50 protein-coding genes and 1 pseudogene (1 of these 51 only partly in view) are annotated in these 44602 nt (G+C 41.8%); 26 read left to right on the forward strand and 25 right to left on the reverse strand.

Annotated elements, in window-relative coordinates; translation table 11 throughout:
- From V7K44_RS26580 to cysS, 3 genes are all read right to left on the reverse strand, one after another.
- Nucleotides 1–775, reverse strand: the 5' portion of a protein-coding gene (locus V7K44_RS26580; protein WP_334935998.1) for a TldD/PmbA family protein. Its footprint begins 572 nt before the window's first position; only the first 775 of its 1347 coding nucleotides appear in the window; it begins with the start codon at nt 773–775; its stop codon lies beyond the left edge, outside the window.
- A 95-nt stretch (nt 776–870) separates the two neighbouring features.
- Nucleotides 871–2310 carry a TldD/PmbA family protein gene (locus tag V7K44_RS26585; RefSeq protein WP_334936000.1) on the reverse strand — a complete coding sequence of 480 codons (1440 nt, stop codon included), beginning with the start codon at nt 2308–2310 and terminating at the stop codon, nt 871–873.
- A gap of 13 nt (nt 2311–2323) precedes the next feature.
- Nucleotides 2324–3778, reverse strand: coding sequence for a cysteine--tRNA ligase (gene cysS, locus V7K44_RS26590; protein WP_334936002.1), 1455 nt, complete (start codon nt 3776–3778; stop codon nt 2324–2326).
- Nucleotides 3779–3915: 137 nt separating this feature from the next.
- On the opposite strand from cysS, the gene V7K44_RS26595 reads away from it, so the two are divergent.
- The 5 genes from V7K44_RS26595 to V7K44_RS26615 all read left to right on the forward strand — a co-directional run bounded on the left by V7K44_RS26595 (nt 3916) and on the right by V7K44_RS26615 (nt 8674).
- Complete coding sequence (locus V7K44_RS26595; RefSeq protein WP_334936004.1) at nt 3916–5034, forward strand: CobW family GTP-binding protein; 1119 nt, start codon at nt 3916–3918, stop codon at nt 5032–5034.
- A gap of 246 nt (nt 5035–5280) precedes the next feature.
- On the forward strand, nt 5281–5733 hold the full coding sequence (gene dtd / locus V7K44_RS26600) for a D-aminoacyl-tRNA deacylase (protein WP_334936006.1): 453 nt from the start codon (nt 5281–5283) through the stop codon (nt 5731–5733).
- A 103-nt stretch (nt 5734–5836) separates the two neighbouring features.
- Nucleotides 5837–6178, forward strand: coding sequence for a photosystem II reaction center protein Psb28 (gene psb28, locus V7K44_RS26605; protein WP_334925175.1), 342 nt, complete (start codon nt 5837–5839; stop codon nt 6176–6178).
- Nucleotides 6179–6272: 94 nt separating this feature from the next.
- Nucleotides 6273–6785: a MogA/MoaB family molybdenum cofactor biosynthesis protein gene (locus V7K44_RS26610; RefSeq protein ID WP_334936081.1), complete on the forward strand. Its 513-nt coding sequence runs from the start codon at nt 6273–6275 to the stop codon at nt 6783–6785.
- Between the two features lie 137 nt (nt 6786–6922).
- Complete coding sequence (locus tag V7K44_RS26615; RefSeq protein WP_334936008.1) at nt 6923–8674, forward strand: diguanylate cyclase; 1752 nt, start codon at nt 6923–6925, stop codon at nt 8672–8674.
- Nucleotides 8675–8825: 151 nt separating this feature from the next.
- On the opposite strand, the gene mraY is transcribed toward V7K44_RS26615, so the two are convergent.
- Together mraY and V7K44_RS26625 are read right to left on the reverse strand one after the other, a co-directional pair.
- On the reverse strand, nt 8826–9929 hold the full coding sequence (gene mraY / locus V7K44_RS26620) for a phospho-N-acetylmuramoyl-pentapeptide-transferase (RefSeq protein WP_334936010.1): 1104 nt from the start codon (nt 9927–9929) through the stop codon (nt 8826–8828).
- A 79-nt stretch (nt 9930–10008) separates the two neighbouring features.
- A complete protein-coding gene (locus V7K44_RS26625) occupies nt 10009–10251 on the reverse strand; it encodes a DUF3134 domain-containing protein (RefSeq protein WP_289795286.1) in 243 nt (80 codons plus the stop codon).
- Nucleotides 10252–10495: 244 nt separating this feature from the next.
- Here V7K44_RS26625 and V7K44_RS26630 point away from each other — a divergent pair, with 244 nt between their 5' ends.
- The 4 genes from V7K44_RS26630 to V7K44_RS26645 all read left to right on the forward strand — a co-directional run bounded on the left by V7K44_RS26630 (nt 10496) and on the right by V7K44_RS26645 (nt 13018).
- Nucleotides 10496–11080: a PAP/fibrillin family protein gene (locus V7K44_RS26630; RefSeq protein WP_334936013.1), complete on the forward strand. Its 585-nt coding sequence runs from the start codon at nt 10496–10498 to the stop codon at nt 11078–11080.
- A 308-nt stretch (nt 11081–11388) separates the two neighbouring features.
- Nucleotides 11389–11604, forward strand: coding sequence for a photosystem I reaction center subunit IV (locus tag V7K44_RS26635; protein ID WP_094349537.1), 216 nt, complete (start codon nt 11389–11391; stop codon nt 11602–11604).
- A 251-nt stretch (nt 11605–11855) separates the two neighbouring features.
- Nucleotides 11856–12716, forward strand: a complete 861-nt coding sequence (locus V7K44_RS26640; protein ID WP_334936015.1) for a DNA-formamidopyrimidine glycosylase — start codon at nt 11856–11858, stop codon at nt 12714–12716.
- An 86-nt stretch (nt 12717–12802) separates the two neighbouring features.
- Nucleotides 12803–13018, forward strand: coding sequence for an NAD(P)H-quinone oxidoreductase subunit O (locus V7K44_RS26645; RefSeq protein WP_334872191.1), 216 nt, complete (start codon nt 12803–12805; stop codon nt 13016–13018).
- A gap of 230 nt (nt 13019–13248) precedes the next feature.
- On the opposite strand, the gene V7K44_RS26650 is transcribed toward V7K44_RS26645, so the two are convergent.
- On the reverse strand, nt 13249–13581 hold the full coding sequence (locus V7K44_RS26650; RefSeq protein WP_334936017.1) for a translation initiation factor: 333 nt from the start codon (nt 13579–13581) through the stop codon (nt 13249–13251).
- A gap of 90 nt (nt 13582–13671) precedes the next feature.
- A complete protein-coding gene (locus V7K44_RS26655) occupies nt 13672–14166 on the reverse strand; it encodes a hypothetical protein (protein WP_334936019.1) in 495 nt (164 codons plus the stop codon).
- A gap of 377 nt (nt 14167–14543) precedes the next feature.
- Between V7K44_RS26655 and V7K44_RS26660 the strand changes: the two genes are divergently transcribed.
- The 4 genes from V7K44_RS26660 (at nt 14544) to V7K44_RS26675 (ending at nt 19858) form a co-directional block, all read left to right on the forward strand.
- Complete coding sequence (locus V7K44_RS26660; protein ID WP_442940723.1) at nt 14544–15152, forward strand: hypothetical protein; 609 nt, start codon at nt 14544–14546, stop codon at nt 15150–15152.
- Nucleotides 15153–15266: 114 nt separating this feature from the next.
- Nucleotides 15267–17078, forward strand: a complete 1812-nt coding sequence (locus V7K44_RS26665; RefSeq protein ID WP_334936021.1) for a P-loop NTPase fold protein — start codon at nt 15267–15269, stop codon at nt 17076–17078.
- Between the two features lie 118 nt (nt 17079–17196).
- Entirely contained in the window at nt 17197–18648 is a 1452-nt protein-coding gene (locus V7K44_RS26670) for a DUF1802 family protein (RefSeq protein WP_334936023.1), read from the forward strand.
- Between the two features lie 550 nt (nt 18649–19198).
- Nucleotides 19199–19858: a Nif11-like leader peptide family natural product precursor gene (locus V7K44_RS26675; RefSeq protein WP_334936025.1), complete on the forward strand. Its 660-nt coding sequence runs from the start codon at nt 19199–19201 to the stop codon at nt 19856–19858.
- A gap of 253 nt (nt 19859–20111) precedes the next feature.
- Here V7K44_RS26675 and V7K44_RS26680 read toward each other — a convergent pair whose 3' ends face one another.
- From V7K44_RS26680 to V7K44_RS26690, 3 genes are all read right to left on the reverse strand, one after another.
- Nucleotides 20112–21698, reverse strand: coding sequence for a glucose-6-phosphate isomerase (locus V7K44_RS26680; RefSeq protein ID WP_334936027.1), 1587 nt, complete (start codon nt 21696–21698; stop codon nt 20112–20114).
- Between the two features lie 111 nt (nt 21699–21809).
- Nucleotides 21810–22067, reverse strand: a complete 258-nt coding sequence (locus V7K44_RS26685; protein ID WP_251959737.1) for a cytotoxic translational repressor of toxin-antitoxin stability system — start codon at nt 22065–22067, stop codon at nt 21810–21812.
- A 61-nt stretch (nt 22068–22128) separates the two neighbouring features.
- On the reverse strand, nt 22129–22326 hold the full coding sequence (locus tag V7K44_RS26690; RefSeq protein ID WP_334936029.1) for a hypothetical protein: 198 nt from the start codon (nt 22324–22326) through the stop codon (nt 22129–22131).
- Nucleotides 22327–22524: 198 nt separating this feature from the next.
- Here V7K44_RS26690 and V7K44_RS26695 point away from each other — a divergent pair, with 198 nt between their 5' ends.
- Together V7K44_RS26695 and V7K44_RS26700 are read left to right on the forward strand one after the other, a co-directional pair.
- The gene (locus V7K44_RS26695) at nt 22525–23658 is read left to right on the forward strand and encodes a branched-chain amino acid ABC transporter permease (protein ID WP_334936031.1); all 1134 of its coding nucleotides are present in this window, start codon (nt 22525–22527) and stop codon (nt 23656–23658) included.
- Nucleotides 23648–24430, forward strand: a complete 783-nt coding sequence (locus V7K44_RS26700; protein ID WP_334936033.1) for an ABC transporter ATP-binding protein — start codon at nt 23648–23650, stop codon at nt 24428–24430. Before V7K44_RS26695 ends, V7K44_RS26700 begins: the two co-directional genes overlap by 11 nt.
- A gap of 96 nt (nt 24431–24526) precedes the next feature.
- Here the strand turns inward: V7K44_RS26700 and V7K44_RS26705 are convergent.
- The 4 genes and pseudogenes from V7K44_RS26705 to glpX all read right to left on the reverse strand — a co-directional run.
- Nucleotides 24527–24787 (reverse strand): annotated as a pseudogene (locus tag V7K44_RS26705) (Uma2 family endonuclease); the annotation flags it as partial.
- A gap of 43 nt (nt 24788–24830) precedes the next feature.
- Entirely contained in the window at nt 24831–25391 is a 561-nt protein-coding gene (locus tag V7K44_RS26710; RefSeq protein ID WP_334936035.1) for a DUF2087 domain-containing protein, read from the reverse strand.
- A 103-nt stretch (nt 25392–25494) separates the two neighbouring features.
- Nucleotides 25495–26781 (reverse strand): glutamyl-tRNA reductase, encoded by a 1287-nt coding sequence (locus V7K44_RS26715; RefSeq protein WP_334936037.1) that lies wholly within the window; start codon nt 26779–26781, stop codon nt 25495–25497.
- A 240-nt stretch (nt 26782–27021) separates the two neighbouring features.
- Nucleotides 27022–28059 (reverse strand): class II fructose-bisphosphatase, encoded by a 1038-nt coding sequence (gene glpX, locus V7K44_RS26720; RefSeq protein WP_334936041.1) that lies wholly within the window; start codon nt 28057–28059, stop codon nt 27022–27024.
- Between the two features lie 354 nt (nt 28060–28413).
- Between glpX and V7K44_RS26725 the strand changes: the two genes are divergently transcribed.
- The 7 genes from V7K44_RS26725 to grxD all read left to right on the forward strand — a co-directional run bounded on the left by V7K44_RS26725 (nt 28414) and on the right by grxD (nt 33058).
- A complete protein-coding gene (locus V7K44_RS26725; protein WP_334936043.1) occupies nt 28414–28986 on the forward strand; it encodes a DUF981 family protein in 573 nt (190 codons plus the stop codon).
- Between the two features lie 47 nt (nt 28987–29033).
- Nucleotides 29034–29348 (forward strand): glutaredoxin 3, encoded by a 315-nt coding sequence (gene grxC, locus V7K44_RS26730; protein ID WP_094349514.1) that lies wholly within the window; start codon nt 29034–29036, stop codon nt 29346–29348.
- Between the two features lie 197 nt (nt 29349–29545).
- Nucleotides 29546–30031 (forward strand): tRNA adenosine(34) deaminase TadA, encoded by a 486-nt coding sequence (tadA, locus tag V7K44_RS26735; RefSeq protein WP_334936045.1) that lies wholly within the window; start codon nt 29546–29548, stop codon nt 30029–30031.
- A 113-nt stretch (nt 30032–30144) separates the two neighbouring features.
- Entirely contained in the window at nt 30145–30900 is a 756-nt protein-coding gene (locus V7K44_RS26740; RefSeq protein ID WP_334936047.1) for a lysophospholipid acyltransferase family protein, read from the forward strand.
- 653 nt (nt 30901–31553) lie between these two features.
- Nucleotides 31554–32162 carry a hypothetical protein gene (locus V7K44_RS26745; protein WP_334936049.1) on the forward strand — a complete coding sequence of 203 codons (609 nt, stop codon included), beginning with the start codon at nt 31554–31556 and terminating at the stop codon, nt 32160–32162.
- 227 nt (nt 32163–32389) lie between these two features.
- Nucleotides 32390–32647: a BolA family protein gene (locus V7K44_RS26750; RefSeq protein ID WP_094349510.1), complete on the forward strand. Its 258-nt coding sequence runs from the start codon at nt 32390–32392 to the stop codon at nt 32645–32647.
- Nucleotides 32648–32734: 87 nt separating this feature from the next.
- Nucleotides 32735–33058: a Grx4 family monothiol glutaredoxin gene (gene grxD, locus V7K44_RS26755; RefSeq protein ID WP_094349509.1), complete on the forward strand. Its 324-nt coding sequence runs from the start codon at nt 32735–32737 to the stop codon at nt 33056–33058.
- A 346-nt stretch (nt 33059–33404) separates the two neighbouring features.
- On the opposite strand, the gene V7K44_RS26760 is transcribed toward grxD, so the two are convergent.
- Nucleotides 33405–33653 (reverse strand): DUF6761 family protein, encoded by a 249-nt coding sequence (locus tag V7K44_RS26760; protein ID WP_334936051.1) that lies wholly within the window; start codon nt 33651–33653, stop codon nt 33405–33407.
- 590 nt (nt 33654–34243) lie between these two features.
- Between V7K44_RS26760 and V7K44_RS26765 the strand changes: the two genes are divergently transcribed.
- On the forward strand, nt 34244–35017 hold the full coding sequence (locus V7K44_RS26765; protein WP_094349507.1) for a response regulator transcription factor: 774 nt from the start codon (nt 34244–34246) through the stop codon (nt 35015–35017).
- A gap of 114 nt (nt 35018–35131) precedes the next feature.
- Here the strand turns inward: V7K44_RS26765 and V7K44_RS26770 are convergent, their stop codons facing one another.
- The 4 genes from V7K44_RS26770 to V7K44_RS26785 all read right to left on the reverse strand — a co-directional run bounded on the left by V7K44_RS26770 (nt 35132) and on the right by V7K44_RS26785 (nt 37583).
- Nucleotides 35132–35929, reverse strand: coding sequence for an ABC transporter ATP-binding protein (locus V7K44_RS26770; RefSeq protein ID WP_334936053.1), 798 nt, complete (start codon nt 35927–35929; stop codon nt 35132–35134).
- A 27-nt stretch (nt 35930–35956) separates the two neighbouring features.
- Entirely contained in the window at nt 35957–36523 is a 567-nt protein-coding gene (locus tag V7K44_RS26775) for a hypothetical protein (RefSeq protein ID WP_334936055.1), read from the reverse strand.
- 68 nt (nt 36524–36591) lie between these two features.
- Nucleotides 36592–37053 (reverse strand): DUF4079 domain-containing protein, encoded by a 462-nt coding sequence (locus V7K44_RS26780; RefSeq protein ID WP_334936057.1) that lies wholly within the window; start codon nt 37051–37053, stop codon nt 36592–36594.
- A gap of 134 nt (nt 37054–37187) precedes the next feature.
- Nucleotides 37188–37583 (reverse strand): DUF1830 domain-containing protein, encoded by a 396-nt coding sequence (locus V7K44_RS26785; RefSeq protein ID WP_334936059.1) that lies wholly within the window; start codon nt 37581–37583, stop codon nt 37188–37190.
- A 571-nt stretch (nt 37584–38154) separates the two neighbouring features.
- On the opposite strand from V7K44_RS26785, the gene V7K44_RS26790 reads away from it, so the two are divergent.
- The 3 genes from V7K44_RS26790 (at nt 38155) to V7K44_RS26800 (ending at nt 41866) form a co-directional block, all read left to right on the forward strand.
- Nucleotides 38155–39747, forward strand: coding sequence for a photosystem II high light acclimation radical SAM protein (locus V7K44_RS26790; protein WP_334936085.1), 1593 nt, complete (start codon nt 38155–38157; stop codon nt 39745–39747).
- Nucleotides 39748–39833: 86 nt separating this feature from the next.
- On the forward strand, nt 39834–41231 hold the full coding sequence (locus tag V7K44_RS26795) for a DICT sensory domain-containing protein (protein WP_334936061.1): 1398 nt from the start codon (nt 39834–39836) through the stop codon (nt 41229–41231).
- Complete coding sequence (locus V7K44_RS26800) at nt 41228–41866, forward strand: pentapeptide repeat-containing protein (protein WP_334936063.1); 639 nt, start codon at nt 41228–41230, stop codon at nt 41864–41866. The genes V7K44_RS26795 and V7K44_RS26800 overlap by 4 nt, the downstream gene beginning before the upstream one ends.
- Nucleotides 41867–41927: 61 nt before the next feature.
- Here the strand turns inward: V7K44_RS26800 and V7K44_RS26805 are convergent, their stop codons facing one another.
- From V7K44_RS26805 to V7K44_RS26830, 6 genes are all read right to left on the reverse strand, one after another.
- Nucleotides 41928–42050, reverse strand: a complete 123-nt coding sequence (locus V7K44_RS26805; protein WP_334936065.1) for a hypothetical protein — start codon at nt 42048–42050, stop codon at nt 41928–41930.
- A complete protein-coding gene (locus V7K44_RS26810) occupies nt 42040–42267 on the reverse strand; it encodes a PIN domain-containing protein (RefSeq protein ID WP_334936067.1) in 228 nt (75 codons plus the stop codon). Before V7K44_RS26810 ends, V7K44_RS26805 begins: the two co-directional genes overlap by 11 nt.
- A 75-nt stretch (nt 42268–42342) precedes the next feature.
- Nucleotides 42343–42582 (reverse strand): antitoxin, encoded by a 240-nt coding sequence (locus tag V7K44_RS26815; protein ID WP_322691942.1) that lies wholly within the window; start codon nt 42580–42582, stop codon nt 42343–42345.
- A 127-nt stretch (nt 42583–42709) separates the two neighbouring features.
- Nucleotides 42710–42937 carry a type II toxin-antitoxin system VapB family antitoxin gene (vapB, locus tag V7K44_RS26820; protein ID WP_334936071.1) on the reverse strand — a complete coding sequence of 76 codons (228 nt, stop codon included), beginning with the start codon at nt 42935–42937 and terminating at the stop codon, nt 42710–42712.
- Between the two features lie 135 nt (nt 42938–43072).
- Complete coding sequence (locus tag V7K44_RS26825; protein WP_334936073.1) at nt 43073–43657, reverse strand: hypothetical protein; 585 nt, start codon at nt 43655–43657, stop codon at nt 43073–43075.
- Nucleotides 43620–44540: a pentapeptide repeat-containing protein gene (locus tag V7K44_RS26830; RefSeq protein ID WP_334936075.1), complete on the reverse strand. Its 921-nt coding sequence runs from the start codon at nt 44538–44540 to the stop codon at nt 43620–43622. The genes V7K44_RS26825 and V7K44_RS26830 overlap by 38 nt, the downstream gene beginning before the upstream one ends.
- Nucleotides 44541–44602: the final 62 nt, after the last annotated feature.

Genomic DNA, 44602 nt, shown 5'->3' on the forward strand with positions numbered 1-44602 from the left:
AAGAACTGTTTCCTTGCTGAATATCAGCTTCGCTTACCGCTCCCCAAGAAAGCATCAATAATAAATCTGCAACAGCAGCAGGTGCAAAATAAGTTTTATACTGTCCTCGTGGCAGTTGTTTAGTTGGGTGAGCAAGCAATTCTAGTTGTTTTTTAGCTTCGCTAATTTTGGCTATATATGCAGATGCATCCCAATCACTCCCGGCAAATGTGCCCTTAACTGCTTGCCCAGATGGGGAAAATAGAGAATAATCTAATGTAAAAGAATCAGTAGCAAACCAGTGTTTTTGACCGCTAGAATCACCATAAGCTTTAATTACTACTCCCCCTGCATATATCCCTGTAAAATCCAATTCAGCAACTAGTTCTAGCACAGTTGGGACTACTGCCTCAGCCGCTAATAAATTCCCAGAATGTATTTCTCGGCTGCTATTATTTCCTGATGGCAAAACTAGATATGGATCGATAGGTAATAGAATAAGTTCCTCACGTAGTTCCTGCAAAGCAGCATACGCTAACTGCCAATCTACATCCCAATTTCCAGTAAAGGGAAACTGCCTAATACTGCTGCGTTGATCTGCCATCAAAGTTAGTTCTATCCAACCATCAGCAACACAACCAGTTTGCCGAACTTTCGCATGATTGAAACGAGTAAATTGACTTCTTTCACTGCTTAGTCTCACAGTGAATTGTTCATTTTCTGCTTGTTTTACAAGTAGAGTTTCCATCAGTCGATTAAAGCTGACTTCTAATGCAGATAATTCCTCAATTTTCATGGATATTAAATATTAATAGGGAAATAAAGAGAGGGAATGAGGCTTAAGAGCAAAGCCGGATATGCTCTGCTCCTAACTTTGCACTTAGCAGTTTTTCAAGTTCCTCCACCAAAAACTTCGACATTTGCAAATACACAAACCGGTGAACCATGTCCTACCCAAATGGCCTGATTTGGTTCTCCTTTGCCACAATAAGGAGTACCATACATTTGCCAATTGTCAGCATTTCCTACTTGGATTAAACTATGCCAAAATTCTGGGGTTGTGGCGCGATAGTTGGGATTGCGGAGGGTTTTGGTGAGTTTACCATTTTCAATTAATTTAGCGTACTCGCAACCAAATTGAAATTTGTAGCGGCGATCGTCAATTGACCAAGAACGGTTAGATTCCATGTAAACGCCGTGTTCTATCCCGCCAATAATGTCTTCAAAAGTGCCCTTTAAAGGCTCTAAATTCAAGTTACCCATGCGATCGATGGCTGGTCGATTCCATGAGGAAGCACGGGCACAGGCAACTCCTGCGACACCTGCTCTGGCTTGACTTTCCAGACTGCCTAAACCCCGTTGCAGTACACCTTCTTTAACCAAATATTCCTTTGTTGCTACGACACCCGTATCATCAAAGCCATAGCTAGCAAATTCACCAGGCACGGTGGGATCAAAGGTAATGTTCATTAGTGGCGAACCATATACTAGGTTGCCAAAATCACTTTTATTAACAAAGCTGCCCCCAGCATAGTTCCGCTCATCTCCTAAAATTCGGTCAATTTCTAGGGGATGCCCGACACTTTCATGGATTTGCAGCATCATTTGATCTGAGGCTAAAACTAAATTGGTACGGGTGGTTGGGCATTCCTCTGCTGTCAGGAGTTCTATTGCTTGTTCGCCTATTTGCCGCACCCGATGCCATAAGTTTTCTTGTTTTAATAGTTCGAGTCCGCCTTGGTAACAGTTTGCTTGCGAACCGTTGTTGCTGCGCTGTTGTACAACCGCCCCATCTTGGGCAGTAGCTCCGTAATTCGTGCCTATAGATAGTATTTTTTGATAGACTTCTGAGCCATTGCTGCTAATAAACCAAGATTCTCTCTCAGTGGTGCTGGCACTAGCTATGGTTTGCACAATTTTGTCATCAACTTTGAGTGTTTGGCAAATACGAACCAGTAAATCGTTGATTTCTCCTGGACTTAGAGCATCCAATGGCTCAAGAAATGGAGATTTATATTCACCAACGACTTTGGGGCGCTCACTTTCACGGAAGGGATGTATCCACCATTCACTGGCTGCTAGTGCCTGTTTATAGGCTGTTTGGGCAGCATCTTGTAGGGAAGACAGTTCTAAAGAGTTAGTAGCTGCATAACCCAGACAGCCATTGACCAAAACTTCCAGCATAGCTCCGACAGTGAAGGATTTGCCGTTTAGCTGGGGTAAGGCGTCACGGACTAAACGGGTAGTAGAAGTCTCCTTTACGGCTCTAATACCAATCCAATCAGCGGGAATGTCGAAACTAGCGATCGCTTTTTTGAGAGTAGTCCACATAACAATTTAAAATTTAATTCCGATGCCAGCGCGTGCCATCACGGCTATCAATTAGCGTAATACCTTCTGCTTGGAGTTCGTCACGAATGCGATCGCTTTCAGCAAAATTTTTGGCAATACGCGCTTCTTGCCTTTGCTGAATTTTTGCTTCAATTTCCGCATCGCTTAAACCATCATTCTTGTCAGGTTCGGCTTCTATCTGGGCTTCTAAACCTAAAACTCCAGCCAATGTCACAAGAGTTTGCCATTGACGCTTTAACTCATCTGGCGAGGTTTCAGTTTTGCCTTGATGCACAATAATATTTCCCTCACGGCGCAGTTCTTTGGCTAATTCAAACAGCACTGCTAACCCACCAGGAAAATTAAAGTCGTTATTCACAGTTTCCTGGAAACGTTCAATATCTGAATTTTGGATTGGGTAATTTTCCCTATTTTCTAAATCCCAGCCTAGTTTTTCGCCGTATTGGTAGCCGAAAAGTAAACCTTCTTTAATGGTGTGCCAACCGTTGGTTGCTGCGGCGATCGCTTCATCGGTAAAATCAATTGGTGTGCGATATTGGGCAGTCAGCACGAACAACCGCACTGCCATCGGGTCAACTCCTCGATCCAGCAAGTCTCGAATAGTGGTAAAGTTGCCCAAAGATTTGGACATTTTTTGACCATCTACTGTCACCATGCCGTTATGCATCCAGTAACGGGCTAGGGGTTTTCCTGTCACAGCCTCAGATTGGGCAATTTCGTTTTCATGGTGGGGAAAAATTAAGTCGGCACCACCAGCATGAATATCTATGGTATCACCCAAGCGATCGCGCACCATTGCCGAGCATTCTATATGCCACCCTGGACGACCTGCACCCCAAGGTGAATCCCAAGCTGGCTCTCCTGATCTTGCTGCTTTCCATAGAGCAAAATCGAAGGGGTCTTTCTTTCTCTGGTACTCTGCATCATCTACGTTGACGCGATCGCTTTTCCCCGCTTGCAAATCTTCTAATTTCTGTCCCGAAAGCTTGCCATACTCAGCAAACTGCCGCACAGCATAATATACATCGCCGTCGGCAGGGTAGGCAAAACCCTTATTTTCCAACTCATGAATTAACCTCTGAATGCCATTCATCGTGTGAGTAGCACGGGGATACTCATCGGCTTCTTTGATTCCCAATCGCGCCATATCCTCAAAATATGCTTTGATGAAGCGATCGGCTACAGCTTCCATTGATGAATGTTCAACACAGGCTCGATTGAGAATCTTGTCATCAATATCAGTAAAATTTTGGATATATCGCACTTCATAACCGATAAACTGGAGGTATCGGCGTACTACGTCCCAAACGATGCAAGCTCTAGCATGACCCAAATGGCAGTAGTCGTACACCGTCACGCCGCAGTAATACATCTTAACCTTGCCTGTTTCGACTGTTTTAAACGGTTCTTGACGACGGGTGAGGGTATTGTAAAGGGTTAGGGTCATAACAGAGTAATGCTGAAATAGAGAGATACGTAATAATAGGGTAAAGCAGCTGGGATGACAGTCCAGCATCCCTATGCTAGTGTTTTCTGGACTATCTGCGCTACATTACTATTTTTTGACTATTTGATAACAGCGCTATGCAATCAGCAGTTACACCCGAATCTTCGGCAATGGATACGCCCAAACAAGGAATGCCAGTAACAATTATTACGGGTTTCCTCGGTAGTGGCAAGACGACTTTACTCAATCATATCCTCAACAACCAACAGGGTTTAAAAACCGCCGTTCTCGTGAATGAATTTGGCGAAATTGGCATCGACAACGAGCTAATTGTTTCCACTGGTGAGAACATGGTGGAGCTAAATAATGGTTGTATTTGCTGCACTATTAATAATGATTTAGTAGATGCAGTTTACAAAGTTTTAGAACGCCAAGAAAATCTAGATTATCTAGTAGTAGAAACAACTGGATTGGCAGATCCGCTACCAGTAGCTTTAACATTCTTGGGTACAGAATTACGGGATTTAACCCGCTTGGATTCGATTATTACCGTGGTAGACGCAGCGAATTATAGCCTAGATTTATTTAATTCTGAGGCGGCATACAGCCAAATTGCTTATGGTGATGTAATTGTCCTGAACAAGACTGATTTGGTTGATGAAGCCACTTTGAATCAGTTAGAAGGAAAAATTAACGAAGTTAAGGAAGGAGCAAGAATTATCCGCGCTACGCGATCGCAAGTGCCACTTCCTTTAATTCTGAGTGTTGGTCTGTTTGAGTCGGATAAATATTTTGACACAGTGGTGGATGAACATGACCATCACGATCATGAACATCACGATCATCATGACGATCATGACCACTCAACATGCGGTCACGATCATCACGACCATGACCATGACCATCACGATCATCACCATCATTCTGACCATTTAGAAAATGATGGTTTTACTTCCATCTCTTTCCAAAGTGACAAGCCTTTTTCTATTAGGAAGTTTCAGTATTTCTTAGATAACCAGCTACCCTCAAATATCTTCCGAGCGAAAGGGATTATGTGGTTTGATGAAAGTCCGAAGCGTCATATTTTCCACCTTTGCGGTAAACGCTTCACCTTGGATGATGATGAATGGCAAGGTCAATTGAAAAACCAACTAGTGCTGATTGGCCAAAATTTGGATCGTGAGGCTTTAATTAGTCAACTCGAAAAGTGCATTTGTCTACCTTCAACCTCTCGCGGTAAAGGATTTGGCAAATAAAAGTTAGGAGTTTACTACTCGTTCCCAGGTGGAACCTGGGAATGCATTTCTAATGGCTCCGCCATCGATTTTGAGCAATGAAAATGAGAGAATAGCGTAGGCGTAGCCCGCACTTCTCTACGAGACGCTCTTGCTAGCTTGCTTCCACTTTCGCGTAGCGTCTCGTAGGGAAGTGGTACGACAAAGCTCAGTGACCATCGTAGACATTGTTCTAAAATTGAAACGTTGATGAACGTTTAGATTAAAATGCGCGTTGTTATCCAGCGAGTTAAATCATCTCAAGTTACTGTTAATGGTGAAATTGTCGGCAAAATTGGGCGGGGGCTAAATTTGCTCGTGGGTATTGCTAATACTGACACTGAAGCTGAAATTTACTGGATGGTGCGTAAATGCTTAGAATTGCGGTTGTTTCCTGACGAAGGAGGAGACGACCGTTGGCAAAAATCTATACAAGAAATTGGCGGCGATTTGTTAGTAGTTAGTCAGTTTACCCTTTATGGTGACTGTCGTAAAGGTCGCCGTCCTTCTTTTGACCGTTCAGCCGCTCCCCAATCAGCAGAAGATTTATATAATCGTTTTGTTACCAAATTAAGAGCTAGCTATTTGCAGGTAGAAACAGGTAAATTTGGTGCAATAATGCAAGTTACCATTGAAAACGACGGCCCCGTAACTTTGTTACTTGAAAAAGAAGCGATTTAAGTATATACACTAAAAGCTGAATAACAGCAGCCTCTAGACCTTGGTGTTCTAATTGATGAGAGAATATTAAATTAACCATCACAAAAGTTTAAATTCATTCATCATGGCGAAAATCCAGTTTTCTAGAGGTCTTGACGAAGAGGTAACTCCAGATGTGCGCTTGACGCGATCGCGTACTGGGGATAGTGGTACAGCGACCTTTATTTTTACAAATCCGAAAATTTTAGATCAAGGTACCACCGAAGATATTACCGGGATGTACTTGATTGACGAAGAAGGCGAGATAATTACCCGTGAAGTTAAAGCTAAATTTATTAACGGGAAACCGGAAGAATTAGAAGCACTTTATGTAATGAAATCTGTCCAAGAATGGGAGCGCTTTATGCGCTTCATGGAGCGGTATGCTGAAGAAAACGATCTGGGACTGAGTAAAAATGAGGCATAGGGCTTAGGGCGTAGGGCATCGGTAATTGTCATGTTCAATGAATGCGCCATTTACCATGCCCAATTATCCATTATTAAAAGTTCATGAGTGACATATAATGCCACAACCTCACCCAGACTCGCCTGAAGTTATAGTAACTTGTGCTGTAGTTACTGTCAGCGATACGCGCACTTTGGAAACAGACAAAAGTGGCCAGCTAATTCAGCAGTTACTCCTTGGTGGTAACCATGCTGTCGGAGCCTACACGATTATCAAAGATGAACCAACACAAATTCAAGGGCAGATAGAAAATCTGGGCAAAAGCGCAAATTTGGATGCTGTAATTTTCAATGGTGGTACAGGTATTGCACCAAGAGATACTACCTACGATGCCATTGAGAAGTTACTGGAGAAAACTTTGCCGGGATTTGGTGAGTTATTTCGTTTTTTAAGTTATCAAGAAATTGGTTCGCGGGCGATCGCTTCTCGCGCTGTTGCTGGTGTTTATCAAAATAAATTAATTTTCTCGCTTCCTGGTTCCAGTAATGCTGTGCGACTGGCGATGGAAAAACTGATTTTACCCGAACTCACTCACTTGGTAGGTCAGGTTGCTAAGGGGGTGACATGAGCAGCCGTTCAAAAAGTTACCATGATAACTTTTGTAAAACTAAGCCATGAGGCACTGAAATCATCCTTTCTATCCTTACATATTGAGGCTACCCAGAATTATAGTGAAGCGGATGAAATGTTAATATCAGGTCAGTAATGGAGCCTATTTACTGGAATTGCATAATTGCTCATGGCATCACTGCATTTTCATACTTTGGTATCCCCATAATAATAGGGGTTTTCTTTGCTAAAACTAAGGCAACTATACCTTCTAAGTTTTGGCTAGCCTTTTTCTTATCAGGTGGATTCGTGCTATTGTGCGGATTTCATCATTTTTTGGCTATCTTTGAGCCACATTCGGCAGTGTCGCTGTTGCACTTAGGCGTACTTGATGTAATGGCGTTTGTTTCCTTGTCTGCCTTACTCTATCTAATGCCAACCGCTTATCAAGTTGTAAAGGCGATCGCTAAATCTCAAGAAGATAGCCGCCAACTTCAACGCAGCCAGCAGATGCAACAGCTATTTTTAGATCATGGCCCTTTTGCAGCCTATATCAAAGATGAGCAATCTAGAATTCTATACTACAACCAGGAGCTACAGTCTAGATTTTCTGTAGATTCACAAGAATGGTTGGGGAAAACCGATAGTGAATTCTTGCCATATCCAGAAGAGGGGCGGCGGATTATGGAGAACGATCGAGTCGTTTTGAAGACTCTACGTCCCTTGAAGCTAATTGAAGAGGTAAAGTTATCTGATAACGATCAGCCGTGCTACTGGCTATCGTTTAAGTTTCCGTTTAGCGATTACGCAACGGGCGCTTGCCGCATCGGTGGGATCAGTATAGATATTACAGAATCTATAGAAGCACAGCGATCGCTCACTGACCTAAATCGGCAGCTAGAAGAAAAAATACTAGAATTAGAGGCAAAAAAACGAGAACTTATATATCTCTCAGATATGACGGATATGCTTTATTCCTGTGAGTCTAAAGATGAAGTGTATCAAGTAGTCGCTTTAACTTGTTCCAAGCTATTTCCTAATATGAGTGGTTGTGTCTGTATAATTTCTAATTCCAAGAATTATGTTCAGATTAATAGTATTTGGGGAGGTGAAAAAATCAGTAAAGAAATATTTTCACTATCTGATTGTTGGGCATTGCGGAGAGGAAAATTAAACCTTTTATCGTCTCCGAATTCAGGATTAATTTGCAGTCACTTAATAGAGCCAGTTAGCGGCGCACATTTGTGCATTCCATTGTTTGGACAAGGCGAAGTAGTTGGGATTTTACACATCTATGCACCTGAAGAAATCAGTCCAGAAGTTCAACAAACTTCTGAGATTATTGCTAGAACATTAGGTATTGCACTGAATAATTTATCGATAAAACAACGTCTAACCAATGAGAGCTTGCGGGATGGGATGACCCAACTATTCAATCAAAGCTATATGCAAAGCATAACGGAACAAAGGCTAGCAGAAGCTGAACGATCGGGACAACCTCTTAGTATTATTTTTCTTGATATCGATAACTTCAAGTCTTACAACTCGCGCTATGGCCATGTGACTGCCAACATTGTTCTCCAGGGATTAGCAAAGTTACTGTTAAAATCTATTCGCTCCTTTGACATTGCTTGCAGATGGGGTGGTGAAGAATTTGTGATTGTGATGCCTAATATGACACTGGAAACGCTCAGAAAGCGAGTGGAACAATTAAGGCTAGATATTGAAAAAATGCAATTGAAGGATGGCGATCAGATCCTCGAAAGCATCACCGCTTCTTTTGGTATAGCTGTATCAGAACCAGGGATTACGGTTAAGGATTTTCTGAATCGAGCAAATCAGGCGATGCTTGAGGCAAAGCGAACAGGGAAGAATCGAGTTAGGGAATATGTAAATACTTATAATTGAAGAATAAAGAATTCAGAACACCGCAAGCGGTCAAACAATTTTAGATTTTAGATTTTAGATTGACTCCATGACTTTATAAATTTACCCTATAAAAAAACAACTCCCTGAAGATGCGGGAGTTGTTTTTTTATTCAAGCAGTTTTTAAAACATTTAGAATGGAGCGATCGCTAAACAGATAGTAGCCAAAATCGCTGCGATTATATAAAACACTCCAACCACTTGCAATTCTGACCAGCCAGTAAGTTCCAAATGATGGTGTAAGGGTGCCATTCTGAAGAGACGTTTGCCTTTGCCATCTGGGCCTTTCGTGGCTTTGTAATAACTTACCTGTGCCATCACCGAAAGGGTTTCTACAAAGAAGATACCACTGAGAATAAATAGACCTACTAAGGTGTTTGTCAATAGTGCTACAGCAGCTAAAGCTCCTCCCAGTGCCAGGGAACCAGTATCTCCCATGAAAACACGGGCTGGGTTGCGATTATGGGCTAAGAAACCTAAACACCCGCCACTTAAAGCAGCACAGAAAACCATCAATCCTGGTGCTGTTGGTGCGACTAAAGCACCTAATGCCAAAAGTGCGATCGCTACTGTTCCTGCTGCCAAGCCATCAATACCATCTGTTAAATTAGTCGCATTACTTTCTGCAACTAGCACAAAACCTGCTAAAGGCCAAAATAGGAATCCTAAGGGTAGTGTGAAACTCACCCAAGGCAAAGCAATATTTGTAATATTAGAAGGTTGATTAAACATCAGCCATAGACAAAACACTGCCGCAAAACTCACCTGCAAAGCTAGTTTTGTGCGGGGAGATATACCTTTATTTGATTTCCGGCGCAGAATTTGCCAATCATCAAGCCAGCCAATCAATCCATAGCTGATTGTCAAAGCCGAAACTGCAAGCACCTCTTTAGAAAAGTTAGACAATATACAGGCAATCAGCACAGATGCAGGTATAAAAAATATACCGCCCATTGTGGGAGTGCCTGCCTTTTTTAGATGAGCTTGTGGCCCATCTTCGCGAATTATTTGTCCAGTTTTAAGTGCTTGAAGTAAAGGTATTACCCAATAGCCCACCACACCTGAACCCAACGCACACAACAGTAGTGGCAGAGTTAGTGACATACTTTGCCACGGTAGCCGATTGGCCATCGAATCCAAGAAAAAAGCTGTTGTACCTAACCCTACGGCTAATAAAGAGGCTAGAGCGATTCCAGAAATGTTTAATCCTTGCTCAGGAGATAATTTAGCGTCCACAGAAGTTTCCCTTCACTCCACACTTATAAAATTGAATACCAGTAACTAGGGATACTACCAAGTCCCTAGCCTGAAAAGGCTAATTCTCAGCGATTCCTATATCATCATCGTCATCATCATCGAGGTCGTAGCCAATTCCATCATCTACACCCATTAGGGAGTCTATTCCTTCTTCGTTATCTCGAAAATCCGGTTCGTGAACGTCACGGGCAATGATGCGACCGTTATTTTGTAACCAGTCCAACAAAGAGGACTCTGGCTTTAGGGGGATGACATCGGCTCGTTGGTTACGGGCCGCTTCACGTAATGGAGAGTTCAACATATCGAGTCAGGTCAAGAAAAGGTTTACGTAAGTTGACATTTAGAGTCTATCACTTGAGACGGATTAATTTAGTTATCTTTTCAACCCTTTAGTTGATAAATCCGCATTCAGATAGAAATTTTTTTATTTAATAAGCATAAGGCTTAAGTCAAGCGATTCTTAGTAATTTTTATGCCTCTACATATATGTCATTAATATCTTGTTTATGCTGATGGAAAGTGAGTGATTTTTGAGGTGACAGTCGATGATGGGAAAAGCGGCTCTTATGGATGCGATCGCTGGTACAAATCGCGGTTTACTAGCGACTGAAGCCCAGAAACAGGCTATCTTAGCAGCGATCGCCAATTTAGAAGACTTTAATCCTACACCCCGTCCGGTGGAAGCTAGTAATTTGCTAGATGGCAATTGGCGATTACTATACACCACTAGCAAGGCTCTTTTAAACTTAGATCGTCTACCTTTATGCAAACTGGGTCAAATCTATCAGTGTATCCGGGTAGAGACTACCAGTGTTTACAACATAGCTGAGATTTATGGCTTACCTTTTTTAGAAGGATTAGTCAGCGTTGCTGCTAAATTTGAGCCAGTTTCAGGTCGGCGTGTCCAAGTAAAATTTGAGCGTTCTATTATCGGCTTACAACGTTTAATAGAATACAATTCTCCGGTAACTTTTATCCAACAAATTGAAGAAGGTAGAAAATTTCCCGGAATTGATTTTGCCATCAAGAGTGACAAACAGCAAGGCTGGTTAGATATCACTTATATAGATAACGACTTACGGATCGGCAGAGGTAACGAGGGAAGTGTGTTTGTCTTAACTAAAACATAAGCTTTGCACAAATAACCTTTTGCGAACGAAGGTACGCTATAACGTATACCTTGTCAAGTGGGGTCTAATACCTTTTGCAATTTTGGATGTAGTACGTGGCTGGGAAGATGAGCGAGCAGGGGAGAGTTCTTGTACAAGTTCTTTCCCCTCTGCCTCTCTGCCTCTTGTGCCCCATGTCCAATGCCCCATGCCCAGTACCCAATTCAGACAAATAACTTAACAAAGACTCTTGCAGCGACCTTGAGGTTGTAGAGTGAAATCAATTAGCCCTCTAGATTGGCGATTGATAACTAAAAGGGAAAATAATCATGGTTCAACGTGGTTCTAAAGTACGTATTCTCCGCCCTGAATCCTACTGGTTTCAGGATCTAGGAACTGTGGCTTCCATCGACCAAAGCGGCATCAAATACCCTGTAATTGTCCGCTTTGAAAAGGTCAATTACTCTGGTATCAATACCAACAACTTTGCCCAGGATGAATTAGTCGAGGTTGAAGCACCAAAGGCTAAAGCACCGAAAAAATAGCAGCAAAGCTACAAGGGGGTTGTTTGATGCGATGATGAAGGGTAGTGTTAAGTCTGAAGTATGAAGTCTGAAAATTTCAGTTCATTCATTCTTTGTCCTAGCCTACCCTAATCTAAGAGAGCCGCCCTGCGGGTATTTACGGTTTCTTTTGGGTAGTAATACGAGCCATCTACGGCTATGTAAGTTACTACCCCATCTCTTCTTCCTCGAACCCTCAAATAAATCACAATTGCCTGCTTAACTCAGCTTTAATGCCTGAACTGCCTGAAGTTGAAACAGTCCGAAGGGGTCTAAATCAATTGACCCTCAATCAAGAAATCACGGGTGGAGATGTGTTGCTCGATCGCACCATCGCCTACCCGTTTTCTGTTGGTGAGTTTGTTAATGGAATTGAAAAAAATGCGATCGCTACTTGGCATCGTCGCGGTAAATATCTCCTCGCCGAACTCTCCTCGTCTTCCGGCTGGCTAGGGGTTCATTTGCGAATGACCGGTCAACTATTATGGCTGGATAGAGATGAACCATTACACAAGCACACGCGGGTTAGATTATTCTTTGAGGATCGGCAGGAATTACGTTTTGTTGACCAGCGAACCTTCGGTAAAATATGGTGGGTTCCGCCTGGTGTTGCTGTAGACAGTATTATGACTGGTTTAGCAAAACTGGCAGCAGATCCATTTTCACCCGAATTCACTGTTGAATATCTAGCAAGCAAACTCCAAAACCGCCGCCGTCCGATTAAAACTGCGCTACTGGATCAATCGGTGGTGGCGGGATTAGGTAACATCTATGCTGATGAAGCATTATTTAAGAGTGGGATTTTACCTGAAACGTTGTGTATAGATTTGCAGCTAAAGCAAATTGAACTTTTGCGAACCGCCATCATTCAAGTGTTAGAAACCAGTATTGAGGCTGGTGGTACGACATTTAGTAATTTCTTAAATGTTAAAGGTACTAACGGCAATTATGGTGGTGTAGCCTGGGTTTATAACCGCGCTGGAGAACCCTGTCGAGTTTGTGGTACATCAATTCAACGGATCAGGTTAGCTGGGCGATCTAGTCATTTTTGCTCTGAGTGTCAAACGTTACGGGGAGTCAGGAGACGCGATTAATCGCGTCTTCACAAGAGTTAGGAGTTCTAACTCGAAACTCTTTTAAAATGCAGGTAAAAGACGTTACAAATTTGAGAGAGGAACTCATGGCAGTCAAAAAAGGAGATATGGTTCGCGCTGTGCGCGAAAAACTAGAAAACAGTCTGGAGGCTAAAGCCAGTGATACTCGCTTTCCTTCTTATTTGTTTGAAACCAAGGGTGAAATTGTCGATATCAAAGGTGATTACGCCCTGATTAAGTTTGGGAAAGTGCCAACACCAAATGTTTGGTTACGTGTGGATCAACTCGAAGAGTTTAAATAAGTAAAAAGAATTCAGGTCATATCTGTGCGTCAAAATATTGAGCGATCGCAGGAAATAATTCGTAATACTTCTCTACGAGAGGCTGCGCCAACGGCTACGCTCAGTACAAGTTCGTAATTCGTAGAAATAGCAGCAAAAATAAAAGGCAGTAGGATTTGAACCTACTGCCTTATTTGTTATTCCAAAATTCATCACCCTATAAAAACCAATATCACCAGATTGGTTTGGCGTTAGCGGCGAGAATCCTGATCTGCGGGGTCGCCGTAAGGGTCTTCGCTGGCTGGACGGACATCACCAAACTCCCCTGTGTCTGCGGGGTCGCCGTAAGGGTCTTCGCTAGCTGGGCGAACATTGCTATAAGACGAGATATCTGCGGGGTCGCCGTAGGGGTCTTCACTAGCTGGGCGAACATTGCTGTAAGATGCGGGATCTGCGGGATCGCCGTATGGATCTTCGCTGGCTGGACGTACATTGCGATCGCGGAATTCGGCATCTTGATCGGCTTCCTCGCTGTTCGATCCCAAAAGTAAGTCTTTCGCCTTTCGGAAAAATTCATTTACCATAATCTGTCTCCTGATTTAAGTTCGTGTTTCCGACGGGCGCGATCGGCGTTATCCTCCAGGAAACCTGCTTTCTACACACGCTTCGCCGATCTAGAGTGCTGGAGCTGCGGATGAAGTTATACCAGTGAGATCGCGACCTGTAGCACTCCGGTTATAGCCTTGGAATTCCCGATACTTTTGTGCTTCAGATTCCGGTACTCGAATTCCTTCTGCTGGTGCTGTTACCCAGTGAGCGCGATGTTCAGCATCACGGTAATATACACGTCCGTTCTTGGATAGATAGTATTTACCTTGTGCTCCTTCTTGTGAAGCATTTTTATGCTGGTTGTAGAGATAATAAAGTCCAGCGGCTCCCGCCAAAAGTGCCACTTTTTGCCCCGTACCCAATCCTTTCTTAGCTTCGGTTTGGCTTGCAGTCTTGCGATCGCTCACTGTTCTACCAACGGTATCATCTACTGGTGGTGGCACATTAGCCTTTTGAGAACCGCCTCCGCAGCTACTCAGCAAGGGAACCATTAGCAATGCCGAAAGTAGCACTGCAAATAGACGCGAAACTATTTTACGTTCTTTATATATTGTGTTCATTGGATTTCGTTCTCACCTGTATTTGCTAAAAGCCTTGCTGTTGCAAAAACAAAGTTGGAATTCCTGTTATTTCGCTGGGAATTGAAAAAACATATACCACTTAATTTACAACTGCGCAGCTACAGCGTTTCTCTACCATCATTAGCGATTTTCTCAAGCATTCCATCCCGCCTTTGAGAGAAACTGCATTCATCCCAAGGAAATATATTGTTGATTTTTGATGAGTCTATTTAGCTAAAACGCCGAAATCTTCAGCAATTTCCCGGTTATTTTTTCTGCATAAATAATATATAAAGATACAGTTACTATGATGCTTTTTCTCAAAAAATATACTCAATATAACATCAAAAAATACTAGTACTCGTCTTCTTTTGGCTTTGTGGGATTTGGGAGGAACGCAGCAGGAAGTTAAGAAGGGTCAACTGACTAAGCGAATTGTATCCAAAAGCCAGAAGGTAGCAGATTATCAGGGCATATTCGAGGAATTACAGAAGCAGGGTGCGATCGCAATCTCCAAAAAGGGATATTCTCTAACATCTCCCAAAGGTTTAGAGGTATTGGGTAAGGGTTTGAGAAGTGGCGAGTTTAAGTTTGAAGGGACGATTGTCGGAACTTGGGCGGCGAACGCGTTGGTGAAGTGGATTAGTCAGATTGATGTTGCGGTAAGTGGTGCAGATGTACCAGTTAATGGGAAAGGTGCGATCGCTTCTTATGAGGAGTTTAAATCTGTGGCGTTGGAAGTCTACGACAAGTTGAACCAAAACTATAACCTAGATGATCTTGTGCCAATTTATCGGCTCAGGAGAGAAATAGGCGATCGTGTAAGTCGTGAGGATTTCAACGAGTGGCTATTGGAAATGCAAGAGAAAGACATTTTGCAACTCCAAGGTGGTAGCTTATCAGACAGCGATCCAGACAAATTGGAAGACTCCATAACTACCCCAGTAAGCGGGTTACGCTGCTATGCAAAGCGTTTAAACTCATAAACCTATTCTTAGGTTACTCCTTGCACATAGTTAAACCCCAATTAGATGTCGTGCAGCTTACAAATACTGAGCAATCCAACATCTACCATCCAAAATTAACCTCACCCTAGATCCATGTCTAACGACAACGGCCTAATTAATGCCATCAAAAGTCACAACCCATTCGACAGACCTTTAGTAGTTAGAAGTCAAGATATTTGGGTAACAGGTTTTCCTGATGTTCCCTCCTTAAATGCCCATGCCTCAGATGCTGTTTTTGATGCCATTGAGAGAGTTCGCACCAAACAACAATCCGTCATAGGCATTACCATCAAGGCTGAAAGAGGACTAGGGAAAAGCCATCTTATCAGTCGAATTCGCCGCCAACTTCAGACTGATGGTAGTGCTTTATTTGTCTATACGAGCGAGATTAACGATTTAAATCGAATTAAAGCTGAATTTTTACGAAATTTAGCAAATAGCCTCAAACACATCGGTAGCCAGGGGATGAGCCAGTGGAGGGAATTAGCAACTGCTATTTTCAATGAAGCTTACAACAAAGCTTTTACACCTGATGAGATGGTTCGTCATTTTTCCGAAGTCTTAAAAGTAAATTCTAAGGTAGTTGAGCATTGGACAGATAGAGTACTGGGAATTAAGCATGACATTGAAAACCCTGACATTATCGCTGCAATTTTATGGACACTCTCCTCTAATCCATCTGAAGAGCGTTACGCTATAAACTGGCTTGCTGGTCAAGAATTACCACAGTCAAGAGCCGATGCATTAGGTCTAGCAAACACCAGCGCCCAGGATAGAGAAGCCCAAGCCTTCAGCACAGTTCGCCAAATTCTGGACTTAATTAGTGATTACAAACCAATAGTCATTTGTTTTGACGAATTGGAAAGTATTCTAATGTGTAATGATGCTGGATTTACAGCATCACAAGTTACTGCTATTTTAGCCAAGGATTTATATGATAAGATTAAACGCGGTGTTTTTATAACGGCGATGTTTCCTCAAACCTGGACTGATCAAATAAGAGCCTTAAAAGAGGCAGAATCAGTTACAGATCGGATCGCTCAAAGAAGTATTGAGTTAACTTATCTCAAATCTGAAGATATTATTGCCTTAGTTTCCCAGTGGTTAAAAGACTTTTATGACCAACATGAAGTAACACCACCTCATTCAGTTTATCCTTTTGATGAAGAGAAACTGAGAGAACTTGGAAAGGAAAAACCAATGGTTAGGAAGGTTTTACAATGGTGTGCAGAAAACTGGAGTATTCCTACTGAAATAATAACACCACCACTGTTAAAGCACCCAGTAAAATCTGCTTTTAATAAGGAGATAGCAGCCCTTAAAAGTAAGATAAAAGATGACATTGAGAATAACGATAAACTCGCTAATGCTCTGAGATTTAGCTTTTCTACCCTAATTGGACAAACTTTAGAAAATGTCAAAATTATAGAAGTTGTAGACGTTAAAACTCGTAGTGTAGACCAAGGATATATTAATTTTAAAATTGTGGGTGAGGAGAGCGCTAATATTGTAAAAATTGGCATAGCTGTTCTTGAAGGAGTTAGTGGTCTGTTTCTCCAAGCTGGATTGAAGCGCTTAATTGAATACAAAAAATTTGATTTAACTCGTGGTTGCTTAGTTCGCTCTAAAAATGTTAGCAGTGGTAGTAAAGCAAAACAGTATTTGGATAAACTTCTGTCAAAACATCTAGGTGGAGAATGGGTATTATTAAAATCTGAAGAGATTCAGCCACTCTTAGCAATTGATTATATCATGAAAGCCCGAAATGATTATGAATTAACTGAAGCACAAATCGTTGATTTTGCTAGACAAAATCGAATAATACTCGATAATAATCTCATCCGTGAAATTCTCAGCGATCCATCTGGGCGAATTCCTGAAGATACTATTGATGAAGATATTTAAAATAGGTATATATTTTGGTAATAAATTTCCCTTAAGCGAAAAACTTCGGGCTAAAAAAACCAAGCCCGTACAGGTAGACTTGGTTTTTTAGCCGCAATGTTTGGATTTTTCAGCAATAATGAATAATTCTGTTATTAATACTGCTATTTGCTTACCTGCACCAGATATTGAGGCATTAATTCAAGGACGAGCGATTGTCGCAATGTGCAAAAATTATATTGTTCCAGAGCGTCAATTTGCCCTTTATCCAACGAATGCTTCAATTAATATACTGCCAGTCGAGCAGTACTATCACTCAAGTTTCTTGGCTACTGCTAAAACTGCTCTTACCCAAGTAAGTGCTGAAACTATATCAGTTAAAGCCTGGGTAAGGTGTGAAAAGTGTGAACCTCTACATAATACTGAATCATTGTCTGCTTTATCACCGCTAACAATTTGGACTACAGAAGCATTACAAGAAATATTAACGCAAAGACATAATATTTTTTTGTTATACTTGCGCGTTTATCAGTTGTCCAAACTAATTACACTCTCTATAAAAGTAAACAGCCAATTTGTTTACTTAGGAGAGCCTTTAACTATTTCCGAAGTCAGACCCGTATTAAACGATCGCACCTTCGCCCAACGCAAGCATCAACTAGAAAATCGACAACCACCACTACACCCTCAATTGGAAGAATTGCAGAGTGCGATCGCATCCCTAACCATTAGCCAACCAGCAGCTAAACAATTAGACGACGATATCAAAGCATTTTTGGGTTGGAGTAGTGACAAGCTAATTACGCAACCCGACTCAAATTTAGCTTGGATAAATGATATTGCAAAATTAGGCGATCGCAGTATTGAGCTAGAGGAGAAAAAAAGCAACTACCAAGCTGGTACAGATTTTGAAAACATCGCACGTCAAAGTTTAGAGTTTTTAGGATTCAAAGTTGAAAATGCCTACAAAGGTGGCGCTGGAGGCTTAGATTTATTTTGTTCAAAACCTTACCCTATTGTTTGCGAGTGTAAAGCGGGTAGGCTTATTCCTAGCGGTACAGTTGAGGAATTAATTAAGCTAGGCGGAATGCATTTAGGTGCTGATCAATTTCTTGATTCGGCAAAATTAGTAATTGGTTCAGGTAATCCATCTACGGATATACTAAAAGCCGCGCAAAAATGGAAAGTAAGTATTATTAATGCTATGACTTTACAAAAGTTAGTTGAATTCAAAGCCAAATATCCAGGTGCTATTAATTTAGTCGAATTACAGCAATATCTAGAACCTGGGCAAATTGACTATAGAATTAATGAATATATTGATAAAGCTGAGAGAGACATTAAATTGCGATCGCACATTGTTCAGCTTGTCAAAAACTATTTAGAAAACTCAGGTATAGAATCTGCTGGTGTTGAATCTCTACATGGTGCGTATTTTGGCTCAAATCCACCACAGCCAATAAAAACACCAGAAATGCACGAAATTCTGATTGAACTTTCTTCACCATTAACAGGCTATTTGGGGCGAATTAAGGGTAGTGATTGGAAGAGCGATCGCTTTTACTTTCTCCGCGATTTACCTATTAACTAAATGTAGCAAAATATATCTCTTTTCTTCCCTTCGTGCTCTTTGCGGTTCGTTTAAAAATAACTGAAGTACGTAGGCGTAGTCAGCCATAGTTATCGCTTTTACTTTCTTCGCAATTTACTTATTAACTAAAGATAGTACAATCTATATCTTTTCTTTTCTCTGCGTTCTCTGCGTCTTCTCTCCGAGACGCTGCGCGTTCGCGTAGCGTTCCGAAGGAAAGGCGGTTCGTTTAAAAATAACTGAAGTGCAGGTTTTGTGCAGTTGATTCATTCATGAATAATTAATACTATCTATTGACTTAATTTTATTTTATGAGAATCAATAATGAGCCTAATCGTAGTCCACTGCAACTATCGCAATCTTTCATCTTTCCTCAGTATATATTATTCATAGTGACAAACTTTACAGAAAATTTATACTTAGCCACTGTGTAACTTCATTTACATGATATAAGAGTTTAGTACTGTCGAAGAAACACATTATACTTACTACACTGATGTTAATTAATCACAAACAATCTACCAAGTTTAAAGCTTAGGCAAAATGACCCATGTATTATCAAATTTGGAATTTCTTTCTTAAAGAAGATAAATACATCTATTGGAAAGAAAAAATAAAAGCTAACAAAAAATTTGACAAAGTTACATGGCAAAAAATTATTGATTTCTTGTCATTAGTAGAGCAAACTTTCCAGTTAAAAAGTCAACTAGCAGAAACTGATAGCCTTGAGCCATTTCTCAAGTTAGCAAGAGAAAATGGTTACAATTTGACCGCAGAAGAACTCGCTTGGTTTCTAGTTACGAGAAGACAGATTTGGGATCTTTTTGATTTTGCACAAAAAACGCCATCTCTCAAAGAAGAATTGCTAATAGCTAAAGATCCACAGCAGTTTGTTGATATCGCTGCCGAAAACGGCTATTACTTTTCTGTAGATGAGTTAGCTTGGCTATTAATTGACATCAAATCATCATCAGATTTAGTATCTATTAACAATAGCGTTGGAGAGATTCTCACGGTCTCAAGCTACGGCAGAATTGAAATAGGATACTGGATTTGGCTAGCAGAACACTGGGGAATTGTGCCACCATTTTGTCATCGGGATAAACCCAGTACTTTCTTATGTCAAAATCTTAACAATCCTTTTTTACCCGATCGCTGTTTTTTACCTAAGAGTTACTTTAATCAACGCCTGATGGCAATTCATAATTAAAATAATTCGTAATTAGGCAAAGGAAGGGAAAAAAGCAATACTTAGACGAAACAGTATTGAGTGATAAAACTTAATTACGAATTACGAACTTGTACTGAGCGTAGCCGTTGGCGCAGCCTCTCGTAGAGAAGTATTACGAATTATACAGTGAAGCATCCTAGACAGAAGATATATCTTCTATTTAGGATGCTTCACAATAAAAAATTGTTGAGACAACAATTCTGGACAAAATCTGAGATTTAGATTAGAGCTATCAGCTAGCAGAAACGGTCAAACTACCGGGTTTCTGAAGATCGCCTTGTAAAACTACACCCCGCTGATTGGCATGGATGTGACGCAAAATCTTGTAAATTGCCTCAACTTGGTCTGATGCGCCTGCCTTCTTTGCGAGTTCGTCAAGAGTAAGGGGAGTTTTTTCTTTTTGTAGCACTGCTACTACTCGTGTTTGTAAATCGAGAATGGAGGCGGCAGCTTTTTTGCCAGCTTCTACTCCTGGTTGATGGTAGGCGTTGACGTTGACCAAACTAGCATATAAACCAACAGCACGTTCGTACAAAGCAATTAATGCCCCTACAATTCGGGGATTAACTTGGGGAATCGTGACTGTAATTGAATCGCGATGATTTTCATAAAGCGCTTGTCGGGTTCCTTGGAGAAAACCGGAAAGATAATCGCCTGATGTAACTCCTGGATCTATTTCAGTGGATGGGCCTTGACGATCTTCCAACACTTCGATGAAGGTAGCAAAGAAATTCGCTACACCCTCGCGTAACTGCTGGACATAAGCGTGTTGATCTGTTGAGCCTTTGTTACCGTAAACGGCGATACCTTGATGGACAACGTTGCCGTCTAAGTCTTTCTCCTTGCCCAAGGATTCCATCACCAGCTGTTGCAAATAGCGACTGAATAAAAATAAGCTGTCCTTGTAAGGTAGAACAACCATATCTTTTTCGCCCTTTCCGTTACCTGCAAAGTACCAAGACAAAGCAAGCAAGGCTGCTGGGTTATTTTTCACATTTGGGATGCGGGTAGCGTCATCCATCTCTTTGGCGCCATCTAGGATAGCGCGAACATCAATGCCTTGTAATGCCGCTGGTACTAGCCCCACAGCAGACATTTCTGAGGTGCGTCCGCCTACCCAGTCATACATCGGAAATCTCGCCAGCCAGCCTTCATCTTTGGCCAGCTTATCGAGGTTGCTATCAACGCTGGTAATTGCTACCGCATATTGGGCAAACTCCAAATTGTGTCCGGCGTAAGCTTTTTTAACTTCAATCATGCCGTTGCGAGGTTCCGGCGTTCCCCCAGATTTGGAGATTACCAAAACCAAAGTGCTGGAGAGGCTATTTCGGAGATGATTGATAACGCGATCGATACCTGCGGGATCGTTGTTATCGATAAAGTGAATTTTCAGGGGCGGGAAATCAGGAGCGAGAGCTTCCGCGACGAATTGGGGACCAAGAGCGGAACCACCAATGCCGATGGAGATAATATCCGTGAATCGGCTTGCTCTGGGAGGATGGATAGCACCTGTTTGGACTTTTTCTGCAAAAGCTTCGATTTGTTCTAGAGTTTGAACTATTTCTTGTGTAAGTTCTGGAGCTGGTGCTAAATCAGGATTTCGCAACCAGTAGTGTCCAACCATGCGGTTCTCGTCGGGATTTGCGATCGCACCCTTCTCTAGTTCAGCCATATCCGCAAACGCCTTGTCAAACTTCGGCTGCAACGATTCCACAAAGGCATCATCGAACCGTATCCGACTCACGTCTAAGTACAGCCCCAATCCCTCGTGGAAATATAACCAGTTTTGGTATCGTTGCCAAAGTGCCCTAGCATCCATAGGGAAATCTCAAATAAAGTGTTTTTCAAAAACCAGTTTAATGTAAGGTTATAGCGATCCCTGCCTAGCCTTATACAGTTTACAGTTTTCAGTGTTCCCTTAACTCCTCCTTTAAACATCTGGCATAGGGATGACACGCAGAAATTTCACAATTTCACCCCTAATTTCTATACCAATTAGATAATTATCTAGGGTGAAGCGGTGAAAAATGCCTTCACTATCAAGCTGTCGCAGTTCTTTTAAATCGCTCAATTGCCACTTTTGGGCTAACTCAATAAAGACAAAATCATGCACCCGCTCGTAGGCGGCAGGTTCTAAATTCTTCAGGTCTAGCAAAAAAGACCTGGCATAGCGCATTTCCAGACTCACTGGGCGTTACCTTCACCAAAACTTGAGGGGCCACTGGCACTAGCTCAAAAGCGCTGCTGAATCAGAAAAACATCAACAGTCTTACCGCTTCTTCATGGGTTAAAATATCCCACGGGTGCTGCGATCGCTTGACTTTTTGTATCGCTTTGAGCATATAAAAGTCATAATGTAGAGCTTCGAGAACGTTCCAAATGTCTTGCAAATCGTCATCGCCTAATTGCTCGATTAAGTGATGCATTCTAAGTCGCAACAAATTCATACGTCAATTATTCCCTACCAACAAATACCAACAATAAATAGTATTCCCATAAAATTAGCTACGCTCAAGCTACGCTAAAATTTATTCGCCCGGTGAGGGGGGCAGAGGGGCAGGGGAGGCAGGGGAGGCAGGGGAGGATATATTAATGACCAATGACCAATGACCAATGACCAATGACCAATGCCCAAATAATTTGATATGGTTGACTATCTAATTTTCTTGGCAATTTCTACAGCACTTTTTGCTCTATTCGCACTAGGACTCAATTTACAGTGGGGCTTTACGGGATTAATTAACTTTGGTCATATTGCTTTCATGACTCTGGGAGCATATACAACGGTATTGTTAAGTCTAAAGGGTGTTCCCCTACTGATATCGGCACTGGCTGGGGCAATTGTCGCTGCCTTGTTGGGTTTGATAATTGGTTTTGTAACTCTACGCTTACGGGAAGATTATCTAGGAATTGTCACCATTGGTACAGGCGAATTAATTCGTTTGGTGGTAAACAATCAGGAATTACCTGTGGGTGATACTTGGATTTCTGGGGCGTTTGGTGTCCAAAGTTATCCCATACCCCTATCTACAGAGCCAAGTTTGTTTGTCAGATTAGTAATGATTGGGCTTTTAACCCTGCTAGCTGCTGTAACTTTCTTTACTTTGTGGCGATGGATTCGTACCACTCAAATATCTCGGACTACTGATTTGGGCAAAAGGACGACTAGCAAGCAAGAATTTATATCCCGCTTGGGTGTGGGAATTGTCTTAGCAGTTTTAGCGGCAGCGATTTATATTTCTGGGGTAATCGGACTGTATAATTACAACCCAAAAGCGGGTTTAATGCTGGTGTTGCTGCTGGTTTTAGCATTTGTATACTGGCGCTTAGAAATTTTGGTGCGATCGCCTTGGGGTAGAATTCTCAAAGCCATCCGCGAAGATGAAGAAATTCCCAAAGCGCTGGGAAAAAATGTCTTTTGGTATAAACTACAATCTCTCATGCTTGGAGGTGCGATCGCGGGTATCGCTGGTGCTTTCTTCGCTTGGCAACTCAGCGCCATTTACCCCGATAATTTTCAACCGCAGATCACTTTTGACACTTGGATTATGGTGATTTTAGGCGGTTCTGGGAATAATGTCGGCACAATCGTAGGTGCGGTAATTTTCTTTGCTTACGATGCGCTGACGCGGGAAGTCTTGCCCAGAATCGTTTCCCTTGATGAAGCACGTTTGGGCGCATTTCGCATCATGGTAATCGGATTAATTTTGATGGTACTGATGATTTGGCGTCCTCAAGGTATCTTAGGGAAAAAAGAGGAACTCACCCTTGGTAAATAACTATTCATCCCCACTTCCCCTTTTGGCAGCCACTGGACTTTCTAAAAGCTTTGGTGGAGTCAAAGCAGTTAATGAGGCAAGAATCGAAGTTGCTAAAGGCAGTATTACGGGCTTGATTGGCCCCAATGGTGCTGGTAAAACTACTTTATTTAACTTACTCTCAAACTTCATTCGCCCCGATAAGGGACGAGTGATTTTTGACGGCGAACCGATTCACAATTTGCAACCATATCAAATCGCCCAGCAGGGTGTGATCCGCACCTTTCAGGTTGCACGGACTCTCTCGCGGTTATCGGTGTTAGAAAATATGCTGCTGGCGGCGCAAAAACAAACGGGTGAAAATTTTTGGCAAGTACAGTTGCAACCGCACATCGTTGCTAAGGAAGAAAAGCAATTGCAAGAGCGAGCAATGTATTTATTGGAATCAGTGGGCTTGGCAAAAAAAGCACACGATTATGCTGGTTGCTTGTCTGGTGGACAACGCAAGCTGCTAGAAATGGGACGAGCGCTGATGACTAATCCCAAGTTAATTTTGTTGGATGAACCAGCAGCTGGGGTGAATCCGAAACTGATTGATGATATTTGCGATCGCATTATCACTTGGAACCGCCAAGACGGGATGACCTTTTTAATTATTGAACACAATATGGATGTGGTTATGTCTTTGTGCGATCGTGTTTGGGTACTTGCTGAAGGGCAGAATTTGGCTGACGGTACACCCGCAGAAATTCAAACTAATCCCAAAGTTCTAGAAGCTTATTTGGGAAAATAAAGTGCGATTAGCTTTCTGTTTATGTCATGTATTTAGTGATTTGACTTAGAACAAATAAAAGTAAATGGATACTGTTACTTGTCCTAAGTCAAAGGGAACAATTACATCGAGATACGTATGCTGCCGATAACGAGGTATCCACAAACGCACATCACCAATATAAACATCATAATTCTTTCCTCTCAAACCAAACTTCAAATAGGCATAAAAGTTGCCTGCAATTTTATTATGATTTGTAGTGCCACCCGTCATTGGTACAATTTCTCCATCACGGTATTCGCTTTTATACTCTGCTTTTTCTTCAATTTCTAAATACTCTTCAGGTGTGTAATAAAATTTTTGTGTTTCTAACTGCATAAAAATACAACCTATGATTGTGCGGTTTATTCATCTTTCATATCTATGTTGTACGCCAATAAACCCCATTTTCTCGCTGCATTAATTGGCAAGCAATCAACTCTCGGCGCAGGGTGGCGCAGTCAAGATGGTAGCGTTTGAGAATGTCATTTACTAGGCGTTCAGGGTAGTTGACTCCTACATCAAACTGGTTTGCTAACCACTTAAGAATAACTAGACGCTTTTTCCGACTAGCAGGAATTTCTTTGAGGCGATTGTCCTCGAAATAGTTTTTCAACACTTTGCTTTCCCAAGCTTCAGTATCCACATCCTCAATCAAGGATGCTATTTTCTCAGGTGTGAAAATTTCCTTACTAATGCTTTGCAAAGCCTCGCTATCCAATTGATATAGACGGCTATTACCTTCGGGACGCATTGTCACCAAATTTAGCTCTTTAAGTTTTGCTAAATGATGGGATACCGTCGGTTCCTTAAGTTGCAGTAGTACCGCTAATTCTTCGACGCTGCACTCCTGATTCGCCAAAATACCTACTATCTTCAATCGGCTATCATCCGCTAATGCCTTGAAAAAGCGGAGTAAGATATTAAATTGCTCTGGTTGCATAACTAACTTCTAATTAGACATCTATCTAATTAGAAGTATATCTAATTTAAAGCTCAGATCGCCGACTTCTTTAAGAAGTCGGGGATTTTACTTGTTGTTTAATTTAACTAAACTGTTCCTCTGCATCGAGGTTGAACAGCATTTGCAGAGTTTGCATACAGCGCCGTCTGGCTTCCACATCTTGCTGCGATCGCAACTGTACCATCGGGTCATGTAAAATTTTATTGACAATTCCCCGCGTTAATGCCTCAATCACCTCTTGATGTTTTTCAGCGAATTCTGAACCCAATCTCGACAAAGCTTTTTCTAACTCTTGTTCGCGGATGGTTTCGACTTTATTTCGCAGACAGCTAATAGTAGTTACAGTTTCCAGACTGCGCCACCAAATATCAAAGGCTTCCACTTCTTCTTCTAAAAGTCGCTCGGCTTCCTGTGCAATCTTACGGCGGCTTTCGTAGTTTTGCGCTACTACAGCCTTTAAATCATCCACATTAAACGCCTGCACGTTTTCCAATTCATTTACATCCGCATGAACATTACGCGGCACAGAAATATCAAATAACATTAGAGAGCGCTGAACTTCTAAAACCATTTCTAATTTGGCACGGTCAAGTATTGGCTCTGTTGCCGAAGTACTTGTAAACACCAAATCGCTATCGGCAATTACAGTCATCATTTCCGATAGCGGATGAATATTGATCGGTTGCTGAGGGAATTGCTTTGCTAATTCTTGGGCGCGATCGCGAGAGCGATTTACAATACTAATTTCCACAGCACCTTTAGAAATTAGGTGTTGCACCAGCAGCCGCGACATTTTACCAGCACCCAGAATTACCACTCGGCAAGCTGCCAAATTGGCCACTTTTATCTGTGCTAATTCCACAGCAGCCGAACTGATAGAGACAGCACCAGTACCAATACTAGTTTCAGTGCGAACCCGCTTACCAGCTGTCAGCGCTTGTTTAAATAATCGATTCAAAATGGTTTTTATACCACTATATTGCTGTCCCAGTTTGTGAGTAGTCTTCACCTGAGCCAGAATTTGACCTTCTCCGAGTACCAGACTATCTAAACCACCTGCTACCCGCATAACGTGCATCACTGCATCATCATGTAGCAACATAAACAAATGCTGTCGCAGAGAAAGCACGGGTAATTTACTGTATTCCGCAAGAAACTGCGTTATTTCTCGGATACCTTGGTCTGCTTCACTGGTAACAATGTAAATTTCGAGGCGGTTACAAGTGCTGAGAATTGCAACTTCGTCAATATGGGGATAGCTGGCCAGTTGAGCGATCGCACTTTCAATTTGTGGTTCTGGAATGCTCAGTTTTTCCCGGACTTCTACTGGGGCTGTTTTATGGCTTAACCCCACCACTGCTATATTCATTTGCTAAATCGTAGTTACTAATTGGTAGTTGGCAATCGGGCATTGAGTGAGAATAGGGAATGGGGAATTATTATTTATTGGTTGATACTTTTTCCAACCAATAAATAATAACTAATCACTAAATACTAACTACTAACTAGTGTAAGGATGAAGCATTTGAATGAATATTTTTCCGTTTTATCGAAATATTTATTTCCAAATGCTTTACCCCTACTTTTACCATTCCCCATTCCCTAAAAATTAGTTCAGTTGGAGAGTCTTGGGTTCACCTAGCATGTGAATTGTATCAACAAATCGAGCAGTTTTTGATTGGTTAGAAATTACTAAGCTTTGAGTTCTAGCTCCGCCGCTAAAGAAACGTACACCTTCCATGAGATTACCACTGGTAATACCACAAGCAGCGAACAGAACAGTTTTACCAGATGCCAATTCATGAGCATCATAGACCTTATCGGGGTCATTGATATTCATAGACTTTAAGCGATCAATATTGGCTTCTCTGCTTTCTCCAATCAGACCTGTTTTTACGACTGCGGGATCGTAAATCAGTTGACCTTGGAAGTGTCCACCCAAAGCACGCATTGCTGCTGCCGAGATTACACCTTCAGGAGCCGCACCGATACCCATCAGCGCGTGGATGTTAGTTCCAGCAAAACCACAGCTGATGGCTGCACCCACATCTCCGTCTGAAATTAGGGCGACTCTCGCTCCAGCCTCACGGATTTCTTTAATTAAATCGTTGTGGCGTTCGCGCTTCATGACCACGATCACAAGTTCTTCAATCGAGCGATCTAGACACTCAGCGAGAATCTTGAGGTTTTCTGTTGCTGACTTGTTGATGTCTACTTTGCCCTTAGCTGCGGGAGGTGCTGCTAACTTCTTCATGTAAAAGTCAGGAGCAGCAAATAATCCACCCTTTTCAGAAATTGCCAATACAGCCATCGAACCAGGTTGTCCATAAGCTACCAAGTTCGTACCTTCACAGGGGTCAACAGCGATATCAATTTCGATTAATTCATCAGGGTTACATAAACTACTAGCATTTGGTTGGGTACAGATACCAACTTCTTCCCCGATGTATAGCATCGGCGCGTCGTCGCGTTCACCTTCCCCAATCACAATGCGACCGCGCATATAGATTTTATTCATCCGCTCCCGCATAGCTTCCACAGCTACCTGGTCAGCGATGTTTTTTTCGCCTTTACCCATCCACTTTGCGGATGCGATCGCGGCTTGCTCAACTACTTCAATAATCTCTAACCCAAGTGAATTTTCCACAGAGTTTGCCCTCTCAGCTGCTTGAATTTGCGTCGTTTCATCTGCCTATTTCAGTTTTCAAGTCTACCAAAGGGCGGATACACGTGGAAGAAAGTTAAGTTTTACTGCTAACTCGTTATAAAAGTGCCAGTTAACACATTCTGATTTTTTACTCATAATTACTCCAGTATAAAACCTGTTCACAAGTAACTAAGTTAAAAATTGGCACAAATAATTAACAGTGTATATCTAGAATATTGCTTTTCTTCAGTATCTATCTTTAGGTATAAAATAATAAAGAAAAAAGCTGGTAGATTCACCAAAAACTAAAGAACGAGGCCCAGAGTAATAACTTGTCAAATTCAGAGGTAAATCGTGTTTATCGACTACATCACCCTCATGTTAATCAACATGGTAGCTGGGTTATTTCTACTCGCTGACTATGTGTATCGTGGTATAGATAGTTCTAATCAAAGACAGTGGATTCCGGGGTTTGGAATTACGGGTGCGATCGCACTCACAACTGGTTTACACATGAGCTTTACTTGGCCAGTGATGGGTAGCTTTAACATTGCCTTCGGTGAGACAAGTGTGTTATTTGGAATCTTGTTTGTGGCGGCTGCGGTTTCTCTTGCTCAAGGTTGGGATTTATTGACAATAGCAATTTACGGTTTCTTTGCTGGTGCAGTTGCGATCGTAGTCGGTATCCGTATCATCAACTTGAATTTGACAAAGCAACCGCTTTTATCGGGAATCGGCTTTATTTTAACTGGATTAGGCGGTATTTTTGCAGCGCCAACTCTTTATTGGAAAACTAACCGAACTTGGCGGCTAATTGGCGTAGCAGTGCTGATAGTAGCCGCTCTAATTTGGGCATTGACTGGATATTTGTCATACTGGAATCATTTAGAGGGTTTCCAAAAGTGGGTTCCAGCGCCGATGCGGTAAGCAATGTTCTAGGCTAGAGACATAGTTAAAACTTTGCTTAAAAAAATATGCTGGACTTTCTTAATCCCCTTTTAAATCGCCATCCAGAGCGAGTTAAAGCCAACGTCGAACTTTACACCTGGCAAACTTGTCCTTACTGCATTCGTGCCAAAATACTACTGTGGTGGAAAGGTGTAAATTTCACTGAATACAAAATCGACGGCGACGCAGCAGCCAGAGCGAAAATGGCAGAACGCGCCAACGGTCGCCGTACAGTACCACAAATTTTTATCAATAACCAGCATATTGGCGGCTGCGATGACCTATATCAGCTAGACACACAAAGTCAACTCGATCCCCTTTTAGCCCAAGCCGCTATTTAGAAATCAAATTAGCCACAAACGTACCCCATTGGCGAACCCACAGGGTAGACCACCTCCGCGGACTAACGTGGGAATTAATGCTTTTTAACCCACGGAGGTGGGTTTTGTTTGTGTAGACGCAATTTCTAACCGCCCATTTCGCTATCTCGCTCGTTCAAAAGCGAACATAATTTTAAAATTTTTATATTGATAAGAATATGCTAACTAAATACACAGAATATCTTATACATCAACAATGGATGAGTTATGCCCTAGAATTAGCAAAAACAGCAGGAGATGCAGGTGAAGTCCCTGTAGGTGCTGTTATCATTGATTCAACAGGCAAATTGCTAGCACAAGGAGAAAACAGAAAAGAGCGTGACAAAGACCCTACTGCTCATGCAGAAATTCTCGCTATCAAGACAGCAGCAACAACTTTACAAAATTGGCATCTTAATGAATGCACACTCTATGTAACTCTCGAACCTTGCCCGATGTGTGCAGGTGCGATCGTCCAATCACGACTAGGACTACTGGTATATGGAGTAGACGATACAAAAACTGGCGCAATTCGTACAGTTATTAACATACCCGACAGCGCTGCTTCCAATCACCGCTTACAGGTAATCGGAGGCATACTAGAGTCAGCTTGTCGTCAGCAATTACAGACTTGGTTTGCTACTAGGCGGCGTAGAGTAAGCTAACGGACAGAGGTAAAACTGTCCATCTACTACGACACAAGTCACACAAGAGAATCTACGGTGTAACTAATCAGGCTTTTCGTTAAATTTTTACCCGTCAATCAGCTGCATCCGTCATGATGGAATTTTACTCTTCATCCGATACCTGCCAGCACACCCCAGCAAATCCTCAGGTAGATAGCACTACCTCAAGGGTTTCTCATTGGTTAAGTCCCCTGGCATATTTATTAGGGCGTCACTGCCTATTACCATTATTCTTTGGACAAATTAGAATAACCGGACAAAAAAATATCCCCACAACTGGGCCTGTGATCCTTGCGCCTACACATCGGGCGCGTTGGGATGCCTTGCTTGTACCCTACGCTACTGCTTGTCTAAGAAAGCAAGACTTGCGATTTATGGTGACTATTGACGAATGCCAAGGTTTGCAAGGCTGGTTTGTTCGACGTTTAGGGGGATTTCCTGTAAATTCTAAGCATCCGTCAATCCGCACGCTGCGACATGGAGTAGAGCTACTTCAGCAGCAAAAAACTCTGGTAATCTTTCCAGAAGGTAACATTTTTCGTGATGCCCAAGTTCACCAGTTGAAGCCAGGAATTGCTCGTCTTGCTTTGAGTGCTGAATCTAGTCATTCCGGGTTGGGAGTGAAAATTATACCCATAGGCATTAATTACAGCCAACCTTATCCCAATTGGGGTACAGATGTGAGTATTGACATTGGCTGCCCAATCAGAGTCGCGGATTACATGAATGGCTGTATAAAACAAGAGGCAAAAAACATCACAACTGATTTAGCAAAGGCACTGCAACAATTGAGCCATCAAGAAACAAAAGTTACTAATCACGCATTTGCAGAAATTACTAATTCTTGATACAGTCAAACCTCATAATCATTGACCGTGCATAATTCAGAAACTGCACCTTACTGAACCTTTTCAATATTTGACACTAATTGCTAACTGCTATATTCATCCTGAGCAAGTCACAAAAGATTAGTGGTATTTTGCAACCTTTGAGGATGTATATATATAAATTACCCTCTATTAATGATATATTTAGCCAAATTGGCATTTTTTTGAGCCAATAGCTAAATTAATTATCTGCAAACTACTGAATTGCTTGATGATAAAGATTTTCACTATTTGGTCAGACAGTTAAATAAAAGTTGGGACGTGCCGACTGAAGACATGGCTATTCTGAACTAGTTTTGTGCGATGCCTACGCAAATACTTCAAGCAGTGCTTTGGGAAAATTCTCCTGCCAAATATCCCAGTTAACCTGAGATAATTATTGGGGAGGAAAGCTACTAGTTAAGCAAATGGTGACGCACTCTCCCGTAGGTATCACTCATCACAGCGATATAAGTTAGTTGGTATACAGGGGTAATGGGAACTCTATTAAACTGATTTTTAGTCTAAATCAGAGATACTTAGGATGTAACTTTGCTTTGTCCAAGACCAAAACAGAGTTAAGATACCCGAAGTTTCCATAACTCTCTTGTATAGTTGTCGCACTAATTGATCCCATGAACACTGCCGTCGCTGTTACCTTGATGCACCGTACTGTTTTATCAGTTATAGCAGTCCTCAGCCTGCTATCACCTGTGAATGCTCAGGTACCACAGTTACCAGGCACTACCAGCCAACCACAACCGATTGACCCCAACGATCCCAATAATCTTCGCCCCATAACCCAAAATAGCAGCCTTTTGAGCATTGAAGGCGGCGATCGCTTAGTAAAAGATGCAGAACAAGCCGTTTCTGCTCAAAACTACCCCTTAGCTGCCAAGAAACTGCAAGAAGCGCGTCAAGTTTATAATCAGCTATCTAATTTTTATCAAGAGTTAAATTCTAGCTTTTCGGGAATTGACAACAGAGTTTCTGATTCTCAGCGTCAAAAAGCTCTATTAACAGCCCAAAAGCGAGATGAAGCCACCTTTCAGCTAGCATTGGTACATCGGGCACAAAATCAGCCAGAATTAGCTGTACCGTTGTTAGTTCAAATAATTAAGAGTCAAAACCCGACACGGGATTTAGGCAAGAAAGCCTATAAACAGTTGTTTGAGTTGGGTTTTGTTGATTCTCCCTATCCCAGAGAAGGTGGTAATTCATCCTCTTCATCCCCAAAAAAATAAATTAAATTTTTGTTGCCTGTTTTTCCCTACCCACATTTCCCTAACCAGCTGCTTGGGAACGCCCCAGTGCTAGGATAGAGCTATCCGCCGCAGCCAAAACCTGAGCGTTCTCAATAAATACACCTCAGAAGCGCGTGTATCTACAGCCTTGCCAAAGCCTGAAGTTGGCACAGGCATTTGCTCTATATCTGTTAATAATAGAAAAGTAAGTTTTTTCAGGAATTGCGATGATTAGTCCGCAACAGGTTGAGGAAATGATCAAGGCGGGACTGCCAGACGCACAGGTTCAGGTGCAAGACTTGACTGGTGGCGGCGACCACTATCAAGTGACAGTAGTTTCATCGCACTTTGCAGGTAAAGGACTAGTGCAACAGCACCAGTTAGTTTATGGTGCGTTGGGTCAAGCTATGTCAACTGAAGCGATTCATGCCTTGGCGGTGAAAACATACACTCCCGAAGCTTGGCAAGCAACAGCAGCTTCGTAAATAAGAGTTAGAAGTTAGAAGTTATGAATTTTGACTCCTCACTTCTCACTCCTCACTGTTGAATCCAACATAGGAAACATAAATACCATGACACCAGAACTCAAAGACAAAATTGATAGCTTGCTACAAGAAAACAAGATTTTAGTTTTCATGAAGGGAAACAAGTTAATGCCCCAATGTGGTTTCTCTAACAACGTTGTGCAGATTCTCAATACCTTGGGAGTTCCCTTTGAGACGGTTGACGTTCTATCAGACCCTGAAATTCGTCAAGGTATTAAAGAATACTCTAGCTGGCCGACAATTCCCCAAGTATATATCAATGGTGAATTCCTTGGCGGTTCTGATATCTTGATTGAACTGTACCAAAAAGGTGAATTGCAAGAAAAGGTAGAAGTAGCATTAGCTTCGTAATCTCTCTTTACCCAAACTAAAGGGTATGCTGCTGAATTTGCGCTTTGCAATCAAGGCAATGTGCCATTCTTAATATCCTTGAAAGGAGAGATACTATTTCTTTCCCCTTTCAAGGGTTTTTTAATCGGTTTCTGATAAAAATACTCTTTGTTGGACTTGATTTTATTGCTAGACAACAATCCCCTCAGTCTAATTGGCAAAACCAATATAGGGCTGAGGGGATGCGTTTAATCAATACAATATCTCCAAAATTTCACACCACGACAACCCGTTGACCAATACAGATAATATGCTATAATTATCTGCGGTAATTAACGGTTACTATCAATGACCAAGTAAATGGTAATTAGTAGTAATCGGGTTGTGGCTGTGGTTGCGGCACTGCAAAATTTGATCCATCGTACAAGAAGCGGCTGGCTTCCTCTTCTAGGCGGTGAATCAGATAAGGTTCAATAACGTTGCTATGTCGCAGTGCGGCTAGATATCCATCCAAATACATCCGCATATCATCCGTGCGATAACCGCGATTCCATAGCTCGATGAAGGCATCGGTGAGTCTTTGGTAATAGCGGATGGATTGTGTGTCTTGGAGCATAACTGCTGTATTAATCTCTTTGGAATGAGAATTGTAAATGATTCACCCTAAAAAGTGAAGTGTAATTTCACTTTGGCATAAACTCAAAGTCAACACATCTACTTTGGGTATTACCCTCATAGCAGCTACAAGCTACTTTAATCTTATTCCAGAAAACATCGATTCTAGTTAGCTGCTAAGTTATTTTTTTGATTTTCACAATCACAGCCCAATTGTATTGATGTTATATTCCCGGATGGGAGTACTAAGTTTTTGCGAAAAAATCCACTTTTGCCATCAGGTTTAATCAGGTTGAAAAGCTGTTGTTGTTGTTAGCTGGTTGGGTTATAGATATTTGCCACATTACACCCATCTCAAAGCAAAATGTTAATTTAAAAGAACTTTTCATAAGTCTAACAACAGTTTTGAGAAATTTAATAAAAATTTAATAATATTTCTAATCGCCTATCAGCAAGGCATAAATTAAAGATATTGCCACTTATTTTATTAGGAAATGTAAAGTTAATCGCAATTGAAGTAACAAAGGCTACAAAACCTTAGAGATGGGCTTGTTACTTTGAAAGTCATCGACGCTAAGGGGTCTTGCCACCGTGGGTTCGGTTTGTATAGAAATCATTGAGGGGAATCCCCATCTAAGGTCGTTGTTGGGTTGGCACTTGCAACAACTGGAATACCGCGTGCATCAAGCTGCCAGTATTTATCAAGCAAGGGAAGTATTTTTAAGCCATCAACCAACACTGGTAGTTTTAGATGCAGACCTGCCTGATGGTGATGGCATTGAGTTTTGTCGTTGGTTGCATCGTCAGCAGCAGCCTCTAATCTTAATGCTATCTGCCCGTAATAGTGAAGCTGATATAGTCGCAGGTTTAAAGGCGGGTGCAGATGACTACCTGAGCAAACCTTTTGGGATGCAAGAGTTTTTGGCACGGGTAGAGGCATTGATTCGCCGGAAGCGCACACCTACTGCACCAGCTTATTTGGATTATGGCACTTTGCAAATCGATTTAGTTCAGCGTCGTGTCCGCTTCCAAGGGGAGTTCATTGACTTAACGCCCCAGGAATTCAGTTTACTGTACGTTTTAGCACAAGCTGGAGGAGTACCTCTAAGTAGATCGGAATTGCTGCGTCGTGCTTGGCCTGACGCTATCGATAACCCTCGTACCATTGATACTCACGTTTTATCGCTGCGGAAAAAGGTTGAACTTGACCCTCGCCAACCCAATTTGATTCAAACTATCCGCAATGTTGGATACCGTTTTAACATGGAAATTTTGAATACCAATATTTCACAATCACAGACAACAAAGTTAGCTAGAGAGAGATTTAATAATCAACGTTCAACACTTACTAGTAGTCAAGTGTAGAATGGCGCATCCCTTCGGCTTCTCTACGAGACGCTACGCGAACGCTCAGAGCAAGTGGGCATTGGGGTGAGGGGGAGTAAGAAAACGATTCCTGATTCCTGTCTCATCCAAAATTTAAAATCCAAAATCGTCTTGAGCTGCTGCTTGAATCAGGCTTTTTCGTAATTCAATCCAGTCTATCTCTGAGGCTGTTTGATTTGCGAATAAATGACCTTGTTGTAGGTGTAATAACCGAGTGCAAAACATCTGGGCTAGTTCCAGTTGGTGATTTACCATCAGAATCGTGGTTTGATGAGTTTGACTCAACTGGATTAAGACTTGCATTAGATGAGAAGCTGTACCAGCATCGAGGGCAGAGGTTGGCTCGTCTAATAATAATACTTTAGGCTGGATAACTAAGGCACGAGCGATCGCTACTAATTGTCGTTGTCCTGCAGAAAGTTGTACCTCCGTTCGCTCTAACCATTCATTGGGAATGTGCAGTTGTTCTGTCCAATGATTAACTCGTTGCTGAATTGTCTGTTTGGGCAAACCACGCAAAACTAAAGGATAAGCTAAGGCTTGCCCAACTGTCATCCCCAACAGCTTTGACTCTTGCAATACAAGTACAAGCATCTGCCGTAGCTGGATGACCGGAATTTGGCGATATTCTTGATTGTCGAGATAGAGTTTACCACTTGTGGGTTCAATTAGGCGGTTGATGAGGCGTAATAACGAAGTTTTTCCAGCGCCTACTGGACCTATAATGGCAATGCGTTCGCCGCAGGTGTTGGCGGAACCATCGCTCTGGAATATCTCTAAGGAAATATCCTGCAATATGGGATATCCCTGCTGATTGCCGGGAAGTTGGGTTTTCAGCTTTGTAAACAGATTAACTTGCTCTAGCCTGAGTATGGCTTTTGCTGTATTCAACGGGACTGGGGATTGCAGAGAAATAACCTAAGTTAATTGTGCAGTAGTTAAGGCTGTAGCGATCGCCCAGCCATCGACCAATAGTAGCAGCAGTGTGCATCCCAGTAAAATCAGGTACATCCAGGGCTGCGCTAAAGGACGAACATCTGTAGTGTCAATGCTCGTCTTTACTTGGACAATTTGCACCAGACGAGCAAATCCAGCTACACGCATCGGTAGTAAATAAGCTTTCCCATCCTGGCTGAGGAAGTAATAAACTAGCCCTCCTTGCCCAGTACTGCGGGGTTTTAACTCTTTCACGTCTGACCAAGGTAAAGACCAGCCTTTACGAAAAAAGCGAGGCACCCAGGCGGGGTAAGTAACCTGAATTCCTTCGTCATCTACTATTACTTCTTCAGTTAATACCGCGTACAAGGCAACTAAACCAATGTCAATCCCTATCCACAATAATTCTGGAGGTACGGGTGCAGCTGTTACCTGCGATAAAAAGGGTAATGGGACTGTGAGTGCTATGTATAGACTCAGTAAGGTTATCCGAATCAAAGGAGACAGACGAAAAATAGAAGCTGAGATATTGGCTGAGTTTGCTGTCACGGCTCAATTACAATGCTTTTCTTCATTGTAGGTTAGGTCTATGTCCCTGGTAGTTGATGTATGGCAGTTCACGGTAAATACTTTTGTACTACAATCCAACCTGTAAGGGATACCCAGGCAAATCCGACAAATAAAATAATATTTACGCCGATATGTAAGGGTCTAGCCCAAGGTCGTCTGACACTAATTTGGGTTGCACTAAAAGCAGACAGTAAAACTAGTGCTACCACTATCAATCCAGCGATTAGGTGTGATGAGTGACCTAGAGAGCCAAAGTGCCCTAAAGTGCCAACAATACCGATCGCTAGCAATAGTAGCACTAAACTTACCATGCTGATGCCCATTGTATAGTGGAGCGATCGCACACCTTTATTTCCGCCCATAAATGGGGTAATAAAAGGGAATTGCTGCGAAGTTCTCGCCCTAAACATCCAAACACCCGTGACTGCTAACATTAGATATGCCAACAGGGACAACCCCATAGACCAGGCGGCTATTTTCCACAACCAAAGAAATGAAGGCAGATTCATAAGAATGATTGTAGATGAGATGAGGGAGACAATGAGAATAAGCAATGCCCCATACCCAATAAATAATAAACAAAAAGTAAACAAAAAGGGCTGCTAAATTAGCAACCCTTAAATTTAGATAAAATTGTTTTTTTTTAATCAACCGATGCTAAACCAAGAATTTGCAAGGGTTTTGTAGTATCTCCGATTTTTGTATTAATTTGCTGCACCATTAATTTGGTATTAAAAGGGTCTTTTTCATCTGATGAGTCTGTATCAAACTCATTTATACTGGGTTCTTCGAGCATCAGGCGATCGCACGGAATCTTATCGGATAAAATTGCACTAGCCATCATCCCTGTATGAATCTCCACTTGACCTTTTCGCGGAGCTTCAAAAACTAAACGTTGTCCAGGGAAAACAACCCTTTCAAAATACCAGTTGGGAATATTGGAGATGCGAGCTACCTGTATTTTGCTCGTGGCATTAATGTAGCAGCAGAGAATTTTTCCCGATTGCTCAGGTGGTAGAGGATCTAATATTTGAGCCATAACTGCTGAGGAGCTTTACGCCACAATTTTACATTACACTAGCCAAGCCTAGCACCCACTGATCCCCAGTTGTTGTAACTGCGAATACCAACTGAGTCTTTGTAGATTATTTCTGTCTAAAGATATATTTTTAGTTATGAAAATTTTGTAATTATTCACACCTTTTTCGGAATTATACACTATGAACAAAAGTTTTTGATATTTTCTGCTCTCTTAAAGCAGATTGTTAGGGAATTGACATAACAACGATCCCCTTGCTTTTAGCATAGCGAGGAAGTGAGTTTTGCTGCTTCATCTATCCCAGGATTAATCGGCTGGGATCATCGCTTAATGAATAAACTCGATGTTATGGTAAAGCTATATGAAAAAATGTCTTCATAAAGCTCTCTATAGATTCTATGTATGTTTTATGCATAGAAATTTTAACGTTTTCCGCAATTGCTAACGGCAGCTTCTTAAATACCAATAATCGGCTTAAATGTCAAGCACGATTTTGATAAATAAAACCAAATAAAACAAGCACACACTTTAAGACTGGATGTTTCTCTGGCTTTCTCCACAGATTGGCAAGATGGAAGTTAAAACACAGATGATGGAAAATCGAATTCTTTACGTTCGCCTTCCTTGTAACCCCATCTTTCCTATTGGGGTTGTCTACCTAAGCGATCATGTCCACAAGCAGTTTCCTAATATTGAACAGCGCATCTTTGATTTGGGAACAGTGCCACCTTTAGATTACAGTTCCGCGCTGGATCGCTGTATCGATGAATTTAAACCGACACTACTAGTATTTTCTTGGCGGGATATTCAAATTTATGCCCCAGTTGGTGGACGTGGTGGCAACCCACTGCAAAACGCCTTTGAATTTTACTACGCCAAGAATCCTCTATTGAAACTACGTGGGGGATTGGGCGGTTTGCGAATCTTCATCGCTTACTATGCAGAATTGTGGCAAAACCAGAGCTTAATCAAACGTGGTTTGAAACGTGCCCAAAAATATAATTCTGATGCTCGTGTAGTTGTCGGTGGTGGTGCAGTCAGCGTATTTTACGAACAATTGGGTAAAAGCTTACCCCAAGGTACAATTATTTCTGTAGGTGAAGGCGAAACCCTGCTGGAAAAACTTTTAAGTGGCAGAGATTTTCGAGATGAACGCTGTTACGTTGCCGGAGAAACTCAACCACGGAAACGGCTAATTCACGAACAACCCACCCCAATAGAAAAAACAGCTTGTAACTACGACTATATCGAAAGCATCTGGCCGGAATTTAACTTTTACCTGCAAGAGCAAGACTTTTATATAGGTGTACAAACGAAGCGTGGTTGTCCTCACAACTGTTGTTATTGCGTCTACACTGTCGTTGAAGGCAAACAAGTACGCATCAACCCAGCAGATGAAGTAGTTGCCGAGATGCGCCAATTATACGATCGCGGCATTCGCAATTTCTGGTTTACCGATGCCCAATTCATCCCCGCAAAAAAATTTATCGCCGATGCTGTAGAACTATTGCAAAAAATCGTCGATTCTGGTATGACAGATATCCACTGGGCGGCATATATCAGAGCAGACAATTTGACACCCGAATTGTGTGAGTTGATGGCGAAAACCGGGATGAACTACTTTGAAATCGGCATTACCAGTGGTTCTCAAGAACTTGTGCGGAAAATGCGGATGGGGTATAACCTGCGAAACGTCCTGCAAAACTGCCGTGATTTAAAAGCAGCTGGTTTCAACGACTTAGTTTCCGTCAACTACTCTTTTAACGTCATTGACGAACGTCCCGAAACCATCCGCCAAACCATCGCTTACCACCGCGAACTAGAACGGATTTTTGGTGCTGATAAAGTCGAACCTGCCATCTTCTTTATTGGATTACAACCTCATACCCATTTAGAAGAATACGCTTTCAAAGAAGGCATCCTCAAACCAGGATACGATCCAATGAGCTTGATGCCGTGGACAGCCAAAAAACTTCTCTGGAATCCCGAACCCCTTGGTTCATTCTTCGGCGAAGTCTGCTTGCAAGCTTGGCAACAAAACCCCAACGACTTCGGGCGCGAAGTCATGAACATCTTAGAAGAAAAGCTGGGTTGTGCTGACTTAGAAGCAGCACTGACAGCACCATTAGAGACAAAAGAAAAACAGTTAGCGGGTGTATCCTAGAAAACACTAAAATGTGGAGAAATTCAGAATTCTGAATTTCTCCCTCTATCTTCCTCAGTGCCTCTGCGGTCATTTTTACCAAACCCATGTTAGAAGGTTCAATCTTACAAAAGCTAGAAACAGCCCATCGCCATACCACCAGGCCAATTCGATTCGGTGTTTACTACAAAAATACCCTAGTTGCCCTGTGCCACGCTCTAGAAGACCATATTTTAACCGACGACGGTACACCCTTAGTCATCACAGCCTTTCAACAGGGAAAATGGTATCTACAAGAAGCTGATCGATATGCAGACATCGCCCAGCGCAGCTGCCAAATTGCCATCATGGCCGCCTCTGAATCTGGCTTTGATGAACATTCTACCAGCCAGCTACCCAATGTAGACTTAGTGGGATTAGATTCAGGCGATCCAGTGGCGCAGGAGTGGCACTTAATTATTTTATCGCCTAAATACACAGCAATGGTAATTTGTCAAGAATTATCAGAGGCTGATTATGGCAGCGCTGGAGTACCGACATCAGATTTAGAGCGGAAATTCTATGGTTTGTGGACATTTGAGCCGGAGTTAGTGCAAGAAACAGCAGAAATAGCGATCGCTTACATCAAAAAATACAACCCAGAACTGGCCCAAAAACTCACAGCCGACAAACAACAAATTGTCCCGTCAATGGACAGATCCCAGAATTTAGGTGCAGTTGTCTCCCGTGTAGTAGACTACCTCCAGACTGGGCAAGATAATTTATCCATCCCAACAGCTTCTCACCAACAAACCCTAGATCGCAACTTGGTTTCTAACGAAATCCAAGCCTTTTTGCGAATGGCGCAACTTATGGATATGGCAGATGTCAACAATCCAATGGCAGCTGCGGAAGTAGTAGCACTTGCTGAAGCGATCGCCCAGCTTTTGGATCTTCCCGCATGGCAAATTAAGAGGTTGCGGCTAGCGGCTTTGTTACATCGCATAGATCCATTACAAAAAGCAGAAAGCGTTCTCACTGGCGGTATATCCACACGCTACCACGAAGATGCCCCCAGTTCTCCCTTAACTTGTCCCTTAGTACCGGGGGCGCAAGTATTGCGAACCATGCCAAGACTGCGAGCAGTTGCCCAAATTATCACTCACCAAAGCGAGTGGTGGAATGGTACAGGGGAACCGGCAGGTTTATCTGGAGATGAAATACCCCTAGAGTCCAGGATTTTGGCATTATTGGCAGATTTTCAGTGGCGAGTCAATGAGCGAAAATCGTCAAATCAAAGCCGAGAACAGATATTTACTCAAGCTTTGGATGAGTGCAGACAGCAACAATCTACCCGCTTTGACCCTAAACTTGTAGATACCCTAACTTTATTAGTTATGGGTTTACAACAGGGACTCGACTTACCCATTATGACACCCAAAGTCAGCGCCGGCATCTGGATACTTGATTCCCAATGGGATAGCCACAGCAAAATAAGTGAAGAGATTGGTAGTTACTTTACATGAATATTGAAGCCATTAAATTAGGGAAACTCAAACAACTTCCAGGGGCAAATTTAGAAGACGAGGAACTCTCCCGACTGGATTTAAGCCGGATTAATCTTGCTGGTGCAACCCTTGTTGGCACAAATTTCGCTGGTTCTAAGCTCGAAGGCGGGCATTTGGAGGGGGCGAATTTGATGGGGGCGAACCTTCAAGAAACTGACTTGCGGGCGAACTTGATGGGAGCAAACCTGATGCAAGCAGATTTAACCGGTGCTGACTTACGGGGTAGTAATTTGCGTGGTGCTAACTTGATGGGAGCCAGACTCAGTGATGTGTCATTGGTGGGTGCTTTCTTGAGTGGTGCTAATTTAATGAATGTGAACTTGCAAGGCGTTGATTTGCGGGGTGCTGACTTGCGCGGTGCAAACCTAACTGGGGCAAATCTCAAAGGTGCAGATTTGAGTCGCGCCGATTTGCAAGGGACGTTGTTGAGTGAAGCAAACCTTGAAGAAGCTGATTTGCGAGGGGCGAATTTGGCAGGGGCGAATTTGACGGGAGCGAATTTACTCTGTGCAGAATTAGAAGGTGCAAATTTGAGCGGCGTTAATTTGAATAAAGCGTGTGTAGTGGGGACAGTTGTGGAGGCTGCGTTTTGAATAGGGGTTAATTTATACAAACTGCAATGAATAATATACTAGATTACCCAAATGTATGCTCTCAAAGTAGCCAATTTTCTACCCTTAAACCAGGTACGCGCTCAAATTCGCGGACATTTGCTGTAACAAGCGTCAGGTTAAGGGCTAGCGCATGGGCAGCAATTAGTAAGTCATTAAGGGCCAATGGGTCTTCCTGTTTGCTCTTGGTGTGTACGAATTACCGCATAGTGCCGATCCACCGGAGGCGACAGCGACAAAATAGGTAACACTTCAAGGATGCTTTCTAGTTGCTGAAGAAGACGGAGAGAGCCACTTTTAGCTGCACCAAATCGCAGTTCACACACCACAATAATGCTGGTACAAATGCAGTTTTCCTCTAAGGCTGTAAGCCTCTGAAACACTAAACCTTAAGGATGTCTTACCAAATCTGAAATGATGTTGGTGTCTAGCAGGTATTGATAGGTCATTGCGCAGGATTAAAGCACAATATCATCGAGTGGCAGTAACCCTTCATCTATGTTAGGAAAGTTTTCTGTAATATCTTCTAAAGTGGCAAGCAGTGAAAGTAGAGAACCGGAAGAAATGGGTTCGATGATTAATCGATTACCTTCTTTGCGTAACAAAACTTCTGTACTGGATAGAGCAAATTCATCAGGAATCGTTAGGACTTGATGTTGCCCATCTCGTAAGAGGTAAACATGACATGAGTTTAGCATCAAGCAATCTCCTTAAAATTATAATTATTTCGCCGCAGTCTGCTGCTTTACAATATCATGTCAATTACTTAAGATTTTACTATCTGTTAGTGCTTGCAAAAAGCATGAGTATCGAATAGTAATCTATTCATTCCATATATTCTTTCATATCTTGAAGCGGCTCATCAAAGTCATTAGGCAATGGCAGAATAAACATTCCTTTCATCGCTCCAGCAACGCGACGCTTGTTTGTCTGCTTTTCTTCGGTAGAGTTTTTAGCGTGCTTCTCTATCAAAAACTCAATGTAATGAAGCACTTCTGTCTGAAGAGACTCAGGGAGTTCTTCTAATTTTTCTAAAATGACTGGCTGTATCATTGCTTTTTCTCCTTGGCCATTTTTATGAAAAACATCACAGCTATATTTGTTTAAATGTCAAATACATTTTAATACGGTTTGGATAAGCACTTTAATATCATGTGGCGTAGGTGCGATCGCTGCTGTTTAATGGTGTTAGATTGCGTCATCGTTTTTCTCCTTAAATAATTCAGTTTCTAAATATACTTTTTTGGCTTCAGGAGGGCAATCTATGAAACCATTTGTATAGTATGGTCGATAATTTAAGGGTGCATATCCTGGCCCAGTACTTGTACATACGATACTTACCACTTTTATTTCTTTAGCATCAATAATAGGAACGACAAAAACACCACCAATATAAGAACTTAAATCTATGCCCCAATTGCCACCACATGCTTCCTGTGTTGCATAAATATAAATACCGTTTACAGTTGATGTACCATTAATTGCAGGAATAGTTTTAGTGTAGTAACCATAACATTTTTCAGTTTTGAAAAAAGATGAATTTGATTTTAATGGTTTATCAAGTGGTTTCAGGAAACTTTTATGGGTTGAAAAGTAGTTTTTTTGAGTCTGAATCATAGATATAATATTATCTTCTGTAATTTTCTCATATTGTGGTTCCTCACCTGGTGAATATATCTCAGCACATCCAGCGACAAGCAAGTTAATTAAAATAATATTAGAAAATAAAAAATTCTTAAAAAGGAGAAAGCCTTTTAAATTCCATTTGCTCATTTAGAGAATTAAATCCATTAGGGAACTGTGTAAACTCGTTATAAGAGGCTCCACGCCAAATAGTATGAGAATCGTAGATAACCTTCTGTAAATTAAGACTTGTTAGAGAAGCACCCCTCAGGTTAGCTCCACTTAGATTAGTATCTATAAGATAACCGCTCAATTTAGCTCCTTGCAAATTAGCATTTATCAACTGTGTTTGTTGCAAGTTTGCACCTAAAAGTGAACTATGATCTAAATTGGCATTTGTAAGGTTAGCTTCTTTGAGATTTGCATCGCCTAACCTACTCAAACTTAAATTCGCACCCTGTAAATTTGCCTTTTTTAGATTAGCATCATATAGTTCTGCTGACTCTAAGGAAGCCTTATTTAAATTAGCTTTTTCTAAATTTACTTTATTGAGTTTTGCCGAGTTTAATTTTGCATTAGTCAAATCAGCATCACTCAGATTGGCTTCGCTTAAATCCAAACCTGATAAGTCAGTTTGAATAAGTTTAGCTCCCCTCAAGTTAGCTCGTTTGAATGAAGCCTCATAGGTAACATTACAGTAATCATCCCCAATTTCTGATATACCCATTTTCCCTTTGTCGCCAACATCATCTCGCCATCTTAGTTCAGCTTTAGTTAAATCAGCCCCTTGTAGATTTGCTCCGTCTAATTTAGCATTAGTCAGTTCAGCTTCTCTTAAATCTGCTCCAGCTAAATCAGCATTTGTTAAATCAGCACCACCTAAATCACACTTAGGGCATTTTTTAGTTGTTAGCAACTGCTTCACATGAGCCGGATTTGAAGTTTTTTTAGCCTCACAATTATTACAACTAGAAAGAAAAGTAAGTAATAAAGCTGATACGATTACAGCACTTGCGTCTATTATGAGGTACACTAGATTAAAATATAAATCCTTTTAAATGAAGTCCTACTCTGTCGATCTTCGAGAAAAAATAG

Source organism: Nostoc sp. (assembly GCF_036917235.1).
Classification (GTDB): domain Bacteria; phylum Cyanobacteriota; class Cyanobacteriia; order Cyanobacteriales; family Nostocaceae; genus Nostoc.

Bases quoted from the DNA above. Each gene is read 5' to 3' on its own strand.
- V7K44_RS26585 (WP_334936000.1), bottom strand. From the start codon at position 2,310: ATGTGGACTACTCTCAAAAAAGCGATCGCTAGTTTCGACATTCCCGCT.
- cysS (WP_334936002.1), bottom strand. From the start codon at position 3,778: ATGACCCTAACCCTTTACAATACCCTCACCCGTCGTCAAGAACCGTTT.
- V7K44_RS26595 (WP_334936004.1), top strand. From the start codon at position 3,916: ATGCAATCAGCAGTTACACCCGAATCTTCGGCAATGGATACGCCCAAA.
- dtd (WP_334936006.1), top strand. From the start codon at position 5,281: ATGCGCGTTGTTATCCAGCGAGTTAAATCATCTCAAGTTACTGTTAAT.
- psb28 (WP_334925175.1), top strand. From the start codon at position 5,837: ATGGCGAAAATCCAGTTTTCTAGAGGTCTTGACGAAGAGGTAACTCCA.
- V7K44_RS26615 (WP_334936008.1), top strand. From the start codon at position 6,923: ATGGAGCCTATTTACTGGAATTGCATAATTGCTCATGGCATCACTGCA.
- V7K44_RS26625 (WP_289795286.1), bottom strand. From the start codon at position 10,251: ATGTTGAACTCTCCATTACGTGAAGCGGCCCGTAACCAACGAGCCGAT.
- V7K44_RS26630 (WP_334936013.1), top strand. From the start codon at position 10,496: ATGATGGGAAAAGCGGCTCTTATGGATGCGATCGCTGGTACAAATCGC.
- V7K44_RS26635 (WP_094349537.1), top strand. From the start codon at position 11,389: ATGGTTCAACGTGGTTCTAAAGTACGTATTCTCCGCCCTGAATCCTAC.
- V7K44_RS26640 (WP_334936015.1), top strand. From the start codon at position 11,856: ATGCCTGAACTGCCTGAAGTTGAAACAGTCCGAAGGGGTCTAAATCAA.
- V7K44_RS26645 (WP_334872191.1), top strand. From the start codon at position 12,803: ATGGCAGTCAAAAAAGGAGATATGGTTCGCGCTGTGCGCGAAAAACTA.
- V7K44_RS26650 (WP_334936017.1), bottom strand. From the start codon at position 13,581: ATGGTAAATGAATTTTTCCGAAAGGCGAAAGACTTACTTTTGGGATCG.
- V7K44_RS26655 (WP_334936019.1), bottom strand. From the start codon at position 14,166: ATGAACACAATATATAAAGAACGTAAAATAGTTTCGCGTCTATTTGCA.
- V7K44_RS26665 (WP_334936021.1), top strand. From the start codon at position 15,267: ATGTCTAACGACAACGGCCTAATTAATGCCATCAAAAGTCACAACCCA.
- V7K44_RS26670 (WP_334936023.1), top strand. From the start codon at position 17,197: ATGAATAATTCTGTTATTAATACTGCTATTTGCTTACCTGCACCAGAT.
- V7K44_RS26675 (WP_334936025.1), top strand. From the start codon at position 19,199: ATGTATTATCAAATTTGGAATTTCTTTCTTAAAGAAGATAAATACATC.
- V7K44_RS26680 (WP_334936027.1), bottom strand. From the start codon at position 21,698: ATGGATGCTAGGGCACTTTGGCAACGATACCAAAACTGGTTATATTTC.
- V7K44_RS26690 (WP_334936029.1), bottom strand. From the start codon at position 22,326: ATGAATTTGTTGCGACTTAGAATGCATCACTTAATCGAGCAATTAGGC.
- V7K44_RS26695 (WP_334936031.1), top strand. From the start codon at position 22,525: ATGGTTGACTATCTAATTTTCTTGGCAATTTCTACAGCACTTTTTGCT.
- V7K44_RS26710 (WP_334936035.1), bottom strand. From the start codon at position 25,391: ATGCAACCAGAGCAATTTAATATCTTACTCCGCTTTTTCAAGGCATTA.
- V7K44_RS26715 (WP_334936037.1), bottom strand. From the start codon at position 26,781: ATGAATATAGCAGTGGTGGGGTTAAGCCATAAAACAGCCCCAGTAGAA.
- grxC (WP_094349514.1), top strand. From the start codon at position 29,034: ATGCTGGACTTTCTTAATCCCCTTTTAAATCGCCATCCAGAGCGAGTT.
- tadA (WP_334936045.1), top strand. From the start codon at position 29,546: ATGCTAACTAAATACACAGAATATCTTATACATCAACAATGGATGAGT.
- V7K44_RS26740 (WP_334936047.1), top strand. From the start codon at position 30,145: ATGATGGAATTTTACTCTTCATCCGATACCTGCCAGCACACCCCAGCA.
- V7K44_RS26745 (WP_334936049.1), top strand. From the start codon at position 31,554: ATGAACACTGCCGTCGCTGTTACCTTGATGCACCGTACTGTTTTATCA.
- V7K44_RS26750 (WP_094349510.1), top strand. From the start codon at position 32,390: ATGATTAGTCCGCAACAGGTTGAGGAAATGATCAAGGCGGGACTGCCA.
- grxD (WP_094349509.1), top strand. From the start codon at position 32,735: ATGACACCAGAACTCAAAGACAAAATTGATAGCTTGCTACAAGAAAAC.
- V7K44_RS26760 (WP_334936051.1), bottom strand. From the start codon at position 33,653: ATGCTCCAAGACACACAATCCATCCGCTATTACCAAAGACTCACCGAT.
- V7K44_RS26780 (WP_334936057.1), bottom strand. From the start codon at position 37,053: ATGAATCTGCCTTCATTTCTTTGGTTGTGGAAAATAGCCGCCTGGTCT.
- V7K44_RS26785 (WP_334936059.1), bottom strand. From the start codon at position 37,583: ATGGCTCAAATATTAGATCCTCTACCACCTGAGCAATCGGGAAAAATT.
- V7K44_RS26790 (WP_334936085.1), top strand. From the start codon at position 38,155: ATGGAAGTTAAAACACAGATGATGGAAAATCGAATTCTTTACGTTCGC.
- V7K44_RS26795 (WP_334936061.1), top strand. From the start codon at position 39,834: ATGTTAGAAGGTTCAATCTTACAAAAGCTAGAAACAGCCCATCGCCAT.
- V7K44_RS26800 (WP_334936063.1), top strand. From the start codon at position 41,228: ATGAATATTGAAGCCATTAAATTAGGGAAACTCAAACAACTTCCAGGG.
- V7K44_RS26815 (WP_322691942.1), bottom strand. From the start codon at position 42,582: ATGCTAAACTCATGTCATGTTTACCTCTTACGAGATGGGCAACATCAA.
- vapB (WP_334936071.1), bottom strand. From the start codon at position 42,937: ATGATACAGCCAGTCATTTTAGAAAAATTAGAAGAACTCCCTGAGTCT.
- V7K44_RS26825 (WP_334936073.1), bottom strand. From the start codon at position 43,657: ATGAGCAAATGGAATTTAAAAGGCTTTCTCCTTTTTAAGAATTTTTTA.